Raw genomic sequence first — 56,912 nt, 5'->3', positions numbered from 1 at the left:
GGGAGCACCTGGAGTCCCGTGGTGTCGAGGTCTTCCTCTCGACCTCCATGGACTCCTGCGTCGACGGTCATGTCGTCCTGAAGAACGGTCTTGAGGTCGACTCCAACACCATTGTGTGGACGGCTGGCGTGAAGCCGAACCCGGCGCTGGCCCGCTTCGGCCTGCCGCTCGGTCCGCGCGGTCACGTGGACACCTCCGAGAAGCTCCAGGTGCAGGGCACCGACTACATCTGGGCCGCGGGCGACAACGCCCAGGTTCCGGACATGGTCGGCCGCAGGGCCGGCAACCCGAACGCCTGGTGCCCGCCCAACGCCCAGCACGCGCTGCGACAGGCGAAGGTCCTCGGCGACAACGTCATCTCCGGGATGCGGGGCTTCCCGCAGAAGGAGTACAGCCACGCCAACAAGGGTGCCGTCGCCGGTCTGGGGCTGCACAAGGGCGTCGCGATGATCGTCATGGGCAAGATGAAGATCAAGCTCAAGGGGCGCCTCGCCTGGTACATGCACCGTGGCTACCACGGCATGGCGATGCCGACCTGGAACCGCAAGATCCGGATCTTCGCCGACTGGACCCTTGCCATGTTCCTCAAGCGCGAGGTCGTCTCGCTCGGCGCCATGGAGACGCCGCGCGAGGAGTTCTACGAGGCCGCCAAGCCGGCGCCGGCCGCCGCCAAGGCCGAGGGCGAGAAGGCCAACGCCTCCTAGTCCGACCGCGGGCCCACTCGCCCGCGCGGTACACGCACAACGCCCGAAGGGGTCGTCCGCCATCCGTGGTGCGGGCGGCCCCTTCGGCGTACCCGGCCTCGCCCGACGGGGTGTCGTACGGCGTGCCGCGGGCCGCCGCGGCGGCGGATGCGTGTGGTGTGCAACTGTTTTGCCCTTCCATTGCGCTGTAGCGGGATGGCGGGCGCTGCGCAGACTGTTGACGGGTACGTACCTCGTCGCGGCGCACGGGTGCCCGGCGTGGTTGCAGTCCTGTCCGACCATGTTTGGGCACATTGGGAACACCATCACGGAGGTGTGCGCCATGGCTGACGCCGCGTCGCGGCTGACCTGTCTCGCCGAGGAGTTGCTGGGAGAAAAGCTGCCGGTCCGTATCCGGGCCTGGGACGGCAGCGAATCCGGACCGCCCGGTGCCCCCGTACTCGTGATCCGGAACCGTCGCGCGTTGCGCCGGCTGCTCTGGAAGCCGGGAGAACTGGGCCTGGCCCGTGCCTGGGTGGCGGGCGAGCTCGACATCGAGGGCGATCTCTACGAGGCCCTGGACCTGATGGCCGGGCTGATCTGGGAGCGCGGGGCCGTCGCCGAGGGCGGCGTCCACCCGGTCCGCGACCCCAGGGTGCGGGCCTTCGCCAAGGGGCTGCTGCGACTGGCCGGCCCCTGGCCCCCGCCCCCCGCGCCGCCCGAGGAGGTACGCCGCCGCTCCGGCACCCTCCACACCAAGCGCCGCGACAAGGAGGCCATCAGCCACCACTACGACGTGGGCAACGACTTCTACGAACTGGTCCTCGGCCCGTCCATGGTCTACTCCTGCGCCTACTGGGAGGACGGCGGAAGCCTTGAGGAAGCCCAGCGCGACAAGCTCGACCTGGTCTGCCGCAAGCTCGCGCTGAAGGAGGGCGACCGCCTCCTCGACGTCGGCTGCGGCTGGGGCTCCATGGCCATCCACGCCGCCCGCGAGTACGGCGCCCGGGTCACCGGAGTCACCCTCTCCGTCGAACAGGCCGCCTTCGCCCGGAAACGCATCGCACAGGAGGGCCTGGCCGACCGGATCGATGTCCGGGTCCAGGACTACCGGGACGTCAGGGACGGCCCGTACGACGCCATCTCGTCCATCGGGATGGCGGAACACGTCGGCTCGGCCCGCTTCCGCGAGTACGCCGACGACCTCTACGCGCTCCTCAGGCCCGGCGGCCGGCTGCTCAACCACCAGATCGCCCGCCGCCCCGAGAAGGACGAGTCCGCGTACCACGTGGACGACTTCATCGATGCCTACGTCTTCCCGGACGGTGAACTGGCCCCGGTGGGCCGGACCATGGCCACCCTCGAAGAGGCCGGCTTCGAGGCCCGCGACGTCGAATCGATCCGCGAGCACTACGCGCTGACGCTGCGCCGCTGGGTCGCCAACCTGGAGAAGCAGTGGGACCGCGCGGTCCGGATGACCTCGGCCGGACGGGCCAGGGTCTGGCGGCTCTACATGGCCGCCTCCGCGCTCTCCTTCGAGCACAACAAGATCGGCGTCAACCAGATCCTCGTGGTGCGTCCGGCGGAGGGCGGGGCTTCCCGCATGCCGCTGCGGACCCGTAACTGGACGGCGTCCGCGACCGGCTGACAGGAATACGGAACGAGGGCCGGTACGCGCAGCTCGTCGGCTGCGTGCACCGGCCCTCGGGCGTGTCCGGCGGGACCCGGGGTCCCGCCGGGTCCGCTATTCGGTCTTGATCGCCGTCAGCATGTTCAGCTTCGCGGCGCTGCGGGCCGGCCAGAGCGCGGCCAGCACACCCACGATCCCCGCCAGCACCAGGAAGACCGCGATCCGGTCCCACGGGATGACCAGTACGTAGTTCGGGATCTCCGACGACAGGGTCTGCCCGATCGCCCAGCCGAGGAACATGCCGAGTGCGACACCGACCACCGCGCCGAAGAGCGAGATGACCACGGCCTCCAGCCGGATCATGCGCTTCACCCGGCGCCGGTCCAGGCCGATCGCCCGCAGCATGCCGATCTCCTGCTGGCGCTCGAAGACCGACATCGCCAGGGTGTTGACGACCCCGAGCACCGCGATGATCAGAGCCATCGCCAGCAGCCCGTACATGATGTTCATCGCGAGGTTGACCGAGCCGCCGAACATGTCACGGATGTCCTGACGGTCCATGATGCTCATCGCCGGGTTGTCGCCCAGCGCATCCACCAGGGCCTGCTCGTTGGCCTTGGTCGCGCCGCCGTCCATCTTCAGCCAGACCTCCCGGATGTCCGCCAGGCTTCCGTGCTGATCGGCGATGTTCTTCGGCATGAGGACCGATGAGAGGAACTCGTTGTCCTCGAAGACCGCTCCGACCTTCAGTTCGCCGTTCTTGTCGTCGTCGAACTGCACCCGGAGGGTGTCGCCGGTCTTCCAGCCGTTGGACTTCGCCGTCTTCTCGGCGACGGCGATCTCGCCCTTGCCGAGCGAGTCGAGCGAGCCGGAGAGGGTCGTGATCGCGAAGATCTTCTGCACCTCGCCGGGGGTGACGGCGGACGCGGAGTGGTACTCGTCCTTGACCCGCAGCGAGGTGGCCTGCTGGGGCGAGACCGCCGAGACCCCGTCGGCCTTCTCCAGGGCGGCGAGCGCCGACTTGTCGAGCGGGTCGCCGCTCGCCATCGTCACCATGTAGTCGGCCTTGATGTTGTCCGTGGTCATCCGGTCGACCGCCTGGCCGAGGGTGACGCCGAGGACCGAGATGCCGGTGACCAGGGTGAGGCCGATCGCCAGTGCGGAGGCGGTGGCGCCGGTACGGCGCGGGTTGCGGACCGCGTTCTGCGCGGCCAGCTTGCCGGAGACCCCGAACAGCCGCTTCAGCAGCGGGCGGACCAGTGCGATCACCGGCCGCGACAGCAGCGGGATCAGCACGATGACACCGACCAGCGCGAGGAAGGCACCCGCGGCGATGACGGTCCGGCCGGACGATCCGCCCCGGGACGCGCCCGCCACGATGCCCGCCGCGCCCAGCAGGGTGAGCACCGCGCCGATCGAGTTGCGCAGCACCAGGGACTTGACGGTGGCCGTCGCGTGCACGCTGCTCATCGCCGCGACCGGCGGGATCTTGGCGGCCCGGCGGGCGGGCAGCCAGGCGGCCAGCACGGTGATCAGGACGCCGACGGCGAACGCGGCGACGACCGCGGTGGGCGAGACGACCAGCGGTCCGGCCGGGATCTTCCCGCCGAGCAGGCTCATCGCGGAGCGCAGTCCGACGGCGAGACCGAGACCGATGGCGAAGCCGACGACCGAGGCGATCAGACCGACGACGGCCGCTTCGATGAGCACCGAGCGCTTGACCTGGCGGCGGGAGGCGCCGACGGCGCGCATCAGTGCCAGCTCCTTGGTGCGCTGGGCCACCAGCATGGTGAAGGTGTTGGCGATCAGGAAGACACCGACGAACAGGGCGATGCCGGCGAAGGCGAGCAGCATCGTGCTGAGACCGCTCAGACCGGACTCGATCTGCTCGGCCTGCTCGTCCGCGAGCGCCTGGCCGGTCTTGGCATCGGCGCCCTTGGGCAGCAGCGGCTTCACTTCGGCCAGCAGCTTCTCGGCGGAGACACCGGGCGCGGCGGACACATTGGCGTCCTGGAACACACCGGGCCGGAGGTAGAGCTTCTGGGCGACCTCGGCGTCGAAGAGGACCAGGCTGCCGCCCGCGTTGACCGCGCCGTCCTCGGTGGTGAAGACACCGGAGAGGGTGTACTCCTTCACCGGCCCGTTCGTGGCGACCCGGACCCGGTCGCCGACCTGGTACTCGCCCCGCTTCGCGGTCTCCTTGTCGAGCGCGATCCGGTCGGCCGCGACCGGGCCCGTACCGTCGACGAAGGTGTACGCGGAGTCCTTGCCGTTCTTGCCGGGGGAATAGTTCCCGCCGGTGTTCGACCAGCCGTTGCCGATCAGCTTGCCGTCGGGGTCGGCGACCCCGGCGAAGCCGGAGACCCGGCCGGTGGCGGTGTCGACGCCGTCCAGGCCCTGGATCTTCTTCAGGGTGGCGGCGGTGATGCCGGGCGTCTTCTCGTCGCGCTGGTCGGCGTAGGTGGTGACGGCGACGGCGACGTCGTCGTAGCTCTTCGCCGACTGGTTGCGCAGGGCGTTGCCGAGGGTGTCGGTGAAGACCAGCGTGCCGGAGACGAAGGCCACGCCGAGCATCACGGCGAGGACGGTCATCAGCAGCCTGGCCTTGTGCGCGAGCACATTGCGCAGGGCGGTACGGAACATGTCTGTCAGTCCTGGGATGGGGAGGGGTTCCGGGAAGGGGCGCGGGGAAGGGCGGGCTTCAGCTGGTGCGGCCCTTGGCGTCGAACGCCTTCATCCGGTCGAGGACCCCGTCCGCGGTCGGGTCCAGCATCTGGTCTACGATCCGGCCGTCCGCGAGGAAGATCACCCGGTCCGCGTAGGAGGCGGCCGCCGGGTCGTGAGTCACCATCACCACGGTCTGGCCCAGCTCGCGCACCGAGTTGCGCAGGAAGCCGAGGACCTCCGCGCCCGAGCGCGAGTCCAGGTTCCCGGTCGGCTCGTCACCGAAGATGATCTCCGGCTGCGAGGCCAGGGCGCGGGCCACCGCGACGCGCTGCTGCTGGCCGCCGGAGAGCTCGGTCGGCCGGTGGTTCAGCCGGTCGGCGAGGCCGACCATGTCGATGACCCGGCGCACCCACTCGGCGTCGGGCTTGCGGCCCGCGATGTCCATGGGGAGCGTGATGTTCTCCTGCGCCGTCAGCGTCGGGAGCAGGTTGAACGCCTGGAAGATGAAGCCGATCTTGTCCCGGCGGAGCTGGGTGAGCTGCTTGTCCTTGAGGGAGCCCAGCTCCGTGTCGCCGATCCGTACCGAACCGCTGCTGAAGCTGTCGAGGCCGGCCACGCAGTGCATCAGCGTGGACTTGCCGGAGCCGGACGGGCCCATGATCGCGGTGAACTCGCCCCGGGGGAAGTCCACGGTGACCCGGTCCAGGGCGGTCACCCTGGTCTCGCCCTCTCCGTAGACCTTCGACAGATCCGTGGCGCGGGCGGCCACCGTGGTGACGCTGGGTGCGGTGGAAGTGGTGGTCACGGGATTCTCCTGTTTCGGGGCTCCGGCCGAGGGCTCGTCCGGGTGTTGTTCGGAACCCTTCAATCCTCACCGCCGTTGCGCCGCCGGTCGTCAGTCCGCGTGCCCGTTCCTGGGACAGTCTTGAGTCGCACCGGGAGGGCCCCACGTCCTCCTTCGGTATGACACCGACCCTGAGACGTCCGTCCGGAGGCCACCGTCCGGCCGGGTGCTGTGCGGCCCCTGCCCGCGGTCCGCCGGCGCCCCGCGGCGTCCGCCTGCGCGCGCCTGGTGAATGCGCCGTCCGAGTGCGGCGACTTTACGTCAATCCGGATTACCGGCCGCCGTGACCCCATACCCCGCCCAGGCATGTGACGATGCCCTCGCGCGAGTGCTGACGACCCCTCAAGCGGTCAATAAAATAAGACAACATCGCGCTACTGATCCGCTGTTCGGGGGAAGTCCCCGGATAGGGTCATGTGCCAACGCGGAGCCGCGCGCACGGCCTGGATGGTGGAATGCAGACACGGCGAGCTTAAACCTCGCTGCCCCTCGGGGGCGTACCGGTTCGAGTCCGGTTCCAGGCACCACTACTCACTTGGCGGCCGGGCCGGCGAAGCGCCCCGGACCGCGGCCGTCACCGGCGCGGCGGGCCGCTCGCGGCGTATGCCCCATCACCTCAGCGGTCCCTCCCGTCGTCCGAGCGCGATGTCGGCGTACCGGTCGGTCGGCACGTTACTGGAACGCGGGCCCGGACGGTATGGGGCGAGCGGGTTTTCCGTGCCGGGCCGGTCGGCCGAGTGGCCGACGGGCGGGTGTCGCGGGAGGAGAGGCTTCCGCAAAGATCCTCCCCAAGCACTAGTCTGATTCTTTTGCCTACCCATTACTCTTGTGGGAAGGCCACGCAGGGTGGCCATGGAGGAGTGAGATGAGGAGCAGCAACCCGGTCTTCTCGCGACGGGGCTTCAGCCGCGACAACGGATACGCGGGCTTCAACGCGGCGCCGCAGGCCGGGGCCCCCGCAGCGGCCGCCAACCCGTACGCGCAGGGCACCGCCGCCAACCCGTACGCCACCAACCCCTACGCCCAGCCGGACGCCCAGTACGGCGCCCCGCAGGCACCCGCGCGCACCGGCGCGATGACGATCGACGACGTCGTCGCGCGCACGGCGATCACGCTGGGCACCGTGGTGCTCGGCGCCGTGCTCGCCTGGGCGCTGCTGCCGGTCGACGAGGCGAACCTCGGCAAGTCGTACGGCATCGCGATCGGCGCCGCCCTGGTGGCGTTCGTCCTGTCGCTCGTCCAGTCCTTCAAGCGCAAGCCGGTGCCGGCGCTGATCGTCGCGTACGCGGCCTTCGAGGGCGTCTTCCTCGGAGTCATCTCCAGCGCGGTCAGCACGTACATCGGACCGGGCGTCGTGATGCAGGCGGTGATGGGCACCATGTGTGTCTTCGCCGGTGTGCTGCTCGCGTACAAGATGCGCTGGATCCGTGTCACCCGCCGCTTCTACGGCTTCGTGATGGCCGCCGCCATCGGCTTCATGCTCCTGATGGTGGTCAACCTGCTGTTCGCCGTCTTCGGCGGCGGTGACGGCCTGGGCTTCCGCAGCGGCGGCCTCGGCATCCTCTTCGGCGTCATCGGGATCGTCCTCGGCGCGTGCTTCCTGGCCCTGGACTTCAAGCAGGTCGAGGACGGCATCTCCTTCGGCGCCCCCCGCGAGGAGTCCTGGCTGGCGGCCTTCGGCCTCACCATGACCCTGGTGTGGATCTACCTGGAGATGCTGCGTCTGCTCTCCATCCTCAGCGGCGACGACTGATCAGCCCGCACCCGCACGACGGGAACGGCCCGCAGGCACCGCCTGCGGGCCGTTCCCCGTTTTCACGCCCGTCGCCGCAGCGGCTGCTTGCGGGCGGCCCTCCCGGAGCCGTACTCGCCGACAAGTGCCTCCGTGCGGGTGCGCGTTTCCGGCCCCTGACGGGCCGGCACCGCGGCAGGGCGCCGGCCCGTTGGAAACCGTCCCGGCGGGGCGCGTAGGGTCGCGGAGTGCTCGATACGACCCCGCTGATCACCGCCGTGGACCGATTCGCCGACCGGCTGCGCGCCGCCCCGCAGAGCCGTCTCCAGCGCGGTGCCGCCGCCGAAGGACTCGCCACGGCGCGGGAACTCGCGCTGCGCGCCCAGCGGATCGAGGAGCCGGGCCGGGAGCCGCGTCTCATGCCGGACGCCGGGATCTTCTCGATCGGTGACCAACTGACCGTGGCGGGGCGCGATCTGGCGGTGGCACTGGAAACGGCCCCGTCGAAGGAGCTCGACGAGGCCGTGCAATTCGTGGACGAGGCAGCCGCGCGCGCCTTCGCGTAGCGGCGGCCGGCCGTGCGGCGGACCGGCCCGGGGGCGGCGGCCGGCGAGAGCCGCTGTGCCCGGATGCCGCGGTGTCAGAACGAGGCGATGACGCGGTCGGCGAGGATGTAGACGTTCTCCAAGCCGCAGGAGAAGGTCAGGGCGTACGCGCCGGAGACACCGGAGCCGCCCAGCAGCACCGGGTGCTCACCGGCGCGCAGCGAGTCGGCCAGACGCTCGGCCGTCTCGCGGTGGCCGGGGGTCATGCAGAGCGTGGTGCCGTCGGCGAAGACATAGACGTCGAGCGTGCCGAGCGGGCCGGGGCGCACATCGGCGAGTTCCGTACGGCTGTCGGCGAGCTCTTCGAGACGGCTCACGGTGCGCTCGTGGTCGGTGACGACCGGGGTCTGCACCGGTACGAAGTCGGGGTGCGAGGGGTGCCGGCGGCGGGCGGCGGCCAGCTCGGGGGAGTCCTCGGCGAACTCCACCGTCCCGGGCAGCTCGGTCACGTCGGCCAGCTCCGCCAGCTCGTCGAGGGCTTCGCCGGCGTCGAGGTCCATCGCGTCCAGGCCCACGAAGTCGGCCTGGCGGGGCATGAAGAGCGGGGCGTCCTCGCCCGCACCGGTCAGGCCGCCCAGCAGGGACGGGGCGTCGGTGGCATCGCGTGCCTCCTGCGTCGCCCAGAAGGCACGGGCCTCGGCGAGCTCGCGCTCGCGCTCCTCGGCGAGCGCCTCGGCGACGGCCGCGCGTATCTCGGCGACGGGGGTGACGGTGCCGCGGCTCTGCGGGGGCACGGCGACGCCGCGCGCATGGGCCTCGGCGAGCTCGGTACGAAGGGCCGTGACCTGCTTGCGCAGCCCGTGAGCAGCGTGCAGAGCAGCAGCGCCCACGGCCGTGGCGGCGGCGGTGGTCAGCAACAGGGCAAGAGACATGGCGCTCACTGACATACTCCCGGTTTCAATCGATCCCCCGACTTCCTACATCAGCTTGTCTCCTACCTGTGCTCCGTGTCAGTGCATTACGTCACGAATTGGACAGGTCTTTGGGCCTGGGGTTTAACCCTGATGTGGGTGTGACCTGCGAGAATGACTCTCCCCCAGGAGATAGGTCACATCCTGGGGGAGATTCGGTCACGGTCGGGGCTCGGAACCGGCCACCGCGCCGGGTGTGCTCAGCTCAGCCGCTCGGGCTCGTGGTCGCGTCCGCTTCGCTTCCGCTGCGGGCAGGTGCCGCCTTCGTGCCTCAGCCGGCCCCTGCCCTCCGCTGCAGCTCAGCTCAGCCGCTCGATGACCATCGCCATGCCCTGGCCGCCGCCCACGCACATGGTCTCCAGGCCGAACTGCTTGTCGTGGAACTGCAGGCTGTTGATCAGCGTGCCGGTGATCCGGGCGCCCGTCATGCCGAAGGGGTGGCCGACGGCGATCGCCCCGCCGTTGACGTTGACCTTCTCCAGCGGCAGGCCGAGGTCGCGGTAGGAGGGGATCACCTGGGCGGCGAAGGCCTCGTTGATCTCGGCCAGGTCGATGTCGTCGATGGTCAGCCCGGCCCGCTTCAGTGCCTGCTTGCTGGCCTCCACCGGCCCGTACCCCATGATCTCGGGGGAGAGGGCGGAGACGCCGGTGGAGACGATCCGGGCCAGCGGGGTCAGGCCCAGCTCGCGGGCCTTGGTGTCGGACATGATCACGAGCGCGGCGGCACCGTCGTTGAGCGGGCAGCAGTTGCCCGCGGTGACCAGGCCGTCGGGGCGGAACACCGGCTTCAGGCCCTGGACGCCCTCCAGGGTGACGCCCGCGCGCGGGCCGTCGTCCTTGGTGACGACCGTGCCGTCGGGGGTGGTGACCGGGGTGATCTCGCGCTCCCAGAAGCCGTTCTTGAGGGCTTCCTCGGCGAGGTTCTGCGAGCGGACACCGAACTCGTCCATGTCCTGGCGGGTGACGCCCTTGAGCCGGGCCAGGTTCTCCGCGGTCTGCCCCATCGCGATGTACGCGTCCGGGACCAGGCCGTCCTCGCGCGGGTCGTGCCAGCCGTCGCCGCCCTGCTCGGCGCGGGCCGCGGTGCGGGCCTCGGCGTCGGCGAACAGCGGGTTGTGCGTGTCCGGCCAGTTGTCGGAGTTGCCCTTCGAGAAGCGGGACACCATCTCGACACCGGCCGAGACGAAGACGTCGCCCTCGCCGGCCTTGATGGCGTGCAGCGCCATCCGGCTGGTCTGCAGGGAGGAGGAGCAGTAGCGGGTGATCGTGCAGCCGGGGAGGTGGTCCATTCCCATCTGCACGGCGACGATGCGGCCCAGGTTGTTGCCCTGCTCGCCCCCGGGGAGGCCGCAGCCGAGCATCAGGTCGTCGATGTCCTTCGGGTCCAGCTCGGGCACCTTCGCCAGCGCGGTCCGGACGATCGTGGCGGTCAGGTCGTCCGCGCGCAGGTCCTTCAGCGAACCCTTGAAGGCCCGGCCGATGGGGGAACGGGCTGCAGAGACGATCACGGCTTCGGGCATCACGCGGCTCCATGAGGGCTGGAAGGCGGGTTCTGGCAGGTGCTGAATTGGAAGTTACCTGTACGTAGGCGCCGGGTCACCGGGCAGTGCATGTGACGCCGACCTCTTTTCTAAGCGACCGCTCAGTGGATCAATTGGCCGGGAGATTGCGCGGCTCCCCGTGCGACTCCCCTGTCTCTCCCGTCTCTGCTGCTCTCCCGGCCCCCCTTGTCTCTCCTGCCTCGCCGGTCTCCTCCTCGTGCAGCTCCGGCTGCGGGTGGGGCTCGGTGGTCGCGGGCAGGCGCCGCCGCCTGCGGTGCTTGAGGAGCGCCCAGGGTGCCCGAGCAGCCGTGACCTCCGTACCGGCCTCCCTGGCCGCCTGGGAGGCCGCCTTGGCCACCGGCAGCATGTCCTCGCGCCGGGCCCCGTCCAGCCGGTCGGACTCCGGCCACAGCCCCAGCACCGCGCAGAGCGTGGGCAGTACCGCCATCGCCGCCGTGGCGTACCCCTCCGCCGACGGGTGGTAGTTGTCCGGCCCGAACAGCTCCCGCGGGTTCGCCTCGAACTCCGGCCCGAGCAGATCGCCCAGCGACACCGTGCGCCCGCCCTGCTCCACCGAGCCGATCGTCTGGGCCGCCGCCAGCTGCCGGCTCACCCGCCGGGCCAGCCAGCGCAACGGCTGGTAGACCGGCTCGATCGTGCCCAGGTCCGGGCAGGTGCCGACCACGACCTCCGCGCCCGCCGTACGCAGCCTGCGTACGGCGGTGGCCAGACAGCGCACCGACTGGGTGGCCGGGATCCGGTGCGTCACATCGTTCGCGCCGATCATGATCACGCAGACGTCGGGCGTACGGGAGGTGTCGGCGAGCAGCAGCGAGACCTGCCGCTCCAGATCGTCCGACCGGGCACCCGGCTGCGCCACATTGCGCAGATCCACCGGCCGCTCGGAGACCGCCGCGAGCCCCGAGGCCAGCAGCGCCCCCGGGGTCTGCCCGGCCCTGTGCACCCCCTGCCCGGCCGCCGTCGAGTCGCCCAGCAACCCCAGCCGCAACGGCTCCGCGGGGCCGGTGAACGCCACCCCGTACCGCCCGTCCGCGCTCGGTGGAACCGGTGCGGTTCCGCCGCCCACCTGCCGTTTCGCCAGCTGGACCTCCGCCAGCAGTACGCCTACCGCCGCAGCGCCGAGCAATCCGACGCTGCCTCCGCCGTAGGCCGCGCCCGCTGCGATCCGCCGTGCCACCCTTGCTCTTGACACAGTCCGGTCCACCTCCTCGTTGCCGTACCGCCGTACATACAGCTAACTGCCCCGCAGTGGCCGTCGCTCAATCGCTTCGCCCAATCCCGTGCCCGTACGCATACCCTTGCCGCACCATCTCGGAGACCCCGGAGTACACGGTGCAATTCCACGATTCGATGATCAGTCTCGTAGGCAATACCCCGCTGGTGAGGCTGCGCAATGTGACGGCCGGCATCCAGGCGACGGTCCTGGCCAAGGTCGAGTACTTCAACCCCGGCGGTTCGGTCAAGGACCGGATCGCGCTGCGGATGATCGAGGCCGCCGAACAGAGCGGCGAACTCGAACCCGGCGGCACCATCGTCGAGCCGACCAGTGGCAACACCGGTGTCGGCCTGGCGATCGTCGCCCAGCAGAAGGGGTACAAGTGCATCTTCGTCTGTCCGGACAAGGTGTCCACGGACAAGATCAATGTGTTGCGCGCCTACGGTGCCGAGGTCGTCGTCTGCCCGACGGCCGTCGACCCCGAACACCCCGACTCGTACTACAACGTCTCCGACCGCCTGGTCCGCGAGACCCCCGGGGCCTGGAAGCCCGATCAGTACTCCAACCCCAACAACCCGCGTTCCCACTACGAGACCACCGGTCCCGAGCTGTGGGAGCAGACGGACGGGAAGATCACCCACTTCGTCGCGGGCGTCGGCACCGGCGGCACGATCAGCGGCACCGGCCGCTATCTGAAGGAGGTCAGCGGCGGCTCGGTGAAGGTGATCGGGGCCGACCCGGAGGGCTCGGTCTACTCCGGAGGCTCCGGGCGCCCGTACCTCGTGGAGGGCGTCGGCGAGGACTTCTGGCCGAGTGCCTACGACCGTACGGTCACGGACGAGATCGTCGCCGTGTCCGACAAGGACTCCTTCCAGATGACCCGCCGCCTCGCCAAGGAGGAGGGCCTGCTGGTCGGCGGCTCCTGCGGCATGGCGGTGGTCGGCGCCCTGGAGGTCGCCAAGCGCCTGGGCCCGGACGACGTGGTCGTCGTCCTGCTGCCCGACAGCGGGCGCGGCTACCTGAGCAAGATCTTCAACGACGAGTGGATGGCCGACTACGGCTTCCTGGAGGACACCGGCCCGTCCGCGCGCGTCGGTGACGTCCTCGGCCACAAGGACGGCCCGATCCCGACGCTCGTCCACATGCACCCCGAGGAGACCGTCGGCGAGGCGATCGACGTCCTGCGCGAGTACGGCGTCTCGCAGATGCCGATCGTGAAGCCGGGCGCCGGCCACCCGGACGTGATGGCCGCCGAGGTCATCGGTTCGGTGGTGGAGCGGGAGCTGCTGAACGCGCTGTTCGCCCAGCGCGCCTCGCTCTCCGACCCGCTGGAGAAGCACATGTCGCCCCCGCTGCCGCAGGTCGGCTCCGGCGAGCCGGTCGAGGACCTGATGGCGGTGCTCGGCGGCACGAACGCGGCGGACGCGGCGATCGTGCTGGTGGAGGGCAAGCCGAAGGGTGTGGTCAGCCGCCAGGACCTGCTGGCGTTCCTCGCCAAGGACGCGACGACCGGCAAGGCGTAGCGCCCGGCGCCCCGCGGGTCCGGCTTCGCGAAAACGGTACGAGCGCGACACGTTCACGCAGCACCGGCTTAACACGGGTCCGGCAGATTGGGGGGTGTCGGCAAGGAGACGCGCCGACACCCGATACGGCGACACGGACAACGGAGCGGCTCCCGGACCTCCATCGTCGCCAGGACGCGGTGACCGGCCCTGGCCCGGACCGTGTCCCTCGCGGGGACCGCCGTCGTCCCGCCCCCCGGTCGACCGGGGGAGCGGCGGTTCCCGCGACACCTCCGTGTCCGGGGCCCGCGGTCCGGCGCCCGCGGAGGTCTCAGCCGGCCGGCGCCGACGGTGCGGCTGTCCGGTCCCCGACTACGCGGTGTACGGGCCCGCCGCATCAATCTCCGCCGGCCGGTCGTGCTGCCCGCCCGCCGGCCGTGGTGCCGTGCGCCCCGGGGCCGGGCTCAGTCCTCCCAGTCGGAGTCCCCGTGCCCGGGGCGGCGCGAGAGCCACGGCCGGGCGGCGTGCACGGCGTTGACCGCGATGATCCCGAGCCAGGCGACGACCAGGCCCCCGGTGTGCGCGGTCGAGGCGCCGATCGCCGACAGCGGGATGGCCAGGATGAGCGAGATGATCCCGAAGCCGTAGCGCTCGCCGAAGTTCCCGAGCTGCTGCGTCGGGTGCGCACCCCGGGCGACGCTCACCTGCTGTTCGGCCAGATGGCGCCGGACGCGACGGTCGAGCGTGCTGTCGAGGCGCTGCTCGACCTTCTCCAGAAAAGACTCGACGAGCGCGGGCTCGTACTCCGAACCCAGCTCGCTACGGGCATGCAGGGCGGCATCGAGCTCGTTCCTGAGCTCGGGGTCACGGGTTTTCATATCCTTCACCGTACGAATCGCGGCCGCCGCGAGCAGTGGGGCTAACCCCCCTCTTTGGGACGGGGCGGCATGGGCGGCGGCGCGGGTGGGACCACCGGCCGCAGCCGCCCGCCGGCCCGGCTGCCTGCCCCGGCTGCATATGGACATGCAGACGCCTTGCTGGCTGAATGGATTTGTCGGCGCCGGATCATGGTGCGCCGGATCTACCGAGGGGACAGCATGAGCGGGAGCAGCCCGGCCGCGCGGTTGCAGCAGCTCTTCGAGGGGCGCCGGCTCACACCCACCCAGCGGCGCATCGCGCACTCGATGGTGCGCAGGGCGGGGGACGTCCCGTTCCTGTCGAGCGTGGAGCTGGCCGAGCTCGCCGGGGTCAGCCAGCCGTCCGTCACCCGCTTCGCCGTGGCGCTCGGCTTCGACGGCTATCCGGCGCTCCGCAAGCACCTGCGGGAGGTCGCTCCCGCCGAGGCCGGGCCGACGGGCGGGGGCGACGCGTACAACGAGTACCAGCAGGCGGTGCTCGGCGAGATCGAGAATCTGCGGCACCTGGCGGAGCTGCTCGCCGACCCCGGGCCGGTCGAGCGGGCGGGCAGGCTGCTGGCGGCCTCGCGGCCGCTGCCGGTGCTCGGGCTGCGGGCCGCCTCCTCGCAGGCGCGCGGCTTCGGGTACTTCGCGGCCAAGGTCCACCCCGATGTCCGGGTGCTCGACGAGGGCGGCAGCATGCTGCGCGACCGGATCGACGCCGCACGGCGGGCGGGTGCCTCCGCACTGATCTGCTTCGCGCTGCCCCGGCACCCGAAGGAGGTCGTGGACGCGCTCGCGTACGCGCAGGAGCAGGGGCTGGCCGTGGTGTCGGTGGCGGACTCCGCGTTCGCGCCCGTCGCCAAGTACAGCGATCTGCTCATCCCGGCCGCCGTCGGCACCGGGCTCGCCTTCGACACGGCGTGCGCGCCCATGCTGCTGGGCCGGGTGCTGCTGGAGGCGATGTGCGACGACCTGCCCGACGCGCAGGCGCGGCTGGAGGAGTTCGACGCGAGGGCGGCGGCGCGGGGCCTGTTCGTGGAGTGAGGCAGGCGGACCGTGCCCGGCGGGCCCCGGCGGTTCTCGGGCGGCGCTGCTGCCCGGACTTCGCCGATTCTCAGGCATCACTCATCTGCGGCTACTAATCTCCGGGCCGGAAAGACTCACGAGGAGCTGCGGAGAGGGGTACGGACGTGGGGCGCGGAGCGCAGTCGTTGGCCAGAGTGGCCGTGATCGTACGGGCCGGAGCCGCTCCGCTGTGGTGGCCGGGGCTGCTGGCCGCCGCGATCGGCGCGCTGGTGCCGGGGCTCACCGGGCGCCGGATCGGCCTGCTGTCCGGAGCCGCGCTGTTCCTGATCACCGCGGCTGTCGTGGCGCTCGTCCGGAGCCGGAGGTACGCGGAGCTGGCCGGGGGCGCCACGCGTGCCGGGCGGTCCGACTTCCTCCAGGACCGCGCCGTGACCGTACGCAACTGGCGGCGGGCGCACCGGTGGTGGCTGTTGGGGGCGTTCCTCGTGGCGGTGGCGAGTGCGTTCCTGCTGCCCGGGGCAGGCGGGATGGTGCTCGCCGGGGCGGGCGCCGGGCTCTGGATCAAGGCCGTCCGGATCGGGCGGCGCGAGGAGCGGGACGACGCCCTGTACTGGGTGCGGACCGACTGGGTGGAGCGCGGCCGGCCCGCGGGCAAGCGGGTCGGGGGATACCGGACGACCGGTCCGATGGCCGGTGACGCCGCGCCCGGCGGGGCGCGGCGCAGGCGCTGAGTCCGCCCGTCTGCCTCCGGCCGTCAGGGGCGGGGCGGCAGCGGGCCGGGCCGCGGGGGCTGATGCCCGGGGGAGGGGACCGAGGGCGCCGGACAGGCCGCATGGCGGGGTGCGGTGTCGACCGCATGGCGGGGCGCGGTGTCGAGCAGCTCGCCGATGCGGGCGGCGGCGCGGCGGCCCTCGGAGCGCAGGGTGTCGATGCCGATCCGGTCGTCGGCGAGCAGGGTGAGAACGGCCGAGTGGCCGGCGGCGTACGAGGCGATGTGGCCGGACTCGCCCTGCACGAGGAGTTCACCGAAGCCGCCCCGGCCGGTCGCCTCCGTCATCAGGGCCGCGACGCCGAGGGCCGTCGCGGTCAGCGCCGCGACCTGCTCGGGCTCCACGTCCGGGGTGTCATGGGCCAGGAGGAGTCCGTCGGTACCGGCGACCAGGGCGCCGGACAGGAGCGGGGTCCCTGTCCGTAATCGCTGGAGTTCGGCCAGGACGTCCCCGGCTCGGGCCTGGGGCGCCATCGGCTGTTTCGTCCCGGCGCGCAGTCTGAGTGCTCGGATCACAGGAGCCTCCCGATGTGTGGGCGAGCCGGTCGGGCGGAGCGGTCGAGGGTGCGCGGACGCCCCTCCCGGCCCGGCCCGGCTCTGCTGGGCGTGCGGTGTTCGGTGTGTCCACGAGGCTATGCAACGCACCTGCTCCCGGAAGGAGTTCGGGCACTTTCCGTCGGCACATGCCGGAGCGTACGGAGGTGCGCGGAGGGCGCGCGGCAGGAGTGCTCGCGTGACGTTGTGCGCGGGTGGGCGCGCGTCATTGCCCCCGTGCGACGGCGCAGGGCTGTTGACTACGAGTATTCAGGACATCAGGATGTGAATAGAAGACTTACAGTCGCGAGGAGGCACCGCCATGTCAGGACCCCGCCCCGTACGGGCACCGCGCGGTACGGAACTGAGCGCCCTGGGATGGCAGCAGGAGGCCGCCCTGCGCATGCTGCAGAACAACCTCGACCCCGAGGTCGCCGAGCACCCCGACAAGCTCGTCGTCTACGGCGGCACCGGTAAGGCCGCCCGCGACTGGCGTTCCTTCGACGCGATGGTGCGCACGCTGCGGACGCTCAAGCAGGACGAGACGATGCTCGTCCAGTCCGGTCGCCCGGTCGGCGTCATGCAGACGCACGAGTGGGCGCCGCGCGTCCTGATCGCCAACTCCAACCTGGTCGGCGACTGGGCGAACTGGGAGGAGTTCCGCCGCCTGGAGGCGCTCGGGCTCACCATGTACGGCCAGATGACCGCCGGTTCGTGGATCTACATCGGCACGCAGGGCATCCTGCAGGGCACCTACGAGACCTTCGCCGCCGTCGCGGCGAAGAAGTTCGGCGGGACGCTGGCCGGCACGATCACCCTGACCGCCGGACTCGGCGGCATGGGCGGCGCCCAGCCGCTCGCCGTGACCATGAACGACGGCGTCGCGATCTGTATCGACTGCGACCCGCGCGCCATCGAGCGCCGGATCGAGCACCGCTACCTGGACGTGCGCGCCGACTCCCTGGAGCACGCGCTCCAGCTGGCCACCGAGGCGCGGGACGCCCGCAGGCCGCTCTCCATCGGCCTGCTGGGCAACGCGGCGGAGCTGCTGCCCCGGATGCTCGCCGAGGGCGCCCCGATCGACATCGTCACGGACCAGACCAGCGCCCACGACCCGCTGTCGTACCTCCCGCTCGGGGTCGACTTCGACGACATGGCCGCGTACGCCACCGAGAAGCCGGCCGACTTCACGCGGCGCGCGCGGGAGTCGATGGCCGAGCACGTCGAGGCGATGGTCGGCTTCATGGACGCCGGGGCCGAGGTCTTCGACTACGGGAACTCCATCCGCGGTGAGGCCCAGCTCGCGGGCTACGAGCGGGCCTTCGCATTCCCGGGCTTCGTGCCCGCCTACATCCGGCCGCTCTTCTGCGAGGGCAAGGGCCCGTTCCGCTGGGCCGCGCTCTCCGGTGAGGCGTCGGACATCCACAGGACCGACAAGGCGATGCTCGAACTCTTCCCCGAGAACGAGTCGCTGCACCGGTGGATCAGGATGGCCGGCGAACGCGTCCACTTCCAGGGGCTGCCCGCCCGGATCTGCTGGCTCGGTTACGGCGAGCGCGACCGGGCCGGTGAGCGGTTCAACGACATGGTGGCGAGTGGCGAGCTGGCCGCGCCGCTGGCCATCGGGCGCGACCACCTGGACTGCGGTTCCGTGGCCTCCCCGTACCGGGAGACCGAGGCCATGCTCGACGGGTCCGACGCGATCGCCGACTGGCCGCTGCTGAACGCCATGGTCAACGTGGCTTCCGGGGCCTCCTGGGTGTCCATCCACCACGGCGGCGGCGTCGGCATGGGGCGCTCCATCCATGCCGGGCAGGTGACGGTCGCCGACGGTACGAAGCTGGCGGGCGAGAAGATCCGCCGGGTGCTCACCAACGACCCGGGCATGGGCGTCATCCGGCACGTCGACGCCGGGTACGACATCGCGGAGTCGGTCGCCGCGGACAAGGGCGTGCGCGTGCCGATGACAGAGGACGGACAGTGAGCCTTCCGCCTGCGAACGCGAACGGGGCCGTGAACGGGGTTGGGGCCGAGGACCGGGCCGCGAGCGGGACCGCGACCGAGGGCAGGACCGCTGCCGAGGGCCGGGCCCAAGGCGGCTCGGCGTCGTTCCAGGACATGTGGCGGGAGCTCCTGCCGGTCGGCCGGCACCAGGACAGCGGGGGTTACCGCCGCTACGCCTGGACCGGGGCCGACGCCGACTGCCGCGCCTGGTTCCGGGCGCAGGCCGAGGCCCGCGGGCTCAGCTACGAGGTCGACCGCAACGGCAACCAGTGGGCCTGGCTCGGCGACCCCCTCGCCGGGGACGCCGTCGTCGCCGGATCGCATCTCGACTCCGTACCGGACGGCGGCGCCTTCGACGGACCGCTCGGCGTGGTCTCCTCCTTCGCCGCGCTCGACGAACTCCGCCGCAGGGGAGCGGAATTCACCCGGCCGCTGGCCATCGGCAACTTCGGCGACGAGGAGGGGGCCCGCTTCGGGCTCGCCTGTGTGGGCTCCCGGCTCGCCGCCGGACAGCTGACCGTGGAGGCCGCCCACCGGCTCCGCGACGGCGACGGCATCACGCTGCCGCAGGCCATGGAGGCGGCCGGATACGACCCCGACGCCATCGGCCCGGACCCCGAACGGCTCGCCCGTATCGGCGCGTTCGTCGAGCTCCACGTCGAGCAGGGGCGGGCCCTCGACCTCACCGGTGACCCGGTCGGCATCGCCTCCGCGATCTGGCCGCACGGGCGCTGGAGGTTCGACTTCCGGGGCGAGGCCAACCACGCGGGCACCACCCGTCTCGCCGACCGGCGCGACCCGATGCTCACCTACGCCGAGACCGTGCTGGCCGCCCGCCGCGAGGCGGAACTCGCCGGCGCCCTCGCCACCTTCGGCAAGATCTCCGTCGAGCCGAACGGGGTCAACGCCATCCCCTCGCTCGTCCGCGGCTGGCTCGACTCCCGCGCCGCCGACCAGGCGGCTCTCGACGCCGTGGTCAGCGGTGTCGAACGGGCCGCCAGGGAACACGCCGAGCGCGCCGGGATCGACCTCGATGTCGTACGGGAGTCCTTCACGCCCGTCGTCGAGTTCGAGCACGCCCTGCGCGACGAGCTCGGCAGGATCCTCGCGGGCCGGGACGGCGCCGATCGGGCCGTACCCGTCCTGGGCACCGGCGCCGGACACGACGCGGGTATTTTGTCCGCTTCGGTCCCCACCGCCATGCTGTTCGTACGGAACCCCACCGGGATCTCGCACTCGCCGGCCGAGCACGCGGGCGAGGACGACTGCGTGGCCGGGGTGATCGCACTCGCCGACGTACTGGAAGGTCTCGCGTGCAGCTGACAACGCAACCGACGAACGGCCCCAGGCCCACCGCCGTGACGTACTGGCTGTCCCACGCCTGGCTCGGCACCCATGTCGAGCCGGGCGTCGTCCTGGACGTCTCCGGCGGGCTGATCGCGGGCGTCCGCACCGGCGTCGCCACCCCGCCGCCGGGCGCCATCGTGCTGCGCGGGCTCACCCTTCCCGGGCTCGCCAACACCCATTCGCACGCCTTCCACCGCGCCCTGCGCTCCACCGTCCAGGTCGGCTCCGGCACCTTCTGGACCTGGCGCGAGATCATGTATCAGGTCGCCGCGCGGCTCACCCCCGACTCGTACTACGACCTCGCCCGTGCCGTGTACGCCGAGATGGCACTGGCCGGTATCACCGCGGTCGGCGAATTCCACTATCTGCACCACGCGCCGGGCGGCACCCCGTACGCCAACCCGAACGCGATGGGCGAGGCCCTGATCGCGGCGGCGGGCGAGGCCGGCATCCGGATCACGCTGCTGGACACCGCCTACCTCTCCGCGGGCTTCGGCAAGCGCCCCACCCAGTACCAGCAGCCCGACCGGCACCAGCTGCGCTTCTCCGACACCACGGCGGAAGCCTGGGCCGAGCGCGCCTCCCTCCTCAAGGGCGGTGACCACGCGCTGATCGGCGCGGCCGTCCACTCCGTGCGCGCCGTGCCCGCCGCGCAGCTGGCCACCGTGGCCGCCTGGGCCGAGGAGCGGCAGGCCCCGCTCCATGTCCACCTCTCCGAGCAGACCGCGGAGAACGACGCCTGCCTCGCCGCCCACGGCTGCACCCCCACCCGGCTCCTCGCCGACCACGGGGTCCTCGGCCCGCGCACCACCGGCATCCACAACACCCACCTCACCGCCGAGGACATCGCGCTCCTCGGCTCCTCGGCGACGGGCACCTGCATGTGCCCCACCACCGAACGCGACCTCGCCGACGGGATCGGCCCGGCCGTCGCCCTCCAGCGCGCCGGCTCGCCGCTCTCCCTCGGCAGCGACAGCCACGCCGTGATCGACCTCTTCGAGGAGGCCCGCGCGATGGAGCTCGACGAGCGCCTGCGCACCCGGGCGCGCGGTCACTGGACGGCGGCCGCCCTGCTGCGCGCCGCGACCGTCGACGGACACGCGGCGCTCGGCCGCCCGGAGGCGGGCATCATCGAACCCGGTGCGCCCGCCGACCTGGCGACCGTCGCCCTGGACTCCGTCAGAACAGCGGGGCCGGTGCCCAGACTCGCTGCCGAAGCGGTCGTATTCGCCGCCTCCGCGGCGGATGTGCGGCACACGGTCGTGGCAGGACGGCACATCGTCCGTGACGGGCGGCACGCACGCGTCGAGGACGTACCCGCAGCACTCGCTTCGGCCATCGCCGCCCTGCACGGCTGAGGCCGGATTCCCACAAGGAGAGCAGCACCCCGATGACGACGACCGCCATCACCAACATCGCCAGTCTGGTCACCAACGACCCCTCCCTGTGCGCGGATTCCCCCCTGGGACCCATCCAGGACGCGGCCGTCGTCATCGAGGGCGACCGGGTCGTCTGGACCGGTGAATCAAGCAAAGCACCCGCCACCGACAACGCCGTCGACGCGGGCGGCCGGGCGATGATCCCCGGCTTCGTCGACTCCCACTCCCACCTGGTGTTCGCGGGCGACCGCACCGAGGAGTTCAACGCCCGCATGTCCGGCCGTGCCTACAGCGCGGGCGGCATCAGGACCACCGTGGCCGCCACCCGCGCCGCCACCGACGAGCAGCTCGCCGCCAACGTCGCCCGCTACCTCGCCGAGGCGCTGCGCCAGGGCACCACCACCTTCGAGACCAAGTCCGGCTACGGCCTCACCGTCGAGGACGAGGCCCGCGCCCTGCGCATCGCCGCCCGGCACACCGAGGAGGTCACCTATCTCGGCGCCCACATCGTCTCCCCGGACTACGCCGACGACCCGGCCGGCTACGTCGACCTGGTCACCGGGCCGATGCTCGACGCCTGTGCCCCGTACGCCCGTTGGATCGACGTCTTCTGCGAGAAGGGCGCCTTCGACGGCGACCAGGCCCGCGCGATCCTGACCGCGGGCATGGCGAAGGGCCTGCACCCCCGCGTCCACGCCAACCAGCTCGGCCACGGCCCCGGTGTCCAGCTCGCCGTCGAACTCGGCGCCGCGTCCGCCGACCACTGCACCCATCTCACCGACGCCGACGTCGACGCCCTGGCCCAGGGCAGCACCGTCGCCACGCTGCTCCCCGGTGCCGAGTTCTCCACCCGCGCCACCTGGCCCGACGCCCGCCGCATCCTCGATGCGGGTGCCACCGTCGCGCTCTCGACCGACTGCAACCCGGGCTCGTCGTTCACCTCCTCCATGCCCTTCTGCATCGCCCTCGCCGTACGCGACATGGGCATGACTCCGGACGAGGCCCTCTGGTCGGCCACCGCGGGCGGCGCCGCTGCCCTGCGCCGTACGGACGTCGGCCGCATCGCCCCCGGTGCCCGTGCCGACCTGGTGCTCCTCGACGCGCCCAGCCATGTCCACCTCGCCTACCGGCCGGGCGTTCCGCTGGTCCACGCGGTCTGGCGGCGCGGCGAACGCGTCTCCTGAGCGCCACTGCGTCCGCCCGGCGTCGCCCCGGCCCGTGACGCGGCGTCAAGCAACGGAAGGACCCGCCCTGTTGCCGGGGCGGGTCCTTCCTTGTCGTTCCGGTGTCCGGCCGTTCACTCCTCCAGCGTCAGGCCCTTGCGCAGCTTGATCAGCGTTCGGGAGAGCAGTCGCGACACATGCATCTGGGAGATGCCCAGCTCCTCACCGATCTCCGACTGCGTCATGTTGGCGACGAACCGGAGCGAGAGGATCGTGCGGTCGCGACGTGGCAACGAGGCGATCAGCGGTTTCAGGGACTCGACGTACTCGACGCCTTCGAGTCCGTGGTCCTCGTAGCCGATGCGGTCCGCCAGCGCGCCCTCGCCCTCGTCCTCCTCGGGCTTGGCGTCCAGCGAGCTCGCGGTGTACGCGTTGCTCGCGGCCATGCCCTCGACGACCTCGTCGTGGGTGATGCCGAGGCGGTCGGCGAGCTCGCCCACGGTGGGCGATCGGTCCAGTCGCTGGGCGAGCTCGTCGCCCGCCTTGGCCAGGTCGAGCCGCAGCTCCTGCAGCCGGCGCGGGACGCGTACGGACCAGCTGGTGTCGCGGAAGAAGCGCTTTATCTCGCCGACGATGGTCGGCATCGCGAACGTCGGGAACTCGACGCCCCGGCTGAGCTCGAAACGGTCGATCGCCTTGATCAGGCCGATGGTGCCGACCTGGACGATGTCCTCCATCGGCTCGCTGCGGGAGCGGAACCGGGAGGCGGCGAACCTGACCAGCGCCAGGTTCAGTTCGACGAGCGTATTGCGGACGTACGCGTACTCGTGGGTGCCCTCTTCGAGGGATTCGAGCCGTTCGAAGAGCGTCTTCGACAACGCCCTGGCGTCCAGCGGACCCACCTCGTCGAAGGGCGGTATCTCGGGAAGTCCTTCGAGACCGTCACTCGTGCCGTGGCCGTGGCCGTCGGCGCCGACGCGGTCGTAGCCACCGATGTGGCCGGTGTCACTGGTGCGGGTGGTGCTGATGCTGCTGGTGGTACCGGTGCTGCTGCGGGTGCCGTCTTCGGCGGTCGCGGCAGCGGAGTCTGAGGGGGTCAGTCCCTGAGGACATGCTGACGTCGCGTTGTGGGGACGCGGTCCGTCGAGCCGGGGCGACATGGTCTCCTCCATCGTTCTCGGCATATGGCTGCCGATGCCCATACGTGTTCCTGCGGTGAAGCGGCGCCTCCGAGGCCGGTCGTGGTTTTGGGTGTCCCCCTACCCTTACCCGCTCCGGACAGGCAGTTACAAGCGCCAATTGATGTCGTATGTCTGGTTTGTTGTGGTCTTCGGGTATCGCGTGGCGCACAGACCGCGTACTGTTTCAAGAGCGTCAGAGACAGCACATACGCGTCTGCGCACGCGAAGGCGCAGGCAGTGACGAACGGCGAAGAGGGACGGGCATGGACCGCGGGACGGTCGGCAGTGCGAACCGGGGTCGGCTTCAGGTCGAGGTCCGCACCGAAGGGCGCAGCGAGGTCGTGAAGCCGGTGGGTGAGCTGGACCACCACACGGCGGATCTGTTGCGAGAGCCTCTGGAGCGTGCGGTCGAGCAGGGGCGGGTGCGCCTGGTGGTCGACTGCTCGGGCCTCGAATTCTGTGATTCCACCGGGCTCAACGTGCTGCTCGGTGCCCGCCTGAAGGCGGAAGCGGCCGGGGGAGGGGTCCATTTGGCCGGGATGCTGCCGGTGGTGGCGAGGGTCTTCGAGATCACCGGGGCCGAGGCGGTCTTCACCGTCCATGACTCCCTCGAAGCGGCCCTGGACGAGTGACCGCGTCGCGTATCGCGACCCCGGCGCCCCAAGTGTTGCCCGTGTCACGCGATCCGCGTGGACGAAGTGGGTGTTGTCACGATTCGGCCGGGCAGAAGACATCCGGCGGAGCCACGGGCGACCCGCACATTCTGTATCTGTAACTGCAACTGTCGATTTTTCGATGGCGACATGGTGAATCGGTGAGGTGAAGCGCTGATGAGCACCACCCGGCAGCATCCGCCGGGCGACCTCGGCCGGGAGCCGCAGGGCGCCGGCGTGGACGCTGACGCCGGCACCGGCGCGGCCTCCCCCGAGCCCGCCGAGCGGCAGTGGCGCACCCTGTCGCTGCGGGGTGTCGCCGGCATCGTGCCGACCGCCCGCGACTTCGCCCGCCAGGCGCTTCACGAGTGGGGCTGGCTCCCCGCGACGAGCGCCGACGGCCGGGCCGCCGCCGAGGACGTCCTGCTGGTCGTCTCCGAACTGGTCACCAACGCCTGCCTGCACGCCGAGGGCCCCGAGGAGATGCGCATCGCCTGTACGGCGAAGGTGCTGCGGGTGGAGGTCGTCGACGCGGGGGCGGGACAGCCCGCGCCGCGCACCCCGCACCGGGCCGGGCGGCCCGGCGGGCACGGCATGTTCATCGTGCAGCGGCTCTGTCTGGACTGGGGCGTCCTGCGGGTGCCCGGCCGGTCCGGGAAGACCGTCTGGGCGGAGCTGGCCGCACCCGCGTAGGCCGCGGGCACGACCGCGGGGGTGCACCGCCCCGTCGTTCGCACCACCGAAGAGCGCGCCGGATCGGCGCGCTCTTTGTCTTCCCTCCACAAGGCGCCGGGCGTACCTTGAGCGCCCGATCTGATATGTCGTCAGTAACTTGCGTCGGTCAGCACCGGCGTGCGGCGACTTCCGGCATGAGGGGAACTCAGGTGTCCTACCAGAAGCGAACAGCTCTCGCGCTGGCGTCCGCGCTGGCGGGCACGGTGGTGCTGATGGCCGCGCCCGCCGCCCACGCCACGGTCGTGGATGTCGACTACAAGTGCAAGACCCCGATCGGCGACAAGAGCGCCGTGTCTCCGATCGACATCAAGAGCGTCAGGAGCGGCGGCGGATACCGGCTCACGATGTCCTTCCAGAAGGGGGTCTCCTCCAGCCCCGTCGAACTGGGCAAGGGGGCGATGAACCCCAGCGCGGTCATCAAGGTGGGCGGCGCCGACCCGGGCCAGGTCCAGGTCTCCGGCCCGCCGAACTCCGCCGCGATACCCGCCAACACCCCCATCAGGATCAGTGACCTGTCGGGTACGTACACCCCGAAGAAGAGCGGCAAGGTCGACTTCACCGCCGGGGTGCTCACCATCAAGGCGCTCGGTACCACCACGACCTGCACTCCCTCCAACAACCCGGGACCCTCGCTCCGGCTCGATGTGACGGCCGCGGGCAACGCGCAGAGCACCCCGGACGACGTCGGCGGGCAGCTGCCGAAGACCGGCCCGCTCGACTCGGCCGTGGCGCTCGGCACGCTGGGCGGCACGGTGCTGCTGGCCGGTGCGGCCGGGGTGCTCTGGCTGACCAGGCGCGGGCAGGGGCCCGTGGGCCGATAGGGCGTTGCCGGACCCAGCCGCAGCCGTCACGCACCAGGGAGCCGCCCATGCCGTCGCCGACCGGTCACGCCGCCCGACTCGTCCTTGCCGTACTGCTGTGCGCCCTCGCCACGACACCGGTGGCCGCTGCCGTGACGGGGCCCGCGTCGCACCCGGGTGGCGCCGCGTGGACGGCGCGGCCCGCGGCGGGCGGTTCCGGGACGGGCGGCAGACCGTACTTCTATCTGGAAGGCCCGCCCGGCACCGTCCTGCAGGACCGGCTCTCCGTCACCAACCCGGGCCGGTCCCCGCTCACCGTACGGCTGAGCGGCGCGGACGGCGCCGGGGGCAAGGGCACCAACGGGACCGGGCGCTGGCTGCGGACCGCCGCCACCGAGGTGACCGTCCCGGCCCGCACCCGGGCCGATGTGCCGTTCACGCTCACGGTGCCGGCCGGTGCGACACCCGGCGACCATTCCGGCGCGATCGTCGTACGCGGCGGCGACCGCTCGGTGGACGTACGGGTCAGGCTGCGGGTCGGCGGGCCGACGCTGGCCGCGCTCACCGTCGAGGACGTCACCGTGTCCGGGCGGGCCATCCGCTACACGCTGGTCAACCGGGGCAACACGGCCCTCGCGCCGCGGATCGCCGTCCGCGCCGACGGGGTGTTCGGGACGCTGCTGCGGCGCGAGGCCCGCACCCTGCCGGTGCGGGTGCGGCCGGGAGAGCGGGTCAGGCTCACCGAGTCGTGGCGGGACGTCCCCGCGCTCGACGCGGCGACCGTACGGCTGCGCGTCACGGCGGCGGGCGGCGCGCGCGGCGAGGCGACGGCCCGCGCGGTCTTCGTCCCTTGGGCACCGCTGACCGCCGGTGCGCTGCCGGTCCTGGCCGCCGCCGGCGCGGGCGGGTACGCCCTGCGGCGCAGGCGGACGGGCGAGCGGCGGCCGGACGACGACGAACGGCCGCCCGGACGGTCACCGGGCGACCGACAGCACTCCGGGAACAGGCACTTGGCGAAGGCGGGAGCGGAATCGTGACTGGACAGGCCGGACCGGCAGCACCCCGCAGCGCCCGCCACCGGTGGGCCGCCGCGCTGTTCGTCGCGCTGCTCGCAGCACTGCTGTCCGCCCCGCCGGCGCTCCGCGCGACCGGGGCTGCAGCGGTCACGAGGACCGTGGACGCGAAGCCCGGGGTCACCCTCTCCAAGCAGCAGGCGGGCAAGGGCGGTGAGATCACCGTGAAGGGCAGCGGGTGGCGCCCCAAGGCCCTGCTGATGATGCTGATCTGCGGGCGGGCCACCCCGGAACGCGGCGTGATCGGCGGTACGAACTCCTGCGTCAACGCCGAGGGCCGGGCCGTCACGACCGACGCCGAGGGCGCCTTCCGCAAGAAGCTGCCGGTCGCCGAACCGCCCGTGCCCTGCCCCTGCGTGGTGCACGTCGCCACCGTCACCGGCGAACAGGCCGCCGCCGACGCCGTGTTCGTCGTCGCGGGCCACCCGCTCGCCGCGCTGCCGAAGGAGACCGGGGGCGGCCGGCTCGCGGTGCTCGCCACCACCAGGCTGGAGGGCGACAGCGGGATCCTCACCTGGTTCGGCGCCCCGCCCGCCCGGCACCTGGTCTTCACCGTGGGCAACCTCGGCTCCGACCCCGTCAAGGACCCGGTCTTCGAGATCGGCACCGCGCATGGCGTCTTCGCCCCGCAATGGGAGGAGCGGCAGTGGCGCGGCACCATCGCCTCCGGCCGCAAGGCGCAGATCAGGCTCCCGGTCGAACTGACGGCGGGTGCCCACGGCGACTACCAGGTCTCGCTCAAGTACGGCGGAAAGGTGCTGGCCGAACAGCCGTGGGGGGTCGGCCGCCCCTGGGGCGTCACGCTCTTCTGGATCCTGCTGTGCCTCGTCGTGCCGGCCGCCGTGTTCCGGATCGGCATGGCGATCGTCGACAAGGTGCGGCCCCGCCCCTCGCGCACCCCCGGCCGCACCGGACGCCGCCGCCCGCCGGCGGCCGACGCCACCGCGAAGACCCCGAAGCGCCGCAGCGCCCGGGAACCCGCAGCCGGAACCGGGGCCGCGCCCACCGGGCCTTTGCCCACCACCACGGCCGCGCTGCCGTGGTTCACACCCGATTCCGCACCGTCAGGGAACAGACCGACGACGAAGGGACATTCGTGAGTACGCAACGCAGGACGGTCGCGGCGGGAGTCGCGATGATGCTCGGCGGCGCGGGCTTGCTGCTGGCCGCGAGTCCGGCCCAGGCCGCCGACGTCTCGTACAGGACAGAGTGCATTCCCCCGCCCATCTCGGGGCTGCCGGCCGTGCAGGGCACCACCAAGGTGCAGCTGACCGCGCCCGCCGAGGCGAAGGTCGGGGACACCGTCGAGGTGGTGTGGAAGACGGTCGAGGCCGCTTCCAAGAACCCCGATGTGCTCGATCTGGACAAGGACACGGTCAAGCCGACCGGCACCCTCAAGGTGGGCGGCGCCGCCACGGGCACCGTGCAGATGGAAGGGCCGCGGCAGAACCCGCCGATCCCCAAGAACAGCGCCATGGTGCTGTCCGACATGAAGGGCACGCTGAAACTGGAGAAGGCCGGCGAGATCACGCTGACGCCGGACGCGTACAGCATCAACGTCTCCAAGCCGATCTCCACGGACACCAAGTGCACCCCGAAGGAGACCGTGCAGCCGGGCGCGACCATCAAGGTCACGGACGGCGGCGGATCCACCACCACGGGCGGTACGACGAGCGGCTCGACCACCGCGGGCGGTACGACCTCCGGCTCCACCACCGCCGGAGGTACGACCTCCGGCTCCACGACCGCGGGTGGCACCACGGCGGGCGGTACGACCACGGGCGGCGCCTCCGGCTCCACCACCTCGGGCTCCGGCGGCGGCAGCGGACAGACCGACTTCCCCGGCAAGGAGGTCGCGGTCCACTTCACCTGTACGTCTCCGGGGCCGGCCGACATCTCCTCCAAGGTGACGATCAACGCCAGGAAGAGCGGCGGCAGCTACGCCCTCACGGTCAAGACGGCCAAGGGTGTGATGAACAGCCCGGCCGCACTGCCGGCCGGTGCGCTCAAGCCGTCCATGGACATCACCATCGGCGGCGCGGACAAGGGCTCGGTGAAGGTCACCGGCCCGGCCAACGCCGAACCGCTGGAGCAGGGCAAGCCGGTCGACCTGTCCGACATGACCGGCACCTACAAGCCCGGCGCCTCCGGCAAGTCCACGCTCAGCCCCGGCACCCTGACGATCGATGTCACCCTGGGCGCCTCGAAGATCAACATCCCGTGCAAGGTCAAGGGCTCGGTGACCCCGTCGCTGGAGCTCGACACCACAGCCCAGGAGGGCGGCGCCTCCGGCTCCGCCACCACGGGCTCCACGGGCGCGGGCTCCGCGGCCGGCGGCACGGCCTCCGGCGGCGGACTGGCCGACACCGGGGCCGAGGACACCGGCACCCTGCGCGCCCTCGGCCTGGTCGCGGGCACGGCGATCCTGCTCGGCGGCGCCGTGTTCACCTTCACCCCGTGGCGCAGGCTGCGCGGCACCAGGTGAGCCGGCTCCCGTGACAACGGCACAAGGGCCGCGACAGCCGTGAGAACGGCACAGGGGCCGCCGCACCAGCCCGGTGCGGCGGCCCCTGTGTGCGTGCGGTACGCGGTCAGCGCATCAGCGCACATCGCCCATCAGCAGGCTGACCTTCTTGCGGTACATCCAGATCGAGAACGCCGCCACGATCGCGAGCGCCGCCTCCAGACCCACCATCCCGGTCTTGTTCAGGTCGACACCGGCCAGCGACAGCAGGCTGGTGGTGCAGTCGCCCGCGGTGACCGCGAGGAACCAGACACCCATCATCTGGCTGCCGTACTTCGCGGGCGCCATCTTCGTGGTGACCGACAGGCCGACCGGGGAGAGGCAGAGCTCACCGACGGTCTGCAGGAAGTAGATCGACACCAGCCACATCGGGCTGACCTTGTCGCCGTCCGTCGTCATGGTCAGCGGCAGCATGAAGACGAGGAAGGAGACGCCGACCAGGAAGATGCCCGAGCCGAACTTGACGACCGTGCTCGGCTCCTTGCCGCGCCGGTTCAGCGCCAGCCATATCCAGGCGACGACCGGGGCCAGCGCCATGATGAAGACCGGGTTGATCGACTGGTACCAGGAAGTCGGGAAGTGCATGCCGAGCAGGCTGTTGGTCGTGGAGGACTCACCGAAGAGCGACAGCGTGGAGCCGCCCTGGTCGTAGATCATCCAGAACACCGCCGCGGCGACGAAGAACCAGATGTAGCCGGACATCTTCGACTGCTCGGCCTTCGAGAGGTCCCGGTCCCGCTTGATCCGCACCAGCACCGCGACGGGGATGAGCAGACCGGCGACGGTGATCGGGACGAGCGCCCAGTTCAGCGTGTAGACGTCGGTGGCGACGAGGACGCCGTAGAAGACGACGGCCACGACCAGCCACAGCAGACCCTTGCGCAGGGTCGAACGGCGCTCCTCGGCCGAAAGCGGCTTCGGGACGACGCTGCTGCGCGCGCTGAGGTGGCGCGTACCGATGAGGAACTGGGCCAGACCCAGCCCCATGCCGGCCGCGGCGATGGCGAAGCCGAGGTGCCAGTTCACCTTCTCGCCGACGGTGCCGATGATCAGCGGCGCGGCGAAGGCACCGAGGTTGATGCCCATGTAGAAGACGGTGAATCCACCGTCGCGACGCGGGTCGTCCGGGCCGTTGTAGAGGTGGCCGACCATCGTGGAGATGTTGGCCTTCAGCAGACCGGATCCGAGCGCGACCAGCGCCAGACCGGCGAAGAAGGTGCCGGAGCCCGGCAGCGCGAGCGTCAGGTGGCCCAGCATGATGACCACGGCCGAGATGGTGACCGTCTTGCGCGGCCCCCAGACGCGGTCTCCGAACCAGCCGCCGGGCATGGCGAGCAGGTACACCATCGCCATGTAGATGGAGTAGATCGCGGTGGCCGTGGCCGCGTTCATGTGCAGGCCGGAACCGGAGACCAGGTACAGCGGAAGCAGAGCCCGCATGCCGTAGAAGCTGAAACGCTCCCACATCTCGGTCATGAAGAGAGTGGCCAGGCCGCGGGGGTGGCCGAAGAAGGTCTTCGCGGATCCAGAAGTACTGGCCGGGTCCTTCGTCAGGCTGGACGCCATGGTCGATCCTTGTGTGCTCGGGACGCGACGCCTTGTGAGCGTGGTGCGCCCGGTGGGGGGAGGCCGGCACCGGCACGGGCGTGCCCCACCCCTCACGCCCGGGAGGGGATTCGTCCCGGTCACCGGACTCAGCGAGGAGCCGGCTGAAGGGAACGGGGACCGACCGTGTCGGGATCCACGCCCGGTGCGCATCCACGCGCTCCGGGCCCGGCCACAGGTCATTCACTGAGCCCCGACTGGCAGGTACCAGCCGGCCCACAAAAGAGACCCTTGGCGCTAAAAGCTGCCCAAGGGTCCTTGAGTAGTGCAACAGGCGTCGAGCCACCATACGCCACGACAGCACCCGATATGAATGGACTTGAGAGATGGATCACAGGTTTTGGTGGAACCGCGCTCCCATATTCGAAGGTGTCTACCCGTTTATTTCGCAGACCCGCAGGGCCTTTGGAGCACCTCCCGGCATCCGCTCCACGCGGACTACCATCACTCCATGACCCGTGTACTGCTCGCCGAGGACGATGCATCCATCTCGGAGCCGCTGGCCCGTGCCCTGCGTCGGGAGGGTTACGAGGTCGAGGTCCGCGAAGACGGTCCGACCGCACTCGACGCCGGCCTCCAGGGCGGAATCGACCTGGTCGTGCTCGACCTGGGTCTGCCCGGGATGGACGGCCTCGAAGTTGCTCGCAGGCTCCGCGCCGAGGGTCACGCCGTGCCGATCCTGGTGCTGACCGCCCGCGCCGACGAGGTGGACACCGTCGTCGGCCTCGACGCGGGTGCCGACGACTACGTCACCAAGCCCTTCCGCCTCGCCGAGCTGCTCGCCCGGGTCCGGGCCCTGCTGCGCCGCGGCGCCACCGAGCCCGCGCCCCAGCCCGCGACGCACGGCGTCCGGATCGACGTCGAGTCGCACCGCGCCTGGATGGGCGAGGAGGAACTCCAGCTCACCGCCAAGGAGTTCGACCTGCTGCGGGTCCTGGTCCGCGACGCCGGCCGGGTCGTCACCCGCGACCAGCTGATGCGCGAGGTCTGGGACACCACCTGGTGGTCGTCGACGAAGACCCTCGACATGCACATCTCCTGGCTCCGCAAGAAGCTCGGCGACGACGCCGCCAACCCCCGCTACATCGCGACCGTACGGGGCGTCGGATTCCGCTTCGAGAAGAGCTGACGCTCGTTCCGAGGGGGGCCGACGTTCCGAGAAGAGCTGAGAACAGGCATCCATGCGTCGCAGACTGATCAACTCCACGCTCGCCGTGGTGCTCGTGGTGATCGCCGTCTTCGGTGTCTCCCTCGTCATCGTCGAGACCCGCACCATCGGCAACAGTGCCCAGGAGAGCGTCGACTCCGAGGCACTGCGGCTGATAAGCGTCGTCGAGAGCCGGCTGCTGGAGGACGAGCGGATCACCTCGGTGCTGCTCTCCCAGCAGATCGAGAGCAAGCGCTACGCCCTGGTCGAGATCCCCGGCCGGTCCCCGATCGAAATCGGCAAGCGCCCCACCGGCAGTGTGATCAGCAGCACGGTCGAGGGGGAGCGCGGCGAGCGGGTCACCGTCAAGGAGTCCAGATCCGCGGTCACCCGCGAGGTCGGCCGCACCCTGATGATCATCGGCGCGGTGGCGCTGCTGGCCATCATCTCCGCCGTGCTGCTGGCCGTACGCCAGGCCAACAAACTGACCTCCCCGCTGACCGACCTGGCCGAGACCGCCGAACGCCTGGGTTCCGGCGACCCGCGCCCGCGCCACAAGCGCTACGGGGTGCCGGAGCTGGACCGGGTCGCCGACGTCCTGGACGCCTCCGCCGAACGGATCGCCCGGATGCTGACCGCGGAACGCCGGCTGGCCGCCGACGCCTCCCACCAGCTCCGTACGCCGCTCACCGCGCTCTCCATGCGGATCGAGGAGATCTCGGTCACCGACGACCCCGACACGGTGAAGGAGGAGGCGAACATCGCCCTCACCCAGGTCGAGCGGCTCACCGACGTGGTGGAGCGGCTGCTGACCAACGCCCGTGACCCGCGTACCGGCTCCGCCGTCGTCTTCGACCTCGACGAGGTCGTCAAGCAGCAGGTCGAGGAGTGGCGTCCCGCCTATCGGAGCGCGGGCCGCGCCATCGTCCACTCCGGCAAGCAGGGGCTGCGGGCCATCGGTACGCCGGGCGCGGTCGCCCAGGTGCTGGCCGCGCTGATCGAGAACTCACTGATGCACGGCGGCGGTACGGTCGCGCTGCGCACCCGGGTCACCGGCAACCAGGCGGTCATCGAGGTCACGGACGAGGGCCCCGGGGTTCCGCCCGATCTGGGTGCCCGGATCTTCGAGCGGACGATCAGCGGCCGCAATTCCACCGGCATCGGCCTCGCGGTGGCCAGGGACCTCGCGGAGGCGGACGGCGGCCGCCTCGAACTGCTCCAGCAGCAGCCCGCGGTCTTCGCCCTGTTCCTCAGCCGGGTGGCCCGGAAGCGACAGGAACCGGAACGCCCGGTGCGGTGAGCGGCACGGGGAACGCCCGCTATCGCCGTACGGAATCCACCCCGAACCGCGGCACCGGCTCCGTGCGCCCCTGCTTCAGAAACCCCTCGGCCCCACGGGCCCCGGGCTTCTCGACGGGCGGCTCGGGCTTTTCGGCGGGCGGCTCGGGCTTCTCGACGGGCAGCGCCTTGAACACCCATGTCCGGTAGGACCAGAAGCGGAAGAGCGTCGCGAGGCCGATCCCGAGGATCTTGAAGACGTTGCTCTGGACCGGGCTGTCCCAGCCGAAGCCGTACGTCGCCACGTACAGCACACCGGTCTCGATGACCGCTCCCACCGCGCTGAACAGCAGGAACAGCGTCAGCTCGCGGGTCCGTCCGCTCTTGTCGCGGTCCCGGTACGTCCAGTAGCGAAAGCCCAGGTAATTGCCGAGGACGGCGACGACGGTGGCCAGCAGACCGGCCCGTACCGTCGGGATGTTCGTGTAGCGCCAGAGCAGGTTGGACACTCCGATGTTGACCACCAGGCCGACCGCGCCGACCGCGCCGAACTTGGCGACTTCCCGGGCCAGCAGCTCCAGCCGCGCCCGCAGTGCGCCCCGTTCGCTCATGGTGATCGCTCAGCCCGTCCGTCGGTTACGTCAACCCGGTCATGCTAACCAGCGCGTCCTCGGGGCGCCCGGGGATGCCGGGAGTGATGTGGCGAGGCTGTGACACGGCCGCCGGCCAGGAGGCCGGAGGGCGTCGTCGGGAGCTCCCCGGGGCGGCGGATACCCTGGAGGAGTGACGTTCCCGGTAGTCGGCATGGTCGGTGGCGGTCAGCTCGCCCGAATGACCCACGAGGCGGGTATCCCCCTCGGCATCAAGTTCAAGCTCCTCAGTGACACCCCCCAGGACTCGGCGGCCCAGGTGGTGAGCGAAGTCGTCGTCGGCGACTATCGCGACCTGGACACGCTGCGTGCCTTCGCGCGCGGCTGCGACGTGATCACCTTCGATCACGAGCACGTACCGACCGAGCACCTGCGGGCCCTGGAGGCGGACGGCATTCCGGTGCGCCCGGGCCCCGACGCCCTGGTGCACGCCCAGGACAAGGGGGTGATGCGCGCGAAGCTCACCGAGATCGGCGCGCCCTGCCCCCGCCACCGCATCGTGAAGGACCCGGCCGATGTCGCCGCCTTCGCCGAGGAGACCGGGGGCTTTCCCGTCGTCCTCAAGACGGTCCGCGGCGGTTACGACGGCAAGGGCGTCTGGGTGGTCCGCTCCGAGGCGGAAGCGGCGGAGCCCTTCCGGGCCGGGGTCGCGGTCCTGGCCGAGGAGAAGGTCGACTTCGTACGGGAGCTGGCGGCCAACATCGTCCGCTCGCCGCACGGCCAGGCCGTCGCCTACCCGGTCGTCGAGTCGATCCAGGTCGACGGGGTCTGCGACACGGTGATCGCCCCGGCCCCCGAGCTGGACGAGCGGCTCGCCGGCGAGGCCCAGCAGCTCGCGCTCAAGGTCGCCTCCGAACTCGGTGTCGTCGGCCACCTGGCGGTCGAGCTCTTCGAGACCCGTGACGGACGCATCCTGGTCAACGAGCTGGCCATGCGCCCGCACAACTCCGGCCACTGGACGCAGGACGGCGCGATCACCTCGCAGTTCGCCAACCACGTCCGCGCCGTGCTCGACCTGCCGCTCGGCGACCCGCGCCCGCGCGCCACCTGGACGGTCATGTCCAACGTCCTCGGCGGCGACTTCCCGGACATGTACCAGGCGTACCTGCACTGCATGGCCCGCGACCCGCAGCTCAAGATCCACATGTACGGAAAGGACGTGAAGCCCGGCCGCAAGGTCGGACACGTCAACACCTACGGCGACGACCTGGCGGACGTGCGGGAGCGCGCCCGGCACGCGGCCGACTACCTGCGAGGAACGATCACCGAATGACTTCCCCCGGCACCGCCGCGCCGCTCGTCGGCATCGTCATGGGCTCGGACTCCGACTGGCCCGTCATGGAAGCGGCGGCCAAGGCCCTCGACGAGTTCGAGATCCCCTACGAGATCGATGTCGTCTCCGCCCACCGCATGCCGCGCGAGATGATCGCGTACGGCGAGCAGGCGGCGGACCGCGGCCTCAAGGCGATCATCGCGGGCGCGGGCGGCGCCGCCCACCTGCCCGGCATGCTCGCCTCCGTCACCCCGCTGCCCGTCATCGGCGTACCGGTCCCGCTGAAGTACCTCGACGGCATGGACAGCCTGCTCTCCATCGTCCAGATGCCCGCCGGCGTGCCGGTCGCCACCGTCTCGGTCGGCGGCGCGCGCAACGCGGGCCTGCTCGCCGCCCGCATCCTCGCCGCCCACGACGACGAACTGCTGGCCCGGATGCGGGAGTTCCAGCAGGAGCTGAACGACCAGGCGACGGAGAAGGGCAAGCGGCTGCGCAGCAAGGTCCAGGGCGCCGACTCCTTCGGCTTCGGGAAGTAGGCGACGGTGGAGCAGCTGGAGCGGGCGAGGGAGCTCCTCGCCGAGTACCCCGTCGTCGACGGGCACAACGACCTGCCGTGGGCGCTGCGCGAACAGGTCGGCTACGACCTCGACGCCCGCGACATCGCCACCGACCAGTCCGGCCATCTGCACACCGACATCCCCCGGCTGCGCGCGGGCGGCGTCGGCGCCCAGTTCTGGTCCGTCTACGTGCGGACCGACATGGCGGGCGACGAAGCCGTCAGCGCCACCCTGGAACAGATCGACGTGGTCGCCGAGTTGATCGGCCGCTACCCCGCCGACCTGCGGCGCGCCCTGACCGCCGACGACATGGAGGCGGCCCGCGCCGAGGGCCGCATCGCCTCCCTGATGGGCGCCGAGGGCGGCCACTCCATCAACAACTCGCTGGGCACCCTGCGCGCCCTGCACGCCCTGGGCGTCCGCTACATGACGCTCACGCACAACGACAACATCGCCTGGGCGGACTCGGCGACCGACGAACCCGGCGTCGGCGGTCTCTCGCCGTTCGGCCACGAGGTCGTACGGGAGATGAACCGCACCGGCATGCTGGTCGACCTCTCCCACGTGGCGGCCACCACGATGCGCGACGCGCTCGACACCTCCACGGCGCCGGTGATCTTCTCGCACTCCTCGTCGCGGGCGATCTGCGACCACCCGCGCAACATCCCGGACGACGTCCTCGGCCGGCTCCCGGCCAACGGGGGCATCGCCATGGCGACCTTCGTACCGAAGTTCGTCCTGCCGGAGGCCGTCGCCTGGACCGGGGCCGCGGACGAGAACATGCGCGCGCACGGACTGCACCACCTCGACACCACCGCGCGGGCCATGGAGATCCACGCCGCCTTCGAAGCGGCCAACCCGCGCCCGATGGCCACCGTGGCGACCATCGCCGACCACCTCGACCACATGCGCGAGGTCGCCGGCATCGACCACATCGGCATCGGCGGCGACTACGACGGAACGGCCTTCCTCCCGCAGGGCCTCCAGGACGTCGCCGGCTACCCGAACCTGATCGCGGAGCTGCTCGGCCGCGGCTGGTCCACCGCCGATCTCGCCAAGCTCACCTGGCAGAACGCCGTACGGGTGCTGCGCGACGCCGAGGACGTGGCGCGCGAGCTGCGCACCCGCCGCGGCCCGTCGCACGCCACCATCGAGCAGCTGGACGACGCGACCGTCTGAGAGCCTGTCGACACGTGTGGGGGCGCCCTGCGGGGCGCCCCCACACGTCGTCCACTACCCCGCGCAGAGGCAGAACGGGTGCCCCGCGGGGTCCGCGTACACCCGGAAACTCCGCTCCCGGTCCGCCGCGTCCAGCACGGTGGCGCCCAGCGCGAGCGCCTCCTTCTCCGCCGCATCCAGATCCGGCACGGTCAGATCCAGATGGGACTGCTGCGATCCGTCCGCACTCGGCCACCGGGGCGGTACGAAGCCGGGCGCGGCCTGGAACGCGAGGAGCGTGCCCCCGATGCCGGTCAGATCCATCCAGTTCTCCCCGTCGGGCACGATCTCTCCGCCGAGCAGCCCCGCGTAGAAACGGGCGAGCGCTGCCGGGTCGGGGCAGTCCAGAACGATGGATCCCAGGGTGGCGACAGCCATGACGATTCCTCCTCGGACGGATTCGATAGAGATGGTTACCTCTAAACGCGTTTAACAGGTAACCGTTACTGCATGCTGCCGCAAAGGAAGTAACGTCGCAACCATGAAGTCGGAACATGAGGTCACACGATGAGGCCGCGGCATGGGTGAGAAGGAATCCGCGCCCGGTGCACTCGCGCTGATCGAGGCACTGGTCAACACACTGGACATCGAGACGGGCGCGGACACCCTCGACACGGCGGACGGACGCGCCGCCCTCGGTCTCACCGAACCGGAGGTCCCGGACGCGCGCGAGCTGCGCGAGGCGCTCCGTACCGCCTGCCTCGCCCACGCCGGCCACCGCCCGGCGGACGACGCCGCGTCCACGCTCGACCGGCTCCTCGCCGGGGCACCCCTGCGCGTCACCGTGGACGCGGCGGGCGCCGCCGCACTGCGCCCCGCCACCGAGCCGGCCGGGCTGACCGCACGCGTCGCCTCGGCCATCGCCACCGCGGCGGCCGAGGGCACATGGTCCCGGCTCAAGGCCTGCGAGGCGGAGGACTGCCGCTGGGCCTACTACGACCGCAGCCCGGCGGGACGCCGCCGCTGGTGCTCCATGTCGGTGTGCGGCGCCCGCGCCAAAATGCGTACCTACCGCGCGAAGCGCGGCTGAAGAACTTCTGTCCGGCTCAGGCCCGCGGACGGCCCATCGCCCGGTACGTCCAGCCGGCCCCGCGCCACAGCTCGCTGTCGAGTGCGTTGCGGCCGTCCAGGATGATCCGGCGGGAGACGACCTCGCCGAGCGCCGTCGGGTCCAGCTCGCGGAACTCGCGCCACTCCGTCAGATGCAGCACGACATCGGCGCCGCGCACCGCGTCCAGTGCCGTGTCCGCGTAACCGAGGGTCGGGAAGAGCTGCCGGGCGTTCTCCATGCCCTTCGGGTCGAAGACCGTGACCTGGCCGCCCTGCAGGTGTATCTGGCCGGCCACGTTCAGCGCCGGCGAGTCCCGTACGTCGTCCGAGTCCGGCTTGAACGTCGCGCCCAGCACCGCCACCCGCTTGCCCAGGAAGGAATCGCCGCCCACGGCCTCCCGGGCCAGTTCCACCATGTGGCCGCGGCGCCGCATGTTGATCGAGTCGACCTCGCGCAGGAAGGTCAGCGCCTGGTCCGCGCCCAGTTCACCGGCGCGCGCCATGAAGGCCCGGATGTCCTTCGGCAGGCAGCCGCCGCCGAAGCCGATGCCGGCCCGCAGGAACTTCGAGCCGATCCGCTCGTCGTGCCCGATCGCCTCGGCCAGCTTCTTCACGTCGCCGTCGGCGGCCTCGCAGACCTCCGCCATGGCGTTGATGAACGAGATCTTCGTGGCCAGGAAGGAGTTGGCCGCGGTCTTCACCAGCTCGGCGGTCGGGAAGTCCGTCACCACGAACGGCGACCCCTCGGCGACCGGCACCGCGTACACCTCGCGCAGCAGCTTCTCGGCCCGCTCGCTCGCCACCCCGACGACGATCCGGTCCGGGTGCAGGGTGTCGTTCACGGCGAAGCCCTCGCGCAGGAACTCCGGGTTCCAGGCCAGCTCCGCGTCGGCGCCCGCAGGCGCCAGCTCCGCCAGCCGCGCCGCGAGCCGGGCCGCCGAGCCCACCGGGACGGTCGACTTCCCGACGACCAGGGTGGGCCGGGTCAGATGCGGCGCCAGCGACTCGAACGCGGCGTCCACGTAGCTCATGTCGCAGGCGTACTCGCCGTGCTTCTGCGGAGTGTTCACACAGACGAAGTGCACATCGCCGAAGGCCGCCACTTCCTCCGGGGAGGTGGTGAACCGCAGCCGTCCCGTGGATCCCTCGATGCCCTCGACGTGCTTGCGCAGCAGCTCCTCCAGGCCCGGTTCGTACATCGGGACCCGGCCGGCACCGAGCATCTCGACCTTCTCGGGCACGACATCGAGGCCGAGCACCTCGAAGCCCAGCTCGGCCATGGCCGCGGCGTGGGTGGCGCCGAGGTAGCCGGTGCCGATCACAGTGATCCTGAGGGCCATGAAGTGCTCCTGTGAGATGCGGGCAGACGTGCGGTGAACGAGCATAGTCGTGGCCCTGAAGCCCAGGTCCGCCCCCTGCCCGCACCCCTTTCCGCACCCTTTGCCCACCCCTGTCGTGAAGCTCACGCGGGCTTTGCATAGGCCAGCGTGGGAGCCGCGCTCTAAAATTGGGTTACTTAACGGTAGTTAGCGTCTATGGGGAGTGAGCGTCTTGGCGGGTTCGACCGATTTCGACCTGTACCGTCCGGCCGAGGAGCACGAGATGCTCCGGGAGACCGTGCGCGCGCTCGCCGAGGCGAAGATCGCCCCGCACGCGGCGGCGGTCGACGAGGAGGCGCGCTTCCCGCAGGAGGCGCTGGACGCCCTGACCGCGGCGGACCTGCACGCGGTGCACGTACCCGAGGAGTACGGCGGCGCGGGTGCCGACGCCCTCGCCACGGTCATCGTGATCGAGGAGGTGGCCCGTGTCTGCGCCTCCTCCTCCCTCATCCCCGCCGTGAACAAGCTCGGCTCCCTCCCGGTGATCCTCTCCGGCTCCGAGGACCTGAAGAAGAAGTACCTGGGCCCCCTCGCCAAGGGCGACGGCATGTTCTCGTACTGCCTCTCCGAGCCCGACGCCGGTTCCGACGCGGCCGGCATGAAGACCCGGGCCGTGCGCGACGGCGACTTCTGGGTGCTCAACGGCGTCAAGCGTTGGATCACCAACGCGGGCGTCTCCGAGTACTACACGGTCATGGCCGTCACCGACCCGACCAAGCGCTCCAAGGGCATCTCGGCCTTCGTCGTCGAGAAGTCGGACGAGGGCGTCTCCTTCGGCGCCCCGGAGAAGAAGCTCGGCATCAAGGGCTCCCCGACCCGCGAGGTCTACTTCGACAACGTCCGCATCCCCGCCGACCGCATGATCGGCGAGGAGGGCACCGGCTTCGCCACCGCGATGAAGACCCTGGACCACACCCGGATCACCATCGCGGCCCAGGCCCTCGGCATCGCCCAGGGCGCCCTCGACTACGCCAAGGGCTACGTCCAGGAGCGCAAGCAGTTCGGCAAGCCGATCGCCGACTTCCAGGGCATCCAGTTCATGCTCGCCGACATGGCCATGAAGCTGGAGGCCGCCCGCCAGCTCACCTACTCGGCCGCCGCCAGGTCCGAGCGCCTCGACGGCGACCTCACCTTCTTCGGCGCCGCGGCCAAGTGCTTCGCCTCCGACGTCGCGATGGAGATCACCACGGACGCGGTCCAGCTGCTCGGCGGCTACGGCTACACACGGGACTACCCGGTGGAGCGGATGATGCGCGACGCGAAGATCACCCAGATTTATGAGGGCACGAACCAGGTCCAGCGGATCGTGATGGCCAGGAACCTGCCGTAAAGCGCCCCTCCTGACCTGCGTCAACACCACGGCCCCCGGCTTGATGCCGGGGGCCGTTCGTGTGGCCCCTCAGGTCGCTGTCGGTCAGCGTCGGGGGCGCCGGATCTTCATGTCGTCGAGGCTGGTGGCCGTGCCACGCAGCGCGCTGTGGCGGATTCCGCGGTTGGCCAGGTCGGCAGCTGCCCTGTCGCAGGCCCGTTGGACCGCGGCGTCGTCATCGGCGTCGGCAGGTTGCCGGACGACGCAGCGGAAGGTGAAAGCACGTGGCGGCAGTTCGTACGTGAGGGTTCCCTCGTCGGTCAACGTGGCGTTGAGGAGGTCGTGTTCGGCGGCGTTCTCGATGAGTGCGGCACGCTGGGCTTCGTCGAGGTCGGCGAACGTGCCGCGGACAATGACGCGGTAGGTACGGTCACTCATGGGGCGAGGGCTTCCCTTCGAGGGGGGCGGGTTCGGGTGTCGGATGTGCGTGGTTCTCGGTGAGCAGGGCCGCCAGTCCGTCGAGGAGACGTTCGAGGCCGAAGGCGAAGCGGTCGTCCATGGACGGGGCGGTGAGGTCGCCGGCCAGGGCGACGAGGTTCGGGAAGGCCGTTTCCGGCAGTCCGCGCAGTCGGTCGGCCGCCGCCCGGGCGACTTCGGAACGGCTGGCGCCCTCGGTCTCGGACGCGGAGATGGGTGACTGTTCCTGGAGCACGAAGCCCTGGACGAAGGCACCGAGAAGGTAGTTGGCCAGGGCGGCGTCGGCGTCGGAGAATCCCGCTTCACGCAGCCGGTCCAATTGCTCCTCCATGAGACGCAGCAGGTTCGGGCCGAGTGTGAGCCGCCCTGCGACGACCTTGGCGGAGTCGCGTTTGGCCAGCAGGTGCCGCCGGTAGCGCAGCGAGTACTCGCGGAGCTGCTCCCGCCAGTCGCCCTGCCTGGGCGGCGGCTCGGCGTCAGCCATGAGCCCGTCGGTGAGCAGGTCCAGTAGCTGTTCCTTGTTGCGGACGTGCCAGTACAGGGAGGCTGCCTTCACTCCCAGTTCGGCGGCGACCTTGCGCATCGACAGCCCGCTGATGCCTTCACGTTCCAGCACTCGCAGGCCCGCCGCCACGAGCATCTGGCGGGTCAGTCCTGGCTGTGCAGCGCCCTCGGCTGCGCTGTCCCGTGCCATCGGCCACCTCCGTCGAAAGAAAACCGGTTTGCAATCTAACACTGTTAGGGGCAGGCTTTCGGCTCCGAATGGCCGACTAACACTGTTAGGGAATGTGATGGAGGAGTTCACCCCCCGGCGCAAGAGGCTGGTGCTTGCCGCCTTGTGCGCCACGATGTTCATGGCGATGCTCGACAACGTCATCGTCAACAACGCCCTGCCCCGCATCGGGCAGCAGCTGCACGCCGGTGTCAGCGGACTGCAGTGGGTGGTCGAGGGCTACAGCCTCGTCTACGCCGCACTCCTGCTCACCGGCGGCACACTCGGCGACCGGTACGGCCGCAAACGGATCTTCCTCACCGGACTGGCGCTGTTCACGGCAGGATCAGCGGCGGCAGCACTGTCCGGGTCGATCGGCCTGCTGATCGCCGCACGGATGCTGCAAGGACTCGGCGCGGCGCTGCTCACGCCGGGAAGCCTGTCGATTCTGCGGCACGTCTTCACCGACGAAAAGGAGCGGGCCCGGGCTGTCGGGCTCTGGTCCGGTGTCTCCGCCCTGGGCCTGGCCATCGGCCCGGTCCTGGGCGGGCCGATGGTGGACACGTTCGGATGGGCCAGTGTGTTCTGGATCAACGTCCCGATCGGAGCGGCAGGGCTGCTGCTCGCCGCCCGAGCACTCCCGGAGTTCGCAGGCCGGGCCAAGCGCGTGGACCTTCCGGGCCAGTTGCTCTCGGTGCTCGGCTTCGGCGCCCTGGTCTACGCACTCATCGAAGGACCGGCCCGCGGCTGGACCGATACCCGTGTTCTGACCCTCGCAGCGGTGGCGGCTGTAGCCCTGCCGGCCTTCGTCGCGGTCGAACTCCGCACCACCGACCCCATGCTCGACCTGCACTTCTTCCGGGACCCGGTGCTCAGCGGAGCCGCGGTGACCGGATTCATGATCAGCTTCGGCATGTTCGGGGCCTCGTTCTTCCTGCCGTTGCTCATGCAGGACGTGATGGGCTGGGCGCCGTCGAGTGCGGGCCTGGCAGGGCTGCCCATGACCGCGATGATCGTCGTCGCCGCGCCGCTGTCCGGCACACTCACCGCGCGCTGCGGCCCCCGGATCCCTCTGGTGACCGGCCTGACCCTGTGCGCGGCGGCTCTCGGCGGCCTCTCGTTGTACGGTCGGCACGCCCATTACCCGGAGTATCTGTGGGTGTTGCTCGCCATGGGAATCGGCATGGGGATGACCTTCACGCCGGTGTCCGTCACAGTCATGAAGCGTGTCCCTCTCGCCCAGGCCGGTATGGCCTCTGCGACCCTCAACATGCTGCGCGAGATCGGCGGCGTCGTCGGCGTCGCCGTGCTGGGAGCCGTCCTCACCAGCCGCCTGGCCGCCACGTTGACCGGATCGCTCGATCGGCTCGGCGTTCCCTCCGAAACCCGCCAGGGCATCGCAGACTCGGTCGCCGGCACGGGAGCAGACGGAACCCAGATCCTGCCCGCACCGGTCCATGACGCCGTGAACACCGCCTTCATCGAGGGGCTCCATCTGGCACTGCGCTGCGGCGGCGCGGCCATGGCCGTCGCAGCCGTGCTCGTGGCCGTCCTCCTCCGCTCGGCATCGAACCAGGCCACCGCGCCCACCGGCGAACCGGCACAGCAAGACGAACCTGCTTATCAGTAAGAGGAGGACGAGCGGGGGACGGGGCGGGCGACGGCGGTGGTGGTCGTGGTGCCGGACGAGGCCACCCGCACTGCCTCGCCGGGGCGGGGCTACTCCTCCGCGAAGACTTCCTCGGCGGTGGCGGCGGTGGCGGCGCGGTTGAGCCACTGATGCAGGAGCTGGGGGTCGTTGCAGCTGGTGATCTTCTCGCGGGTCTCGTCGGTAATGGCGATACCGCGCACGTCGAGGATGAGCAGGAGTCCTTCGGCGCGGCCTTCAGCACGGCCTTCGGCTCGGCCTTCGTCCCGGATTTCCTCCGAGAGCGGTGACTTGTAGAAAGAGAGGTCCACGGCCACCAGGTTCCTCCACTGTTGTCCGGCCGGGCGGTTGCCCAGGCCCTGTGCGGCGAGTTCGACGATATGTGGCGATCCAGGTCATGCCAACTGCCCGAGAGGAGCACGCCGGAATGCAAGGGGAGACGCAGGTGCTGAAGTTCAAGGACGGTACGGCCATGGGGCGGTCGGAAGGAGCGTTCAATGGTCGGGCGGTCTCCGATCCGAAGCAGCTCCGAATCCTTGAGCTGCGGTGTGGCATGATCCGGGCCCAGGCGCTTACTCCGCGTGAGTCGTTGGCCTTCATCGAGCAACTTCTGGGAGAAACATGATCAGCGAGCTCTCCGCCAGGGGCGGCCACGAGCTGGAGTGGCGCAAGAGCAGCTACAGCAGCAACAGCAGCGAGGCCGACTGTGTCGAGGTCGCCGCTGCCCCCGGCACGGTTCACGTCCGGGACTCCAAGAACGCCCAAGGCCCTCGCCTCGCCTTCGGCCCCAGCGCCTGGGCAGGCTTCGTCTCCTACGCGGCCGAGCGTTGATCCTGTACGCGGCCGAGCACTGATCCTGGTCGGCCGTCGGTCCGGACGGGGCGACTCCCGTCAGTCCTCCTCGAACTCCTCGTCCTCCCCGTCGAAGCGGTCGAAGGCCGCCTCCGTGCGGGCGCGGAACATCGCGGTCCCGCGATCGTCGCGGAGGATGATCTCGTCGTGCGCGTACCAGAGTGAGCCCGGCTGTTGGCTGATCGGGTACTCCGGGAACGGCAGCCGCTGGAAGGTGGCGGTGATGTCCTCGGGCAGGCCCGTGTCTCTGTCGGGGGTCACCCATCCCATCAGGTCCTCATCGGCGCACAGGGCCTCGGACAGGACGATCTCGACGAACGCGACGCTGACCCGGCCCAGCCACGCGTCCCAGTCGTCGGCGGTGGGCCGGACGAGGTCGGCGCGGACCACGACGGGTGGGTCGTCCTTGTCGAGGTCCGTGACGCGTATCCCCCAGTAGGCGCAGGACTGGTTCTCGACGCGGAAGATCAGTACACCGCGGTCCTCGTCGATGCGGAGGTCCTGCGGGGCGAGCAGCATGTCTTGATTGTCGGTCAGGTCGATGCGCTGCCCGAGCAGTTGGTAGGCCTCGCGCAGCGCCGCGGGCAGGGGCAGGCCGATCCGGGCCTGGGCCGCGTCGAGTTCGGCGGGGGTGTAGCCGTCGGCCCCAGTGAGCGGGCGTTGGCTCCAGTCGCGGGCGAAGGCGTGGATGAAACGCCATGCCGCCTGTCTGTCGGGCCGCTCGCCGACGGCCGCGGCGAGTGCGTCGAGGTCGAGCACGAGGTTCGGGGGCTGTGGCTCCTGGGGCATGCGTGCGACTGTAGGCGCCGCCACTGACAAGGCTTGGCGCCCTCCTTCCCGCATATTCCCGACCAGGCCGGAACCCGGGACAGGCAAAAGGCCCGGACGGCGAACCGTCCGGGCCTGCTGCCCGATGTCGTCAGTTCTCGGTGACGGTGACCTTCTCGTCGTTCTTGAGCTGCTCCACCAGTTGCTTGACCTTGGCCTTGTCCCAGACCACGTTGCCGCCCGAGAAACCCGAGATCGGCATGTTCATCGACTTGCCCTCGCCGCCCGTGACGTCCTTCATGGCGAAGAACATCTGGCTCAGGGACCAGAGCGACATGTCCTTGTCCACGATCAGGGTGTCCAGGCCGGCCCCCATCGTCGGGTACAGCTTGAACGGGTTGAGGATCGTGGAGGGCGTCGCCGTCTGGCTCGCCAGCGCCGCGAGGAACTTCTGCTGGTTCTTCGTACGGGCCAGGTCCGCCTCGGCGAAGGCGTACCGGGTGCGGACGAAGGCCAGTGACTGCTCGCCGTTCAGCGTCTGCTTGCCCGCCTGGAAGTCGGCGCCGGACTTCTTGTCCTTGAAGGCCTTGGGGATGTCCAGCTCCACGCCGCCGATCGCGTCCACGATCTTCGCGAAGCCGCCGAAGCCGATCTCGACGTAGTGGTCGATGTGCAGTCCGGTGTTGAACTCGACGGTACGGACGAGAAGTTCGGGACCGTCCATGGCGTACGCGGCGTTCAGCTTGGTGAAGCGGCCGCGGCCCGGGTAGAGCTTGCCGGAGTCGGAGCCCTTGAACGAGGGGATCTCGACGTTCGAGTCGCGCGGCAGGGAGATCAGCGTCGGCCCGTTGGATCCGTCGTGCAGGATCATCATCGAGTCGGTCCGCTTGCCCGCCGCGGAGCCCGTGTGGAGCTTCTTCTTGTCCTCGGCCGTCATGCCTGCGCGGCTGTCGGAACCGACGATCAGGTAGTTGGTGCCGTCACCGCCCTCCGGCCGCTCGATGACCTTGGAGAGGTCCACCTCGCGCTTGAGCTTGGAGTCGGCCCAGAAGTACGTGCCTATGGAGACCCCGAGGACCACGACCACCAGGGTCAGCGCGCCTATCTTGATCCGGCGGCGCCAGTCGGGCGCCGGGCGCCCCGGGGCGTAGCCGCCCCGGCCGTCGTCCTGGCCGCCACCGTGGCCGCTGCCCCGGCCGCCGCCGTAGACCTGGCCCGTGTTGTAGCCGCTGTCGTACCCCGCGTTGTCGTACTCACCGGGGTGCTGCTGGGGCCGGCGCTGCCGGGGCGGGGCCGGGCGGTGCTGGGGCGGGGCGGGAGGGCGCTGGACGTGCCGCATGACGCGGGCGCCCTCGGGCTGCTCGCCGGCGCTGCCCTGCCCGTAGCGGTTGCCGCCGCGGTTGTCGTCGGACCATCCCTCGGGCCAATCGTTCATGCGGTCCAGTGTGCAGGCCAGGTGTACTGGTATTACAGGGGGTGCGGGAAATCGCATCAGGGCTGTTGCGAAGCTGATGCATTGCCGCCGGGCGGAAGCCGCCGCATAAGGTGGACGGTATGACAGATCAGGCCCCGCACCCGGAGGGCGACATTCCGGGCAAGCCGACCGCCGCTTCCCGGACCACCCTCAGCCACATCATGACCGGCAGCGACACCAACCTGCTGGGCACGGTGCACGGCGGCGTGATCATGAAGCTGGTCGACGACGCGGCGGGCGCCGTGGCCGGCCGGCACTCCGGCGGTCCCGCCGTGACGGCCTCGATGGACGAGATGGTCTTCCTGGAGCCGGTCCGCGTCGGCGACCTCGTGCATGTCCGCGCCCAGGTGAACTGGACCGGCCGCTCCTCGATGGAGGTCGGCGTCCGGGTCATGGCCGAGCGCTGGAACGAATCCACCCCTGCCCAGCAGGTCGGCAGCGCCTATCTGGTGTTCGCCGCGGTCGACGCGGACGGCAAGCCGCGCCCCGTACCGCCGGTGATCCCGGAGACGGAGCGCGACAAGCGGCGCTATCAGGAGGCGCAGATCCGGCGCACCCACCGCCTCGCCCGCCGCCGTGCGATCAGGGAGCTGCGCGAGAAGCGCGCGGCGGAAGGCATCGAGGACTGAACACCCGAGGGCGGCGCCCCCGCGGTCACGGGCAGGCCACCTGGTCGCCCGTGACCGTGCCGAACTCACCGCTGTCCGTCTCCTCGGCCCGTACCCGCTGCACCTTCTCGAAGTCCGTGCCCGCCGTCACCCGCATCGTGGCGCCCTGACCCCGCACGGCCCGCAGCTCGGCCCCGGGCAACGCGGCGGCCAGCGACTTCGCGGACCGGTCCCAGCGCGGGTCGTAGGTGACCAGGGTGCGCTTGAGGTCGCGCAGCTCCCCGTTGAGCGGGGCGCGCGTGGTGTCGAAGCCGGTGGTGCGCAGCGCGTCGTCGACCGTCCTGCCGAGTCCGTCCCTCGGGGTCCCGTTGTAGACCTGGACCCGGATCTGCCCGGGGGCGACAGCGACCTCCACCGCCTTCGGCTGCTTGGGCCGCGCGGGGGCGAGCGGCTTGTCCTCGCGCAGGGCCCGGAAGAGCTTCTGCGACTTCGCCTCGTCCCATTTGACCGTCGAACCGATGCCCTTGACCGGGTAGGAGACGTTCTCCATCGGTACGGAGGTGAACTCGGACGAGGCGGGGGAGAAGCCGCGCATCGCCTGGCCGAGCTCCAGCATCTGCTCCGTACCGAACCCCTTGTCCGCCCGGACCGAGCTCAGCATCGTCGAGGCGACGTCCCGGAACTTCACCGGGTTCAGCAGCACGCCACTGCTGGTCGCCTGCTCGATCAGCGAGGCGAGGAACTTCTGCTGGCGCTGCATCCGGCCCAGGTCGGCGGCCCCGTCGATGTGGCGGGAGCGCACGTACTGAAGGGCCTGTCCGCCGTTCAGCTCATGGGGGCCCGCGGGGAGGTCGAGACCGGTGTACGAGTCCTTCAGCGGCCGGGTGGTGCAGATCTTCACCCTGCCCAGGGTGTCCACCGTCTTCATGAAGCTGGTGAAGTCGACCTCCAGATAGTGGTCGACCTTGACGCCCGTCATGTGCTCGACGGTCCGCACGGTCAGATTCGGCCCGCCTTCGGCATAGGCCGCGTTCAGTTTCACCGGGTGCGCGGAGTGCTGCTCACCGGTGTTCCGGTCGGTGTGCTCGGGGACCTCGGCGTAGCTGTCGCGGGGGAGCGAGACGATGCTCGCGCGCTCCTTGTCCGCCGACAGATGCACCAGCATGACCGTGTCGGTGCAGTGGCAGGGCGTACCGCCCAGCCGGTACTTCTGCTTCTCCTGCGCGGTGATCCGGTCGCGGCCGTCGGTGCCCACGAGCAGCAGATTCGTGCCGGTGCCCGCGCGTGGCCGGTTCTTCATGTCCTTGAACGGATCGATCCGTTCGATCCCGGTCTCCAGATTGGTCACCACGGCGTGGCCGATCCCGCCCGCTCCCAGCACGAGCACGGAGAGACCGGTGACCAACCGCATGCTCCAGCGTGGTCGCTCGTCCTGCTTTCTGGACCTGCGCTGCGGCGGAACCGCACGGGAACGCGGCGAGTGGGGGGAGCGGTGCGGTGTGGGCACGAGGGAGACCTCCGCTGTGCGAGGGGACCGTTCGCACAGTAGGGCCATATGATCTATGGCCCGGTTCGCGACCCGGCGGGGCGCGCCCGTGTCCCCCGTTCGCGGTAACGTGGCGGCCGAATCATGCCGCCTGGTGGGGTGCGGACCCCCGAACCCCCGGCGCTCCCGAGGACCACCCGAGGACCACCATGTCTGCCGCGCAGCACCCCGCCGTCTCCGTGATCATGCCGGTGCTCAATGAGGAACGTCACCTCAGGAACTCCGTCCGGCACATCCTGGAGCAGGAGTACGCAGGCGAGATGGAGGTGGTCATCGCGCTGGGCCCCTCCACGGACCGTACGGACGAGATCGCTGCGGAGCTGGTGCGCGAGGACCCCCGGGTCCACACCGTCCCGAATCCGACCGGCCGCACCCCGGCCGCCCTCAACGCCGCGATCAAGGCCTCCCGCCACCCGATAGTCGTGCGGGTCGACGGCCACGGCATGCTCTCGCCGAACTACATCGCGACCGCGGTCCGCCTCCTGGAGGAGACCGGTGCGCAGAACGTGGGCGGCATCATGCACGCCGAGGGCGAGAACGCCTGGGAGGACGCCGTCGCCGCCGCCATGACGTCGAAGATCGGCGTGGGCAACGCGGCCTTCCACACCGGCGGCCAGGCGGGCCCGGCGGAGACCGTCTACCTCGGCGTCTTCCGCCGCGAGGCGCTGGAGAAGGCGGACGGCTACAACGTGGAGTTCATCCGGGCCCAGGACTGGGAGCTGAACTACCGCATCCGCGAGGCCGGCGGCCTGATCTGGTTCTCGCCCGAGCTGAAGGTGCAGTACCGGCCGCGCCCCTCCGTGCGGGCGCTGGCCAAGCAGTACAAGGACTACGGACGCTGGCGGCACGTCGTCGCCCGCTACCACTCCGGCTCGATCAACCTGCGCTACCTGGCGCCGCCCACCGCCGTCTGCGCGATCGCGGCGGGCATCGTGGTCGGGGCGGCCGTCACCCCGTGGGCCTTCGTCGTCCCGGCCGGGTACGCGGCGGCGATCGTCGCCGGGTCCGTACCGGCGGGCAAGGGCCTGTCGTTGAAGGCGCGGGCGCAGATCCCGGTGGCCCTCGCGACCATGCACATGTCCTGGGGGTACGGCTTCCTGACCAGCCCGCGCTCGCTCGCGAAGAAGGTCATCGCCAGCCGCCGCCCGGCCATGACCGTCTGAGCGCCTGTCGGCCGGCCTCCCGACCGGCTCTGAGCACCACAACCACCGCGGGGCCCTCCGATGTGCCGGAGGGCCCCCGCGGTGCGTCGTGTCCCAACGCCTACCAGCCGAAGCCCGGCTGGATGTCCATGCAGGCCGTCTCGTCGTCGCCGTTGAGCGCCCGTGCGCTCTCCGGGGTCTTCTCCTTGGCCGAGGGTGCGTGATAGTCGCCGTCCTCGCGCCAGTCGGCCCCCACGGTCAGCGTGATGCCCGAGACGTCGGTCGACTTCTTCACCGCCGACAGCGGGATGCCGAGCGCCTTGGCGACCGCCTGGGCGTTGCCCTCCATGTCCACGGTGGGGAAGAGGATCCCGGTCCGCTTCGCCGCCTCGGTGTTCTGCGCGTCGACGGTGGCCTGGGTGAAGCCCTTACCGGCCAGCAGTTCCTTGACCGCCGAGGCGCGGCCCTTGGCCGGGTACTCGGTGTCGGTACGCGTTCCGTTGCGGACGGCCACCGGGATCTCGGCCGGGGAGGCCGTGGGCTTCTTGGCGGCGGCCGGTGCCTTGCGCTTGGACGCCTTGCCGTCGAGCGGGATGTCGTCGCGGACCATCTGGAAGAGCTGGTCGGCTTCGCCGGGCTTGGGGAGCACCCGCTCCTTGAGCGTGCCCGTCCCGTAGACGTTCGGCATCGTCGTCATGGTGATGCGCTTGGTGGGCACCTTCTTGAGCTCCTCCGCGAGGTCGTAGAGCTTGTCGATCGAGCCGAGGCCGTTGTCGCCCTTGTCGACCGTCAGCGCGTCCGTCGCCGCCTCGGCGAGGTTCATCAGCTTGCCCGGGTCGGTGAGCTTGGTGCCCTTGCGCAGTTCACGGACCATCGAGTTCATGTACATGTGCTGGGCGTGGGTGCGGCCGAGGTCGGTGCCGTCCTCGAAGCCGTAGCGGGTGCGCAGCCACTGGAGGGCCTGCTTGCCCTTGATCTTCGTGGTGCCCTTCTCCAGCTTCAGCCCGGAGCCCTTGCCCTCGCTGGTGTGCGAGTAGACATTGCCCTTGACACAGACCGGGACGCCGCCGATCGCGTCGGCCATCGAGATCACACCGGAGAAGTCGATCATCATGAAGTGGTCGATGGTGATGCCGGTGAGCTCGTACCAGGTGGCCACGGAACAACCGGGACCGCCGCGGCCGAGCGTCTCGTTGGTCATCTCCAGGCCGGTGGTCGCGGGGTAGACCTTCTTCGTCTCCGGGTCGGTGCACTTCGGGATCTTCAGCATGGTGTCGCGCGGCATGCTGATCACCGACATGTTGCTGCGGTCCGCGGAGAGGTGGAGCAGCATCTGTACGTCGGCCAGGGGCGGCGCCCCGAAGGTCTCCTTGGCCCCGCCGAGCTTCTGGTTCTCCTTGGAGTCCCGCGCGTCCGAGCCTATGAGCAGGATGTTCATCGGGGTCTGACCGGCGGCGTTGGCCTTGTGGTCGGCCATCTTCCTGTCGCCGAGCGTCAGATCGGCCTTCTTGAGATTGCTGTTGAGGTGCTCGTAGTAGAGGTAACCGGCGCCTGCGCCGCCGACTATGAGCAGCGCGAGAACCGACGCACCCCAGCGCAGGACGCGGCGTTTGCCCGTCTTGCCGCGCCGCTTCGGGCCACCGCGCCGGTGACCGCTCTCCCCGGAAGCGGTCCGCCGCTCCCCGGCGCCGGAGTCCTCGCTCTTCTCCGGCCCCTCCTCGTACAGCCCGTCGTCCCAGCCGAGTTGGCCGGCGTGCCGGACGCGTGGTCGCGTCCCCTCTCCGGGCGTACTGCTTCGTGCCACCAGGACCCCCCTGCTGCTCAGACTCGTGGTTCCGCGCAGTGACCCGGTGTCACTTGGCGCACTCTGCCTTGTCGGCGTTTGCTTGCTGAATATCGGCCGGCACCTTCACCGGCCCGGCGATGGGAGTGCCCGCGCCCTTGAAGTCGTCCCCCAGCGTCAGCACCATCGCCTGGAGCCCTTCGGCGTCCGTGGTGCCCTGCTTCATGGCCGAGCCGGGCAGGCCCATCATGGCGGCCAGTGCGCGGGCCTGGTCCGCCTGGTTCGGCGCGTACTCCAGCGTCGTCTTCGCGGCCTTCGCCGGGGCGTTGGCCTTGTTGGTGGACTTGAGCACGCCCTGCTCGTTCTGGAGCCAGGTGACCGTCGTCTGCGCGGCGCCGGGGACCTTGCCCCCGTTGAACACATCGACGCGTACGTCGGCGGCGGCGGCCTTGGGGCCCTTGAGGAGCGCGTCCTGCTTGCTCTTCTCGGCCTTCTTCTTCGACTTCACCTCGGTCAGCGAGGTGTCGTCGCGCATCATGGCGAACAGCGGTTCGGCCTTGGCCTCGTTCAGTACGACGGTGGCCTTGACCTTCTCCGCCGGGTTGTCGAGCACCGGCACCGTGGTGAAGGTGATGTTCTTGGTGTTGACCTTGCTGAGCTCCTGGGCCAGCGAGGCCAGCTTCTTCCCCGTGCCGATGCCGGTGTCGACGGTGAGCGCCTTGGTCGCGGCGTCCGCCAGCTTGTACAGCTTGGTCGGGCTGGTCAGGGTGTCGTCCGACTGCATCTGCCGGATCATCGACGCGATGAACTGCTGCTGGACCTTGATCCGGTCCAGGTCGCCATGGTTGCCGAAGCTGTGCCGGGTCCGCACGAACGCCAGGGCGTCCTCGCCCTGGATGCGGTGCTCACCGGCTGACAGGTCCAGGTGCGAGTCCGGGTCGTTGACCGGCTTGGCCAGGCAGATCTCGACCCCGCCGACCGCCGTGGAAAGCTCCTTCACCGCATTGAAGTCGACCATCATGAAGTGGTCGACCTTCAGGCCGGTGATCTCCTTGACCGTGTCCATGGTGCAGCCGGCGTTACGGCCCTTCTGGCCGAGGCTCTCGTTGAAGCGGACGTTCTGCGTGCCCGAGACGACCTTGTCCGAGCCGTCCGGCTGCCTGACCTTGCAGTCCGGGATGTCGGTGATCAGGTCGCGGGGGATGCTCAGCGCCGTCGCGTTGGTGCGGTCCTCGGAGACGTGAAAGAGGATGTTGGTGTCGGCGTGGCCTTCGCTGCCCTTGTCGCCGTAGCCCTCGTTGCCCTTTCCGGTGCGCTTGTCGGTCCCGATGATCAGGATGTTGATGGGGGCGTCGGTGTCGAAGACGTTCTTGTTGCCGGACCCGCCGACGTCGACCGAGTTCAGGTTGCCGTTGAAGTGCTGGTACAGCGCGTACCCGCCCACCGACAGGCCGACGAGCACGAACGCCATCGTGCCGCCCGTCCACAGCAGCGCCTTCTTGCGACGGGCCTTGGGGGCCTTGCGGCTGCGGCGGCTTGCCGGGCCGGAACTCTCCTGGCCGCGCGCGCCGTTGGCCGAACGGCGGCCGCGCTGACCGGGGACCTCGCGGTCCGGACCGGACTCCTGACCCTCGCGTGCCGTATTCCGGCGGTCGCCCCTGCGTCCGCCGGAGCTTTCCCGCACCGGTTCTCTGCTCTGGGGAACACGCGCGCCTGAAGTACGGGAAGGGGCGTCCGAATCCCCTCCGGAATGATTCAGTCGCAGTTCGTAATCGCCGGTTTGCGGGTTGAGTACCCACTGGTCTGCGGGGTCGATTCCGTCCGCCCGCCCACGGCTTTGCGCATCCACGGTTGCTTGAGTCCTCCGTCGGTGCCACGCGAGGCGCCTCCCCCGATCAGGCGCTCGATCTTTCGCTCCAGAAGTGCGCGGCCAGGAGGCCGGCAGCACCGGATCGCGTCACACTATCGGCCCGGTTCGGCGTCGAGCGACGTGCGTGACAAATTCCACGGTCCTTACAACTGGTCATACTGCTCATTACACGCCGATCACCGGCTTCTGTTTGGGAATTGCTTTACTGCTTGCACAGGTCCGCCGCCGCGTTGTTGCCCGAATAAGTGGGCGTGGGACTGGGGCCCGAAGCATCCGGGGTATCGGTCGCGGCATTGTTTTTCCCGTTGTTCTTCTCGTCGTCACGTTTGAGCTCGTCCGCCGGGACCACGGCGACCGGATCGTCCTTGCGCAGCCGCTTGAAGAGCCGGTCCGCGTCGGGCTGTACGAGTTCGTCCCGATTCGCGTTGGCGGCGTAGGGCTGCCGGGGCACGGTCAGGAACTGCACCTTGTCGGTCGGTACGTTGCGCAAGCCGCGCACCAGCTCGTACAGGTCCTTGAGGCTGTCCAGCCCCGGGTCGGTGGTCAGCGCCTTGGTGGCCGCGTCCAGCACCGGGTAGAGGCGGGTCGGATTGAGCAGTACGCCGTCGCTCTGGACCTTGTTCACCAGCGCGCCCAGGAACTGCTGCTGGCGGTCCATCCGTTCGGTGTCGCTGCCGTTGCCGATCGACTTGCGGGCCCGTACGTACCCCAGCGCCTGCTCGCCGTCGAGCTTCTGGCGGCCGGCGGGAAGCTTCAGATGGGCGTCGGCGTCGTCGACCGGCTTTTTGAGGCAGACCTCGACCCCGTCCACGGCGTCGACCATGTCCTTGAAGCCGTCGAAGTCGACGACCATGTGGTGGTCGATCCGGATGCCGGTCATCTTCTCGACCGTACGGATCGTGCAGGCGGTGCCGCCGAGCTCGAAGGCCCAGTTGAACTGGGCGAATTGCTTCTTCGTGGCCGCTCCGTCCGCCCCGTGGCAGACCGGGATCTCCACCATCAGGTCGCGCGGCAGGGACATCGCGGTGACGCTCTTCCGGTCCGCGGCGAGGTGGAGCAGGATCGTGGTGTCCGAGCGCTGGCTGCCGCCGTCGTCACGGCCGTACTTGCGGTTGTCGCCGGCCCGGCTGTCCGAGCCGATGAGCAGGATGTTCTCCGCGTCGTGCACCACGGAGGCGGGCCGCTCCCGCTCGTACACCTTGAGCTCGGCGGCGGTGGACGTGTCGGTCCTGATGTTGCCGTCGAGCTTGCGGTACAGCCACGCGCCGACGCCCGCCGCGACCAGGACGACGAAAGAGGCGCCGAGCGCGGTCCAGCGCAGCCAGTGGCGCCGGTGTCCGGCTCCGGTGACCGGGGTGGCGCCGGATCCGCTCCCGGACGGCGGCCTGTCCCCGCCCGCCGCCGGGTCGTCCGGCGGGCCGGCGCTTTCGCTCACGTCTGCGTCCATCCTTCACGTTCGGCGGCGCGTCGGGCCGCCGGTTGCAGGAGTAGACGGCTGAACCTCACGCTTGGTTGTGTCCTCGGTGGTCCTTAACGCCGATCATGTACCGGAGTTGGGGCGCAGCCCCCGAGGACTCGACGCGGTGTCGGCCGGAAGAGTGGTCCTCAGCGTGCTTGTCATACCGCGCTGTTGGTGACCCGCTCGCTCTCCATGCGCTTCGCCAGCCCCTCCTCGCCCAGCTGCCCCAGGTGACGGCAGAGGACCACGGACCCCCCGGCGGCCAGCGGCGCGAACAGCCCCGCGCTCAGCCCCTCCCAGCTGCCGTACGTACGTCCCGTGAGCAGCCGCGATCCGACGGTCAGGCCGAGCGCGGCGGCATCGTCGCGGGCCCGCGCCACCAGTTGCGCCGACGTCAGCTCGACGCCGTCCACCGCCAGCGCGGGGGCGTCCGGGTCCACAGGGGCGAACGGCGCGAACCGGTCACCCTGGCTCGGCACCTCGACCGCGTAGTCCGCGAAGCCCTCGGGTGCCTGCGGGAACCTGCCGCCCAGCGGGCGCAGCGCGAGGGCGACCCGCTCGCCCCGGCAGGCGCGCGCGGTCTCCAGGGTGTCCGGCCCGGTGACGACGAGGTCGGCCGCGGCCGGGTCGCCCTGCACATCGACGATCACGCCGACCGAGGAACAGGCGAGCAGCCAGACCGCGGACTGCCAGTGCGCGGGCAGCAGGAGCGCGAGCCGGTCGCCGGGCTCGGCGGCCAGGTCGCCCTGGAGGAGATTGGCGGTCTTGGCCACCCAATTGGCGAAGGTGGCCACCGACAGTTCGACGCGCTCTCCGGTGGCGTCGTCGTAGAAAGTGACCAAGGGGCGGGCCGGGTCCGCTGTGAGGGCGGAACGCAGCAGGTCGGCAGGGGTGCGGTCGGTGGCGTTCATCCGCGCAAGAGTACGCGGCGGCCACCGGTCCGGAGGAAAGAAAGGGGGCCGGGTACACCGCTTGGGCAGACGGACCGTCAATTGCGCCGGGGCACACCCGGTGGCCGGAGTTGCCTGAGTATGCCCAGGATTATTCGCATGCGTGCCTTCCTTGCATCCTCGATCGGTGTCACCTGCGCGGCCGTTCTCGTGCTGCCGTCGGCCGTGCCTGCGGGCGCCGCCCCCGACACCCGCACCGTTCCCGCCGAGTCGGCCGAGCAGGCCGAGCCCGTCGATGTGCCGGGCTCGACGCAGTCCCTGCCGATGCGGACCCTGTCCGCGCCCTCCGGCCGGTCCACCGGCGAACCCACCCGGTCCGCGGCAGCCCCCGAACAGGGGCTGCCCGAACGCGAGGTCCGCCCCTTCTCCCTGGTCGGCGTCGTCTGGGACGACGCGGACACCGAACTCCGCGGCACCGTCCAGGTCCGCACCCGCGCCTCCGGCACCGGGGAGTGGTCCGACTGGCAGGACCTGGAGACCCACAACGCGGAGCACGGCGCCGACCCCGGCACCGCCGAGAGCGAATCCGGCACCGTCCGGGGCTCCACCGCCCCGCTCTGGGTCGGCGACTCGGACGGCGTCGCGGTCCGGGTACGCCCCGAGGCCCCGGACCCGGAGCACCGGACCACCTCCGCCGTACCACTGCCCGGCGGGCTGCGCCTCGAACTCGTCGACCCCGGCAAGGACCCGCAGCAGCTCCCCGCGCCGGACGACCGAA

At 70.6% G+C, this 56,912-nt stretch carries 49 protein-coding genes, 1 tRNA gene and 3 pseudogenes (1 of these 53 only partly in view); 31 read left to right on the top strand and 22 right to left on the bottom strand.

Translation table 11 applies throughout. From position 1 onward, the window contains the following. Positions 1–704, top strand: partial view of an NAD(P)/FAD-dependent oxidoreductase gene (locus tag IE107_RS27210; protein WP_189546984.1) — the 3' portion only. It extends 676 nt beyond the left edge of the window; only the last 704 of its 1,380 coding nucleotides appear in the window; its start codon lies off the left edge, out of view; the stop codon is at positions 702–704. Between the two features lie 322 nt (positions 705–1,026). Next, entirely contained in the window at positions 1,027–2,331 is a 1,305-nt protein-coding gene (locus tag IE107_RS27205; RefSeq protein ID WP_189546983.1) for a class I SAM-dependent methyltransferase, read from the top strand. A 96-nt stretch (positions 2,332–2,427) separates the two neighbouring features. On the opposite strand, the gene IE107_RS27200 is transcribed toward IE107_RS27205, so the two are convergent. Both IE107_RS27200 and IE107_RS27195 read right to left on the bottom strand, forming a co-directional pair. Further along, a complete protein-coding gene (locus IE107_RS27200; RefSeq protein WP_189546982.1) occupies positions 2,428–4,956 on the bottom strand; it encodes an ABC transporter permease in 2,529 nt (842 codons plus the stop codon). A gap of 58 nt (positions 4,957–5,014) precedes the next feature. Beyond that, complete coding sequence (locus IE107_RS27195; RefSeq protein WP_189546981.1) at positions 5,015–5,785, bottom strand: ABC transporter ATP-binding protein; 771 nt, start codon at positions 5,783–5,785, stop codon at positions 5,015–5,017. Positions 5,786–6,265: 480 nt separating this feature from the next. On the opposite strand from IE107_RS27195, the gene IE107_RS27190 reads away from it, so the two are divergent. From IE107_RS27190 to IE107_RS27180, 3 genes are all read left to right on the top strand, one after another. Beyond that, a tRNA-Leu gene (locus IE107_RS27190) sits at positions 6,266–6,351 on the top strand. A 338-nt stretch (positions 6,352–6,689) separates the two neighbouring features. Beyond that, positions 6,690–7,577, top strand: a complete 888-nt coding sequence (locus IE107_RS27185) for a Bax inhibitor-1/YccA family protein (RefSeq protein ID WP_189546980.1) — start codon at positions 6,690–6,692, stop codon at positions 7,575–7,577. A gap of 227 nt (positions 7,578–7,804) precedes the next feature. Further along, on the top strand, positions 7,805–8,122 hold the full coding sequence (locus tag IE107_RS27180) for a hypothetical protein (protein ID WP_189546979.1): 318 nt from the start codon (positions 7,805–7,807) through the stop codon (positions 8,120–8,122). A gap of 74 nt (positions 8,123–8,196) precedes the next feature. Here IE107_RS27180 and IE107_RS27175 read toward each other — a convergent pair whose 3' ends face one another. The 3 genes from IE107_RS27175 to IE107_RS27165 form a co-directional block, all read right to left on the bottom strand. Next, a complete protein-coding gene (locus tag IE107_RS27175; RefSeq protein WP_189546978.1) occupies positions 8,197–9,048 on the bottom strand; it encodes a hypothetical protein in 852 nt (283 codons plus the stop codon). A gap of 323 nt (positions 9,049–9,371) precedes the next feature. Continuing rightward, positions 9,372–10,592 carry an acetyl-CoA C-acetyltransferase gene (locus IE107_RS27170; RefSeq protein ID WP_189546977.1) on the bottom strand — a complete coding sequence of 407 codons (1,221 nt, stop codon included), beginning with the start codon at positions 10,590–10,592 and terminating at the stop codon, positions 9,372–9,374. Between the two features lie 130 nt (positions 10,593–10,722). Next, on the bottom strand, positions 10,723–11,811 hold the full coding sequence (locus tag IE107_RS27165) for an SGNH/GDSL hydrolase family protein (protein WP_189547020.1): 1,089 nt from the start codon (positions 11,809–11,811) through the stop codon (positions 10,723–10,725). A 155-nt stretch (positions 11,812–11,966) separates the two neighbouring features. Between IE107_RS27165 and IE107_RS27160 the strand changes: the two genes are divergently transcribed. Then, positions 11,967–13,373, top strand: coding sequence for a cystathionine beta-synthase (locus tag IE107_RS27160; protein WP_189546976.1), 1,407 nt, complete (start codon positions 11,967–11,969; stop codon positions 13,371–13,373). 443 nt (positions 13,374–13,816) lie between these two features. Here IE107_RS27160 and IE107_RS27155 read toward each other — a convergent pair whose 3' ends face one another. Continuing rightward, positions 13,817–14,230 carry a hypothetical protein gene (locus IE107_RS27155; protein ID WP_189546975.1) on the bottom strand — a complete coding sequence of 138 codons (414 nt, stop codon included), beginning with the start codon at positions 14,228–14,230 and terminating at the stop codon, positions 13,817–13,819. A gap of 219 nt (positions 14,231–14,449) precedes the next feature. On the opposite strand from IE107_RS27155, the gene IE107_RS27150 reads away from it, so the two are divergent. Then, entirely contained in the window at positions 14,450–15,295 is an 846-nt protein-coding gene (locus tag IE107_RS27150) for a MurR/RpiR family transcriptional regulator (RefSeq protein WP_189546974.1), read from the top strand. A gap of 176 nt (positions 15,296–15,471) precedes the next feature. After that, on the top strand, positions 15,472–16,008 hold the full coding sequence (locus tag IE107_RS27145) for a hypothetical protein (protein ID WP_189546973.1): 537 nt from the start codon (positions 15,472–15,474) through the stop codon (positions 16,006–16,008). Positions 16,009–16,031: 23 nt separating this feature from the next. On the opposite strand, the gene IE107_RS27140 is transcribed toward IE107_RS27145, so the two are convergent. After that, entirely contained in the window at positions 16,032–16,520 is a 489-nt protein-coding gene (locus IE107_RS27140; RefSeq protein WP_189547019.1) for a roadblock/LC7 domain-containing protein, read from the bottom strand. Positions 16,521–16,902: 382 nt separating this feature from the next. Here IE107_RS27140 and hutU point away from each other — a divergent pair, with 382 nt between their 5' ends. The 4 genes from hutU to hutI all read left to right on the top strand — a co-directional run bounded on the left by hutU (position 16,903) and on the right by hutI (position 22,494). Further along, on the top strand, positions 16,903–18,564 hold the full coding sequence (gene hutU, locus IE107_RS27135) for a urocanate hydratase (protein ID WP_189546972.1): 1,662 nt from the start codon (positions 16,903–16,905) through the stop codon (positions 18,562–18,564). A 134-nt stretch (positions 18,565–18,698) separates the two neighbouring features. Further along, on the top strand, positions 18,699–19,907 hold the full coding sequence (locus IE107_RS27130; protein ID WP_189547018.1) for an allantoate amidohydrolase: 1,209 nt from the start codon (positions 18,699–18,701) through the stop codon (positions 19,905–19,907). Next, positions 19,898–21,289 (top strand): formimidoylglutamate deiminase, encoded by a 1,392-nt coding sequence (locus IE107_RS27125; RefSeq protein WP_189546971.1) that lies wholly within the window; start codon positions 19,898–19,900, stop codon positions 21,287–21,289. The genes IE107_RS27130 and IE107_RS27125 overlap by 10 nt, the downstream gene beginning before the upstream one ends. Positions 21,290–21,321: 32 nt before the next feature. Then, complete coding sequence (hutI, locus tag IE107_RS27120) at positions 21,322–22,494, top strand: imidazolonepropionase (protein ID WP_189546970.1); 1,173 nt, start codon at positions 21,322–21,324, stop codon at positions 22,492–22,494. Between the two features lie 113 nt (positions 22,495–22,607). On the opposite strand, the gene IE107_RS27115 is transcribed toward hutI, so the two are convergent. Beyond that, entirely contained in the window at positions 22,608–23,633 is a 1,026-nt protein-coding gene (locus IE107_RS27115) for an RNA polymerase sigma factor SigF (RefSeq protein ID WP_189547017.1), read from the bottom strand. Between the two features lie 284 nt (positions 23,634–23,917). Between IE107_RS27115 and IE107_RS27110 the strand changes: the two genes are divergently transcribed. The 6 genes from IE107_RS27110 (at position 23,918) to IE107_RS27085 (ending at position 29,400) form a co-directional block, all read left to right on the top strand. Then, complete coding sequence (locus IE107_RS27110; protein ID WP_189546969.1) at positions 23,918–24,286, top strand: STAS domain-containing protein; 369 nt, start codon at positions 23,918–23,920, stop codon at positions 24,284–24,286. A gap of 198 nt (positions 24,287–24,484) precedes the next feature. Beyond that, positions 24,485–25,000: an ATP-binding protein gene (locus IE107_RS27105; RefSeq protein WP_189546968.1), complete on the top strand. Its 516-nt coding sequence runs from the start codon at positions 24,485–24,487 to the stop codon at positions 24,998–25,000. Positions 25,001–25,191: 191 nt separating this feature from the next. Then, positions 25,192–25,863 carry a peptidase gene (locus IE107_RS27100; RefSeq protein WP_189546967.1) on the top strand — a complete coding sequence of 224 codons (672 nt, stop codon included), beginning with the start codon at positions 25,192–25,194 and terminating at the stop codon, positions 25,861–25,863. Between the two features lie 47 nt (positions 25,864–25,910). Next, entirely contained in the window at positions 25,911–26,879 is a 969-nt protein-coding gene (locus IE107_RS27095) for a COG1470 family protein (protein WP_189546966.1), read from the top strand. Then, a complete protein-coding gene (locus IE107_RS27090; RefSeq protein WP_189546965.1) occupies positions 26,876–28,015 on the top strand; it encodes a hypothetical protein in 1,140 nt (379 codons plus the stop codon). The genes IE107_RS27095 and IE107_RS27090 overlap by 4 nt, the downstream gene beginning before the upstream one ends. A gap of 38 nt (positions 28,016–28,053) precedes the next feature. Then, positions 28,054–29,400 (top strand): hypothetical protein, encoded by a 1,347-nt coding sequence (locus IE107_RS27085; RefSeq protein WP_189547016.1) that lies wholly within the window; start codon positions 28,054–28,056, stop codon positions 29,398–29,400. A 114-nt stretch (positions 29,401–29,514) separates the two neighbouring features. On the opposite strand, the gene IE107_RS27080 is transcribed toward IE107_RS27085, so the two are convergent. Further along, entirely contained in the window at positions 29,515–31,005 is a 1,491-nt protein-coding gene (locus IE107_RS27080) for a peptide MFS transporter (RefSeq protein WP_189546964.1), read from the bottom strand. Between the two features lie 490 nt (positions 31,006–31,495). Here IE107_RS27080 and IE107_RS27075 point away from each other — a divergent pair, with 490 nt between their 5' ends. Further along, complete coding sequence (locus IE107_RS27075; protein WP_189546963.1) at positions 31,496–32,173, top strand: response regulator transcription factor; 678 nt, start codon at positions 31,496–31,498, stop codon at positions 32,171–32,173. Between the two features lie 52 nt (positions 32,174–32,225). After that, positions 32,226–33,491 carry a sensor histidine kinase gene (locus IE107_RS27070; protein ID WP_189546962.1) on the top strand — a complete coding sequence of 422 codons (1,266 nt, stop codon included), beginning with the start codon at positions 32,226–32,228 and terminating at the stop codon, positions 33,489–33,491. A 19-nt stretch (positions 33,492–33,510) separates the two neighbouring features. On the opposite strand, the gene IE107_RS27065 is transcribed toward IE107_RS27070, so the two are convergent. Continuing rightward, positions 33,511–34,080: a GtrA family protein gene (locus tag IE107_RS27065; RefSeq protein ID WP_189546961.1), complete on the bottom strand. Its 570-nt coding sequence runs from the start codon at positions 34,078–34,080 to the stop codon at positions 33,511–33,513. Between the two features lie 172 nt (positions 34,081–34,252). Between IE107_RS27065 and IE107_RS27060 the strand changes: the two genes are divergently transcribed. Genes IE107_RS27060 through IE107_RS27050 form a run of 3 tightly spaced genes read left to right on the top strand, consistent with a single transcriptional unit; the run spans position 34,253 to position 37,128 of the window. After that, positions 34,253–35,392, top strand: a complete 1,140-nt coding sequence (locus tag IE107_RS27060) for a 5-(carboxyamino)imidazole ribonucleotide synthase (RefSeq protein WP_189546960.1) — start codon at positions 34,253–34,255, stop codon at positions 35,390–35,392. Further along, complete coding sequence (gene purE / locus IE107_RS27055) at positions 35,389–35,928, top strand: 5-(carboxyamino)imidazole ribonucleotide mutase (RefSeq protein WP_189546959.1); 540 nt, start codon at positions 35,389–35,391, stop codon at positions 35,926–35,928. The genes IE107_RS27060 and purE overlap by 4 nt, the downstream gene beginning before the upstream one ends. 6 nt (positions 35,929–35,934) lie before the next feature. Next, entirely contained in the window at positions 35,935–37,128 is a 1,194-nt protein-coding gene (locus tag IE107_RS27050; protein ID WP_189546958.1) for a dipeptidase, read from the top strand. Positions 37,129–37,182: 54 nt separating this feature from the next. Here the strand turns inward: IE107_RS27050 and IE107_RS27045 are convergent, their stop codons facing one another. After that, on the bottom strand, positions 37,183–37,545 hold the full coding sequence (locus IE107_RS27045) for a VOC family protein (RefSeq protein WP_189546957.1): 363 nt from the start codon (positions 37,543–37,545) through the stop codon (positions 37,183–37,185). A gap of 142 nt (positions 37,546–37,687) precedes the next feature. Here IE107_RS27045 and IE107_RS27040 point away from each other — a divergent pair, with 142 nt between their 5' ends. Beyond that, positions 37,688–38,197, top strand: a complete 510-nt coding sequence (locus tag IE107_RS27040; protein ID WP_189546956.1) for a CGNR zinc finger domain-containing protein — start codon at positions 37,688–37,690, stop codon at positions 38,195–38,197. 16 nt (positions 38,198–38,213) lie between these two features. Here IE107_RS27040 and IE107_RS27035 read toward each other — a convergent pair whose 3' ends face one another. Beyond that, complete coding sequence (locus IE107_RS27035) at positions 38,214–39,557, bottom strand: UDP-glucose dehydrogenase family protein (protein WP_189546955.1); 1,344 nt, start codon at positions 39,555–39,557, stop codon at positions 38,214–38,216. Positions 39,558–39,768: 211 nt separating this feature from the next. On the opposite strand from IE107_RS27035, the gene IE107_RS27030 reads away from it, so the two are divergent. After that, positions 39,769–40,926: an acyl-CoA dehydrogenase gene (locus IE107_RS27030; RefSeq protein ID WP_189546954.1), complete on the top strand. Its 1,158-nt coding sequence runs from the start codon at positions 39,769–39,771 to the stop codon at positions 40,924–40,926. 84 nt (positions 40,927–41,010) lie between these two features. Here the strand turns inward: IE107_RS27030 and IE107_RS27025 are convergent, their stop codons facing one another. Both IE107_RS27025 and IE107_RS27020 read right to left on the bottom strand, forming a co-directional pair. Continuing rightward, positions 41,011–41,343 (bottom strand): DUF6204 family protein, encoded by a 333-nt coding sequence (locus IE107_RS27025; protein ID WP_189546953.1) that lies wholly within the window; start codon positions 41,341–41,343, stop codon positions 41,011–41,013. Continuing rightward, a complete protein-coding gene (locus IE107_RS27020) occupies positions 41,336–42,076 on the bottom strand; it encodes a TetR/AcrR family transcriptional regulator (protein WP_189546952.1) in 741 nt (246 codons plus the stop codon). Before IE107_RS27020 ends, IE107_RS27025 begins: the two co-directional genes overlap by 8 nt. Positions 42,077–42,173: 97 nt before the next feature. Here IE107_RS27020 and IE107_RS27015 point away from each other — a divergent pair, with 97 nt between their 5' ends. Continuing rightward, on the top strand, positions 42,174–43,724 hold the full coding sequence (locus tag IE107_RS27015) for an MFS transporter (RefSeq protein ID WP_189546951.1): 1,551 nt from the start codon (positions 42,174–42,176) through the stop codon (positions 43,722–43,724). An 89-nt stretch (positions 43,725–43,813) separates the two neighbouring features. Here IE107_RS27015 and IE107_RS27010 read toward each other — a convergent pair. After that, positions 43,814–44,122: pseudogene (locus IE107_RS27010) on the bottom strand (hypothetical protein); the annotation flags it as partial. On the opposite strand from IE107_RS27010, the pseudogene IE107_RS27005 reads away from it, so the two are divergent. Next, positions 44,119–44,367, top strand: a pseudogene (locus IE107_RS27005) (Scr1 family TA system antitoxin-like transcriptional regulator); the annotation flags it as partial. The pseudogenes IE107_RS27010 and IE107_RS27005 overlap by 4 nt on opposite strands. Next, the gene (locus IE107_RS27000) at positions 44,364–44,573 is read left to right on the top strand and encodes a DUF397 domain-containing protein (protein WP_189546950.1); all 210 of its coding nucleotides are present in this window, start codon (positions 44,364–44,366) and stop codon (positions 44,571–44,573) included. The pseudogene IE107_RS27005 and the gene IE107_RS27000, both read left to right, overlap by 4 nt. A 60-nt stretch (positions 44,574–44,633) precedes the next feature. Here IE107_RS27000 and IE107_RS26995 read toward each other — a convergent pair whose 3' ends face one another. Together IE107_RS26995 and IE107_RS26990 are read right to left on the bottom strand one after the other, a co-directional pair. Continuing rightward, a complete protein-coding gene (locus IE107_RS26995; protein WP_189546949.1) occupies positions 44,634–45,383 on the bottom strand; it encodes an SMI1/KNR4 family protein in 750 nt (249 codons plus the stop codon). 130 nt (positions 45,384–45,513) lie between these two features. After that, positions 45,514–46,797, bottom strand: a complete 1,284-nt coding sequence (locus IE107_RS26990) for an LCP family protein (protein ID WP_189546948.1) — start codon at positions 46,795–46,797, stop codon at positions 45,514–45,516. A gap of 119 nt (positions 46,798–46,916) precedes the next feature. Here IE107_RS26990 and IE107_RS26985 point away from each other — a divergent pair, with 119 nt between their 5' ends. Then, complete coding sequence (locus IE107_RS26985; RefSeq protein WP_189546947.1) at positions 46,917–47,465, top strand: acyl-CoA thioesterase; 549 nt, start codon at positions 46,917–46,919, stop codon at positions 47,463–47,465. A gap of 25 nt (positions 47,466–47,490) precedes the next feature. Here IE107_RS26985 and IE107_RS26980 read toward each other — a convergent pair whose 3' ends face one another. Beyond that, entirely contained in the window at positions 47,491–48,999 is a 1,509-nt protein-coding gene (locus tag IE107_RS26980) for an LCP family protein (protein ID WP_444545021.1), read from the bottom strand. 140 nt (positions 49,000–49,139) lie between these two features. Here IE107_RS26980 and IE107_RS26975 point away from each other — a divergent pair, with 140 nt between their 5' ends. Further along, positions 49,140–50,153: a glycosyltransferase family 2 protein gene (locus IE107_RS26975; RefSeq protein ID WP_189546945.1), complete on the top strand. Its 1,014-nt coding sequence runs from the start codon at positions 49,140–49,142 to the stop codon at positions 50,151–50,153. 100 nt (positions 50,154–50,253) lie between these two features. Here the strand turns inward: IE107_RS26975 and IE107_RS26970 are convergent, their stop codons facing one another. The 4 genes from IE107_RS26970 to IE107_RS26955 form a co-directional block, all read right to left on the bottom strand. Beyond that, positions 50,254–51,936, bottom strand: a complete 1,683-nt coding sequence (locus IE107_RS26970; protein WP_189546944.1) for an LCP family protein — start codon at positions 51,934–51,936, stop codon at positions 50,254–50,256. 49 nt (positions 51,937–51,985) lie between these two features. Further along, on the bottom strand, positions 51,986–53,764 hold the full coding sequence (locus tag IE107_RS26965; RefSeq protein WP_189546943.1) for an LCP family protein: 1,779 nt from the start codon (positions 53,762–53,764) through the stop codon (positions 51,986–51,988). Between the two features lie 223 nt (positions 53,765–53,987). After that, the gene (locus tag IE107_RS26960) at positions 53,988–55,232 is read right to left on the bottom strand and encodes an LCP family protein (protein WP_373302507.1); all 1,245 of its coding nucleotides are present in this window, start codon (positions 55,230–55,232) and stop codon (positions 53,988–53,990) included. Between the two features lie 170 nt (positions 55,233–55,402). After that, entirely contained in the window at positions 55,403–56,155 is a 753-nt protein-coding gene (locus IE107_RS26955; protein WP_189546941.1) for a TIGR03089 family protein, read from the bottom strand. Positions 56,156–56,293: 138 nt separating this feature from the next. Between IE107_RS26955 and IE107_RS35310 the strand changes: the two are divergent. Continuing rightward, positions 56,294–56,912, top strand: a pseudogene (locus IE107_RS35310) (N-acetylmuramoyl-L-alanine amidase); the annotation flags it as partial.

It is taken from the genome of Streptomyces gelaticus, assembly GCF_014649535.1.
Lineage (GTDB): Bacteria > Actinomycetota > Actinomycetes > Streptomycetales > Streptomycetaceae > Streptomyces > Streptomyces gelaticus.
The sequence above is the reverse complement of the archived record's forward strand: the minus strand, read 5'-3'. Positions and strand labels throughout refer to the sequence as shown.

What these genes read in the sequence shown, in the direction of transcription:
- IE107_RS27085 (WP_189547016.1), top strand. Translation starts at nt 28,054, where the DNA reads ATGCTCGGCGGCGCGGGCTTGCTGCTGGCCGCGAGTCCGGCCCAGGCC.
- IE107_RS27020 (WP_189546952.1), bottom strand. Translation starts at nt 42,076, where the DNA reads ATGGCACGGGACAGCGCAGCCGAGGGCGCTGCACAGCCAGGACTGACC.
- IE107_RS27200 (WP_189546982.1), bottom strand. Translation starts at nt 4,956, where the DNA reads ATGTTCCGTACCGCCCTGCGCAATGTGCTCGCGCACAAGGCCAGGCTG.
- IE107_RS27015 (WP_189546951.1), top strand. Translation starts at nt 42,174, where the DNA reads ATGGAGGAGTTCACCCCCCGGCGCAAGAGGCTGGTGCTTGCCGCCTTG.
- IE107_RS26960 (WP_373302507.1), bottom strand. Translation starts at nt 55,232, where the DNA reads ATGGACGCAGACGTGAGCGAAAGCGCCGGCCCGCCGGACGACCCGGCG.
- IE107_RS27115 (WP_189547017.1), bottom strand. Translation starts at nt 23,633, where the DNA reads ATGTCGCCCCGGCTCGACGGACCGCGTCCCCACAACGCGACGTCAGCA.
- IE107_RS26990 (WP_189546948.1), bottom strand. Translation starts at nt 46,797, where the DNA reads ATGAACGATTGGCCCGAGGGATGGTCCGACGACAACCGCGGCGGCAAC.
- IE107_RS27025 (WP_189546953.1), bottom strand. Translation starts at nt 41,343, where the DNA reads ATGAGTGACCGTACCTACCGCGTCATTGTCCGCGGCACGTTCGCCGAC.
- IE107_RS27175 (WP_189546978.1), bottom strand. Translation starts at nt 9,048, where the DNA reads ATGTCAGTGAGCGCCATGTCTCTTGCCCTGTTGCTGACCACCGCCGCC.
- IE107_RS26980 (WP_444545021.1), bottom strand. Translation starts at nt 48,999, where the DNA reads ATGGCCCTACTGTGCGAACGGTCCCCTCGCACAGCGGAGGTCTCCCTC.
- IE107_RS26995 (WP_189546949.1), bottom strand. Translation starts at nt 45,383, where the DNA reads ATGCCCCAGGAGCCACAGCCCCCGAACCTCGTGCTCGACCTCGACGCA.
- IE107_RS27205 (WP_189546983.1), top strand. Translation starts at nt 1,027, where the DNA reads ATGGCTGACGCCGCGTCGCGGCTGACCTGTCTCGCCGAGGAGTTGCTG.
- IE107_RS27170 (WP_189546977.1), bottom strand. Translation starts at nt 10,592, where the DNA reads ATGCCCGAAGCCGTGATCGTCTCTGCAGCCCGTTCCCCCATCGGCCGG.
- IE107_RS27000 (WP_189546950.1), top strand. Translation starts at nt 44,364, where the DNA reads ATGATCAGCGAGCTCTCCGCCAGGGGCGGCCACGAGCTGGAGTGGCGC.
- IE107_RS26975 (WP_189546945.1), top strand. Translation starts at nt 49,140, where the DNA reads ATGTCTGCCGCGCAGCACCCCGCCGTCTCCGTGATCATGCCGGTGCTC.
- IE107_RS27035 (WP_189546955.1), bottom strand. Translation starts at nt 39,557, where the DNA reads ATGGCCCTCAGGATCACTGTGATCGGCACCGGCTACCTCGGCGCCACC.
- IE107_RS27185 (WP_189546980.1), top strand. Translation starts at nt 6,690, where the DNA reads ATGAGGAGCAGCAACCCGGTCTTCTCGCGACGGGGCTTCAGCCGCGAC.
- IE107_RS27075 (WP_189546963.1), top strand. Translation starts at nt 31,496, where the DNA reads ATGACCCGTGTACTGCTCGCCGAGGACGATGCATCCATCTCGGAGCCG.
- IE107_RS27110 (WP_189546969.1), top strand. Translation starts at nt 23,918, where the DNA reads ATGGACCGCGGGACGGTCGGCAGTGCGAACCGGGGTCGGCTTCAGGTC.
- IE107_RS27070 (WP_189546962.1), top strand. Translation starts at nt 32,226, where the DNA reads ATGCGTCGCAGACTGATCAACTCCACGCTCGCCGTGGTGCTCGTGGTG.
- IE107_RS27150 (WP_189546974.1), top strand. Translation starts at nt 14,450, where the DNA reads ATGAGCGGGAGCAGCCCGGCCGCGCGGTTGCAGCAGCTCTTCGAGGGG.
- IE107_RS27040 (WP_189546956.1), top strand. Translation starts at nt 37,688, where the DNA reads ATGGGTGAGAAGGAATCCGCGCCCGGTGCACTCGCGCTGATCGAGGCA.
- IE107_RS27140 (WP_189547019.1), bottom strand. Translation starts at nt 16,520, where the DNA reads ATGGCGCCCCAGGCCCGAGCCGGGGACGTCCTGGCCGAACTCCAGCGA.
- IE107_RS27155 (WP_189546975.1), bottom strand. Translation starts at nt 14,230, where the DNA reads ATGAAAACCCGTGACCCCGAGCTCAGGAACGAGCTCGATGCCGCCCTG.
- IE107_RS26985 (WP_189546947.1), top strand. Translation starts at nt 46,917, where the DNA reads ATGACAGATCAGGCCCCGCACCCGGAGGGCGACATTCCGGGCAAGCCG.
- IE107_RS27130 (WP_189547018.1), top strand. Translation starts at nt 18,699, where the DNA reads ATGTGGCGGGAGCTCCTGCCGGTCGGCCGGCACCAGGACAGCGGGGGT.
- IE107_RS27045 (WP_189546957.1), bottom strand. Translation starts at nt 37,545, where the DNA reads ATGGCTGTCGCCACCCTGGGATCCATCGTTCTGGACTGCCCCGACCCG.
- IE107_RS26955 (WP_189546941.1), bottom strand. Translation starts at nt 56,155, where the DNA reads ATGAACGCCACCGACCGCACCCCTGCCGACCTGCTGCGTTCCGCCCTC.
- hutU (WP_189546972.1), top strand. Translation starts at nt 16,903, where the DNA reads ATGTCAGGACCCCGCCCCGTACGGGCACCGCGCGGTACGGAACTGAGC.
- IE107_RS27080 (WP_189546964.1), bottom strand. Translation starts at nt 31,005, where the DNA reads ATGGCGTCCAGCCTGACGAAGGACCCGGCCAGTACTTCTGGATCCGCG.
- IE107_RS27065 (WP_189546961.1), bottom strand. Translation starts at nt 34,080, where the DNA reads ATGAGCGAACGGGGCGCACTGCGGGCGCGGCTGGAGCTGCTGGCCCGG.
- hutI (WP_189546970.1), top strand. Translation starts at nt 21,322, where the DNA reads ATGACGACGACCGCCATCACCAACATCGCCAGTCTGGTCACCAACGAC.
- purE (WP_189546959.1), top strand. Translation starts at nt 35,389, where the DNA reads ATGACTTCCCCCGGCACCGCCGCGCCGCTCGTCGGCATCGTCATGGGC.
- IE107_RS27095 (WP_189546966.1), top strand. Translation starts at nt 25,911, where the DNA reads ATGCCGTCGCCGACCGGTCACGCCGCCCGACTCGTCCTTGCCGTACTG.
- IE107_RS27105 (WP_189546968.1), top strand. Translation starts at nt 24,485, where the DNA reads ATGAGCACCACCCGGCAGCATCCGCCGGGCGACCTCGGCCGGGAGCCG.